Genomic DNA, 56623 nt, shown 5'->3' with positions numbered 1-56623 from the left:
GATCAGGACAGAAGTCGGGTAAACCTGTGTGCCAAAGGCTTTTGCGGCAGTTTTGTCGGCATCGTACATGACGGTGAAAGGAAGGCCGTATTCTTTGACGTACTGATGGACGCTCTCAATAGGGTCGATGGGCTGGGCAATGCCGAGGACTTGGAAATTTTTGCCTTGATAATCTTGGGCGGTTTTGATGATTTTAGGCATCTCGCTCACGCAGCCGGGGCAGGAGGGAAACCAGAAGTTAATGAGGGTAACTTTGTCTTTCAAATCGGCGTTGGTAATGGTTTTGCCTTGCAGGTCGGGCAGGGCGAAATCAGGGGCGGCTTTGTTGCTGGGGATAAGGACAAAGGCAAGAAGCGCGCCAATCGTGGCAACGACAAGGAGTGTGAGTATTTTTTTCATGATTCGAGGTTTTGAATGGCGTGTGCTAAGGTTTGGGGAACGTTGATGCTGCGGCCGCTTTCGCTGCTGACGGGCATAAGGGTAACTTCGGCTTCGATGGCGGCTTTGCCGTTGGGCAGGGTTGCGGTTTGGCTGAGGATGATGTGGCGTGTGCCGATGTCTTTCAGACGGCCTGTAAAGGTTAAAACATCGCCTTCAAGCGACGGGCGGCGATAGCGGATATCAACGCGTGCAACAACGAGCATGATGTCTTTGAGTTCGGACAGAAGGTCATGCTCTTGAAAAAACGTCCAGCGCGCTTCTTCGAGAAATTCGAGATAGCGTGCATTGTTGACGTGGCCGTAGCCGTCAAGGTGGTAGTTGCGGACGGTCAGTTTCATCAGTTGAGATTGATGGGTTGGAACTCTTCGCGTGCGATTGGTTCGTGTTCGAGGTCGGTAATCACGGTGGAGAGTTGGATATCGAACCATTCGTTGAAAATGTCGGCATCCAAATCCGGCCATTCGCTTTCGTCTTCGCACCAGTCGGCCAATTCGGCAGCAAAAATATCTTCAAAACGCGCTTCGATTTCGTCCCATACTTCGTCGGCAGTTTCGCATGGGCGAACGAGGTAGGAATTGGCATCGGCTTGAATGTCTTCCAGTGTCAGGCCGTCTAGGTGATTGCCGGGCAGGGATTTCAGCCAGTTCCAAAATGGATCGAGGGGGATAAGCAGGAAGACGCTGCGGTTGACTTCGTACATGGTGTTTTCCTTGGTTTCTGTATAGTTGAATGATATAGCAAAGGTGGTGGACTGGCTATCTTTTGGGGGATAAAGGCCGTCTGAATTTCAGACGGCCTTTATTTTTGGGAACAATCAGAGGTTTTCTGATGGTGTTTGATACAGGGTTTGGGGATTGGCTGTATCGGGAATTTCTGCCGGAGCGGTTTGAGGGGCTGTTACCGGTTCGGAAGTGGCATTGCTGTCCACTAAGTCATCAATGTCGATGTTGTCGTCTTCGCTTTGAGGGAGCGTGCCGCCGGTTTGTTGGGTGCGGACTTTCATGTAAAGGTCGCGTGTGTAGCTGTATTTGTCGATGGCTGCACCTTCGAGGCTGTCGGTCAGGTCGAGCAGTTCTTCACGGGTGTTGATGGCTTGCAGGCCGATTGTGCCCCAGCGTCCTGCTCTGGTGTGGAAGACGGCATTTTTAACCGGATAGACGGTGGTGACGGCGTTGCCGACGGTATCGCGTACGGTAGACGGGCCGAGTAGGGGGACAACGAAGTAGTTGCTGTTTTTCCAGCCCCATGAGGCGAAGGTATCGCCGAGGGTGTTTTTATTGCTGGGCACACCGCCTGCACCGGCTACGTCGATTAAACCGCCAAGGCCGAAGGTGGTGTTGATGCCGACGCGGACGAGGTCTTCGCTGGCGCGTTTGACGTCAAGGCGCAGTACATTGCTGCCGAAGCTGACGACATCGCGCAGGTTGTTGAAGAAGTTGATCACGCCGGTACGCACCGGTTTGGGCGTTATTTTGCGATAACCGCGTGCGACAGGGGAAAGGACGTATTTGTCTGCTTTGTCGTTGAACTTGGAAACGGTACGGTTGTAGCCTTCGTAAGGGTCGGCTGGATTGCGTTCGGCAAGTGCGGGAGCGGAGGCTATGCTGATGAGGAGGCAGAGTGAAGCGGTGGTTTTTTTCATGATTGCAACCAGTCTTTGATTTCGTAAAGTTCGGCCAGTGCGCGGACGGAATCGGGAATGTTTTGAATGGTCGGTTTTTTGTCTGTCCGGCGCAGAGCGTTGAGCAGCAGGGAAACGCAGGCTGAATCTGCTTTGCCTACTTGGCTGAAGTCTATACTGTCTGTTTCTTTCAGACGGCATTGTTGTTCGTAGCGCGCAAAGGCGGAGGCAGTCAGGGTTTTGACGGTAACGTCGCCGCTGATGTAGAGCGTGCCGTTGCGGATTTCTGTTTGCATGGTGTCTTTATGATGTAAGGCACCATGCCGTCTGAACATCAGGCGGCATGGTGCGGGGGTGGATTATTTACCGCCGTTTTTGGCTTTCAAGTCGGCAATCAGGCCGTCGATGCCTTTGGCTTTGATGGTTTCGCCGAATTGGTTGCGGTATACGGTAACCAAGCTTGCGCCTTCTACTGCGACATTATATGCGCGGTATTTGCTGCCGCTTTGGTAGGTGGTGAAGTCCATGTTGACCGGTTTTTGGCCGGAAACGTTGATTTCGGCGCGGACGACGATTTCTTTACCGCCTTTGTTTACGACCGGGTTGTCTTTGATGTTGACCTTGGCGTTTTTGAATTTCAGCATGGTGCCGGAGTAGGTGCGGATCAGCAGGGTTTGGAACTCTTTAGTCAACGCTTGTTTTTGTGCGTCAGTTGCAGTACGCCATGGGTTGCCGACGGCCAAAGCTGTCATGCGTTGGAAGTCGAAGTAAGGGATGGCGTAGGCTTCAGCTTTTTGGCGTGCAGTGTTGGCATCGCCGCTGTTGAGGATTTTCAGCACTTGAACGGAGTTTTCACGGACTTGGTTGACTGCGTCGGCAGGAGAGGCAAATGCCATGCTGATGCTCAATACGCCGATGCTCAATGCGCTGATGAAGGAAGTTTTTTTCATGGGAGTGTCCTGAATATTGGGTTGATATGTGTTTATTGTTTGTTTTGACCGGCAGATTCACTGTCTGCGTTTTTTTCGGCAAAGCTGGTCATGAATTTGCCGATAAGGTTTTCCAAAACCATGGCGGAGCTGGTGACGGTAATGGTGTCGCCTGCCGCCAAAGAATCAGTATCGCCGCCTTGTTGCAGGCCGATGTATTGTTCGCCCAACAAGCCTGAAGTCAGGATTTGTGCGGAAACGTCGCTGCTGAACTGATATTGACTGTCCAGATTGAGGGCAACTTTTGCCTGATAGGATTTAGGGTCGAGCTGAATGGATGCAACGCGGCCCACCAGTACGCCTGCGGATTTGACCGGGGCGTTGGTTTTCAAGCCGCCGATGTCGCTGAAATCGGCATAGACGGTGTAGGTTTGTGATGATTTGCCGAACGATTGTCCGCCGGCGGCACGGAAGGCGAGAAAGCCGATAGCGGCTGCGCCCAGTAAGACAAACAGTCCTACCCAAAATTCCAAAGCATTTTTTTTCATGTGCTATTGTCCTTGTTTCATTCTTTTTAAGTGTCGTTTCAGACGGCCTTTAGTCGGTAAACATCCATGCGGTCAACATGAAGTCGACGGCGAGGATAGTCAGGGCGGAAGACACTACGGTGCGTGTACTGGCGCGCAAAATACCTTCGGAAGTCGGTACGCAGTGGAAGCCCTGATGTACGGCGATCAGCGTAACGGCTACACCGAAGGCGGCGGATTTGATTAAGCCGTTGAGTACGTCGTAATGGAAGGTAATGTTGTTTTGCATTTGCGACCAGAAAATACCGCCATCCAAACCCAGCCATTCGACGCCGACCAAATACGCGCCGTAAATGCCGGCAACATTGAAAATTGATGCCAACAAAGGCATGGAAAACACACCCGCCCAAAAGCGCGGCGCAACCACGCGTGCCACAGGGTCGACCGCCATCACGTTCATTGCTTCAAGCTGCTCAGTGGTTTTCATTAAGCCGATTTCGCTGGTCATGGCACCGCCCGCGCTGCTGGCAAACAGAATAGCCGCCAATACGGGACCCAATTCACGCAACAGGGAAGCGGCAACCATATAGCCCAGAATATCGGCGGATTTGAATTTTGCCAGCTGCGTATAGCCCTGCAAGCCCAACACCATGCCGACAAACAGCCCGGACACAGCAACAATCAGGACAGACAACACGCCTGCAAAGTAAACCTGGCGGATGCTCAGGCGCGGGCGGGCAAACGCCGTACCTGATTTGGCCAAGATATGCAGGAAAAACAGCGTAATGCTGCCCAGCGATTGGATGAAGCCGAGGGTTTTTGCCCCGACGGAACGGATAAAATTCATAGGTTTCAGTTGATTGGTTAAATGGTTTTCAGACGGCCTTGTTTAAGTTTCAGGCCGTCTGAACATCAGCCCAGCAAGTCTTGTTTTAAAGTCGTTTGCGCCGGATAGCGGTAGGCGACAGGGCCGTCTGCCAAACCGCCGACAAACTGGCGTACCCAAGGCGAGTCGAGTTCGCGCATTTCTTCGGGCGAGCCGGAGAACATGATTTCGCCGTGTGCCAAGAAAATGACTTGATCGACAATTTCCAGTGACCTTTCAATATCATGCGTTACCATGACGCTGGTTGAGCGCAGGGCTTTGTTGGCGCGGCTGATGAGGTGGGCGATGACGCCCAGCGAAATCGGGTCGAGGCCGGTAAAAGGCTCGTCGTACAACATGATTTCAGGGTCGAGCGCAATCGTACGCGCAAGGGCGACGCGGCGTGACATACCGCCGGAAAGCTCGGAAGGCATCAGGTTTTCAATGCCGCGCAAACCGACTGCATTCAGTTTCAGTAATACTAAATCGCGAATGACCGCTTCGGGTAAATCCGTCAGCTCGCGCATGGGGAAGGCGATGTTGTCGAAGACGGATAAGTCGGTGAACAATGCGCCGTGTTGGAACAAAACGCCCATGCGGCGGCGGTGTTCGTACAGCTCCTGCGCTGAAAATGCGGCCAAATCACGCCCTTCAATCAGCACTTTGCCCGATTGTGGGCGGATTTGACCCGTAATCAGGCGCATCAGCGTGGTTTTACCGCTGCCCGAACCACCCATTACGGCGGCGAAATTGCCTTGTGGAATGCTGAAGTTGATGTTGTTCAGAATAGGACGGTCGCCATATGCGAAGGCAACGTCTTTCATTTCGATGAAGGGTGTGGAACTCATGCAGGAGAGGGGTGTCGAAAAATGTATTTTAATTACGAGTATTGTAAAGGGTATTGGATATTCGGGCAATTTTCAGACGGCCTGCGCTTAGGAATAACGGGTAAAAACGTGTGAAAGAATGCAGAAGCGTTGGTGCTACGGTCATTTTGTCGTATGTTGTGTCAAACATACAGACAGATGTGTAGGTAAATAAAGAGGCGGGCAAACATGCCCGCCTTATTTTTAATATTTCTGCAAACCTTCTACCTTGATTTCTTTGGCATTGGCATTGATGAAGGCTTGAGTTGCTTTCATCGTGGCTTGAATGCGCGGATCGTTCCAGCGCACGATTTGGTTGTTTTCATCGCGCTTGTCCGACCAGATAATCACGCCGTCGGTGTATTTTTTGCTGATTTCGAGCATTTTGCGCCAGCGGACGGGGTCGATGAACTGCTTGAAATAAGGGCTGTTGGTGGCCGAATAATATTGCGGCCAGATGTAGCCGATGATTTTTTTGTTGGGAAAGCGTTGATGAATGTCGTCAACGGCGATTTTCACGTCTTTTTCCCATTGCACCAAATCGGGGGAAGTGATGTAGAACACAGGATTGGCATAGTCGCTGATGGCGGCGGTGGGCGCACGGCGTTTGCTGACTTGCCGCCATTTGGCCAAGATGGCTTCGTTATCAACGTTGGGGCGGTAGTGGCGGATGCCGTGCAGGTGTTCGGAGGGCATGCCGTAGTTGCTGATGACGGCGCGCGGATTTTCTTCTCTGAAGATTTGGTACATCCGCGCAAAGTCGGTTCTTAATGCGTCGGGAGTCAGCAGCTGGCCGTCTTTTTCGGCAAACCAGCTTTCGATGTCGGTAGAAATGGTACGGTAGCCTTCGCGACGCGATTGTTTGGCCAATTCGCGGATACGCGCTTCGTTGAGTACGCCGTGTTTGCGTTTGCCCGTCGGATCGGGTTTGACCAGCTCGCTTTCGTAAACCAAGAACACTTTGGAGAGTTTGTCGGCGGTCAGGTCGGGTTTGCCGACGTAGTCCATGCGGTCGTAGATGATGAAATCTTTGGCATGGGCGGAGAGGGCGGTCAATAAGAGGACGAGGGGTAAAAGGCGGTTGGGTTTCATATTTTTAGGCAGATAAGGGAAAAGGGCCATTGTACGGGAAGCGGTGTTAAAGTGAGTCAAAGGCCGTCTGAAAGGATAAAAGTTCTTTCAGACGGCCTTTGTTGGACTGGGAATGTTCAGTTTTGAGGCTGGTATGGCTTACTGCGCCGCAGTTTTTTCCAGTAATAGGAAAGTCTCGGCTTTGTTGCGCGGTCTTGCGCCTTGCCACAAGGTTTGCCAACCCGAAGGTGCACCGACATTGGCGGCTTGGCGGATGAGGCGGTAGCGGCAGGATGGGTTGTCGGTCGTGGTTTTAATATGGCTGTATTGTGTCCATGCGATTCGTGTGCGCTGGTCTTGGCTGTCGATGCTGATACATTCGAGGCCGTCTGAAAGCTGCTGTTTCAATTCGGAAGAAAGTGCGGTTTCCATTTGGTGTACCACCGGCGCATGGCTTTTGGCGGCGTTGAGCCACGGTAAAAACAGGGTCATCAGCAAGGCCCAGGCCAAGGTAACGCCGGCTGCCCAGTTGGTTACGGCTTGGCGGCCACGGATGTTTTTACGCGTAATCGCCCAAAGCCATAACGGGGTAAACAGAAGGGCGACGGCCATCGGAATCGGATCGATGTCGGGGATGTAATACGGGCTGAAATAGGCGGCGCGTTCGGCCAGTTTGGCAGGCCAGCCGTAGTTCATGGCGAAGAAGCCCAGCCACAGGAACACGGCAATCAAACCGAATGCCATGATGCCGAACCAGTTGATAAATGCCGCTGCACCGCGACGCAGGCCGTCCAGTTTTGCCGCGCCGAGCAGGGCAAGCGGCGGCAACAGCCAAACGAGGTTGTCTTGCAGGCGTTGCGGATTGATGGCGAGTAGGGCTGTCATGATAATCAGCCACGACAGGCTCAGAATGCCCCAGTTTTTATCGTGGATACGCGTGCGGCTGAGTGTCCATGCCGCCAGCGGCCAAGCAGGCAAGGCAAACCACAGCAGGTTTTTCAGATAATAGGGTAGGTTGAAGGCCGTCTGAATCTGATGGAAACCGCCGAATACGCCTAAGGAATAATGGTTGAACCAAATATCAAACCATTCGGGATTGGTTTTTGATAAAACCAGCGGATACAGAATCAGCAGGGGCAGGGAAACGACGATGGCGCCAATCAGGGTCAGCAGATAGCGTTTGCTTTGCCAAGTAGAATGGAACGACAGGGCAAGTGCCAAAAACATCATGGCCGCGGTCAGCAGATAGCCTGAGGAAAGGGAGAGTAAAACCCAACCGCCGCACAACAGCAAAATGGCAATAATGACGCGGCGGCGTGCCAGTGAAAAGCCGCACAGAATCAATCCAAATGCGGCAAAAGCGGCCGACATGGGATTGAGGAAGTGGGCGATGGGCAGCAAACCGATGCTGCCGATAAGGATTAAGACAACGCTGCGGCCGTGATGTCTGCCGAGAAAGTTGAAACCAGCAAATCCGCAGGCGGTCAGTCCGATGGCAGTGAATACCACGCCGGCAAAACGCGCGGCATCATAGGTATCGGCCGCCCAAGGCGAAAACAGGGTTTGGAATGCGGTTGCCGCCCATAAAAAAGCAGGGGAGAGGGTGAAATCGGGTTGGCCGAAGATTTGTGCAACCAACAGGCTGCCGCCGTTTTTCATGGATTCGGAGGCGGTAAAGAGGGAGGGTTCGGCAGGATTCCACAAGTCATGCGAGAACACGCCCGGCCACAGCCAGGCAAAGGCCATCAGCAGCAGAAGCCATGGTTTTTCATGGGTTTTTTGGGGGCGGTGCGGATCGGGCGGTGTGTAAGTCAGCATGGAAGGTCAAAAAACGGTTGGTTTGAATAGCAATGGTACAGGGTTTGACGGGTTTGCGCGATATGCCGGACCGGAGAGCTTTGTAAAATAATGCTTATGGCTCGTTTTTATCGGGTGTTTGGAAGGATATGGCATTTGGTTGACGACAAAAAGCTCAGGCCGTCTGAAAGAAATGTTTCAGACGGCCTGAATGCAAAAAAGACTGCACGAAGCAGTCTTTTTGACAAAGTGGCAATTAGCGTTTGAACAGGTTGCCGAATTTGTTGTTGAATTTGTCCACGCGACCGGTAGTGTCGACGATTTTTTGAGTACCGGTGTAGAAAGGGTGGCACAGAGAGCAAACCTCAACGTTGAAGCTGTCTTTCTCCATTGCGGATTTGGTTACGAATTTGTTGCCGCAAGAGCAGGTAACGTTGATTTCGTGGTAGTTCGGGTGAATACCTTGTTTCATTTGATTTCCTTTCGATTAAGCGGGCACAGGGGTTTTGCCTGTACTTCAGTTAAGCGTAGGATTTTCGCTATTTTTGGCTGTTTCGTCAAGAGGATATTTTGTATGCAGGGCAGTTTCGCAACAGACGAGAACAGTTTAGAATAGAGTTTCAAACCAAATGTTGTGTAATCGGGCTGTAATCTAACTGAAAAGAGGATGTAAAACCTCCTCTAGATGTGAAACTTTAAGAAGAATAATAGTCTGAATAATATTTACGCTTGTACGAACAGGAGACGGAATTAATGTGGAAAAGGATATTGACGTGCATTTTGCGTGTTTGGGGAGGAATGTTGCCTCCGTCTTATTGCAAACCATTCGGCAGAATTGCGCAAAAATTCCGTGCTGCTTTGGCTGCGTGCATTTCCCCTAACATCGGCAAAAACGTCAATATTGAAAAAGGCGGATATGTTTTTCCGGATACGGTAATCGGCGACAATTCGGGTATCGGCGTCAATTGCGAAATCTGCCACGGCCTGACCCTCGGCAAGAACGTGATGATGGGGCCGGAATGCCTGTTTTATTCGACCAACCACAAATTCAACCCTGAAACCCGCCGCTTTGAAGGCTATACGGACATCCGCCCGATTGTGATTGAAGATGATGTTTGGATTGGCCGGCGTGCGATTATCATGGGCGGCGTTACCATCGGCAAGGGCGCGGTAATCGGCGCAGGTTCGGTGGTTACCAAAGATGTGCCGCCTTATTGCGTGGCTGCGGGCAATCCTGCGATTGTTCGGAAAAAACTGCTGGATGAGCAAGAGCTTGCAGCCGAATAGCGTAAACAAAACAGCAAAATAAAAGGCCGTCTGAAATTCAGACGGTCTTTTTTAATATTGATTAAGCGGCAATTTTTTCGCATTCTTTAATGCAAGCCAAGCAAGATTCGTAGCAGGCTTTGCATTCAGCGTGGTGGCTGGCGTGTTCTTTGCAGGCGGCAGCACATTGTTTGCAGGCTTCGATGCACACTTTTGCCAAAGACGGAGTCAAGCGTGAATTTTGGGCGGCAAGGTTTTGCAAGGTGCCGCACAGTGCCAACATTTGATTGACGCCGGCTGCGCAGTCTTTCATGGAGGTATCGCCTTCGCTCAACAGGGCAATGCAGTGTGCCAAACAGATTTGACCGGCTTCAACGCAATGTGCGGCCGCTTTGCGCGCAGCTTCGTAGGCGCGTGGTGCAGAATGCGCGTGACCAGCATGACCGGCATGGTGTGCATGGCCGGCATGGTCGTGAGCGCGGGCGAAAGAAGCGGCGGCGGTGAGGGAAACAGCAGCAGCGCTGCCGATAAATTGACGACGGTTCATAAGATAGAGTCCTTTTTGCTTTGTAGAAATATCGGACGAATTATTTCATCCGTTATTAAAAGGTTATCATGTTATTCGTTTTTAAACAATGGGCCGTCTGAAGGTATCGATAACACGTTCAGATGGCCTTGAAATGTCAAAGTTTCCGTGTCAGACGGCAGCCTCTTTCCGTTCATGAATCAGTAAATTCAACAGGGCGGCCGCGCCTGCCAAGACTGCGTCGGCGTACCACATCCAGCCGTAATCGTTGAAGCGCGTGATAACGATGCCGCCGATGTATGAACCCAAAAAGCCGCCGATTTGGTGGCTCAACATGGTCAACCCGAAGAGGGTGGCCAAGTAGCGCGTACCGAAAAGTTTGCCGGTAATGGCGGCGGTGGGGGCGACGGTTGCCAACCAAGTGAAACCGAGTCCGGCGGCGAAAAGATAGAAGTTCAAATCGGTTTTAGGTGCGGCCAGATAAATCAATATCATGGCGACACGCGAAGCATATAAACCGAAGAGGACGTATTTGCCCAAAAATCTGCCGGTACACCAGCCTGAAAAAATACAGCCGGCGATGTTTGCCAAACCAATAATGGCAATGGAGGTCGAAGCGACCGTAGCGGGGAGGCCGCAAAGTGAAATTTCGGTCGGTAGGTGGGTAACCAAAAAGGCGATGTGGAAACCGCAGGTAAAGAAACCCAAATGCAGCAAGATATAGCTGCGGTTGGCGAAAGCCTTGCAGACGGCCTGCTTCAGGGTTTGGCCGCCGTCGTCGGTATGGACGGTATGAGAAGCATGTTTGCCGCCGGCCAGCCACCAAGAAATCGGCAAAATCAAGATGGCAATGACTGCCCAAACGTAAAATGTCCCCGTCCAGCCGACGTGGGGGAGGGCAATCAAACCTTGAACCAGCGGCGCGAACAAAAATTGCCCTGTGGACCCGCCTGCATTGACCAGGCCGGAAGCCAAGCCGCGCCGATGAGGCGGCGTTTTGGCGGCGACCTGTCCCATAATGATGGAAAATCCGCCCGAACCCGTACCGAATGCCAACAATAAACCGATACCCAGCATCAGCCCCCAATAAGTCGGCATTTGCGGAACCATTAGACAGGCGGCAATCAACAGAACCGTACCGCCGGCTAAAACCTTAAACGCGCCGAAACGGTCGGCCAACGCGCCGGACAAGGGTTGCGATATGCCCCACATCAATTGGAAAACGGCAATAATCAGGCTGAACTGGGTCATGCTCAATTCGGTCGAGTTGACGACGGGCAGGACAAAAAGCCCTAAAGTCATCCTCATTCCGATGGTAATCAGCAGGATTGAGGCGGCAGCGGCAATCAGCAGCCACAAATTGGGTAATTTGGCAGAAGAATCGGTCATGATGTTTGTGTGTGTAAGGGGCAGAGAATAAAAGCTACTCCTGCCACTATATTATTTATTTGATTTCTCGGCGAGCCGATATATAAACGCGCGATTCTAGCATTGGGCTAGAAACGGCATAAATAACCGTTGGTTCTTTGGATATGGTAAAAAGTGATATGGTTTGAGGATGAATTGAGGATGAAGCGGTTAAATATTCTTCGTTTGGTACTGACGGAGCAAGCAAATTGCCGTTGAATTTTCGTTTGAGAAGAAAGGCCGTCTGAAAAGTTTCAGACGGCCTTTGTTTGACTGACTTACATCAGATGATTTCCAGAATGAAATACTGACGCAGTTTTTCGTACACATTATTTTGTACGTTGATACAACCATTGGTTATGATGCGGTCGGCCACATGAGGAGAAGCGATGCGTTCCATGCGTCTTTCCTGCGGCTTGAGCGTCCATACCCTGTGTAACGCAAACAGAAAGTCATTTTCTTCTTTGAAACCGATAACTTCGCCACCGTAACCCGGTTTGCTGGTCATCATCGGCGTCATATTGAATTTGCCTTTCGGAGTGGTCTTGCCAATCAGTACCGGATGGCACTGACCGTCATCGGCAAAGCAAAGCTCTGCCTTAGCTGTATTGACCACAACTTTTTTGCGTTGGATATAGTCGCTGACAGCATCGGCAGTGGCCAAAGAGTTCAGGCCTGCTGCCAAGGCTATACCTAATAGGATCCGTTTCAAATTTGTCCTTATTGACGGATGCGTTGAGGAGCTTCTTTAATGATCTCGCGGATGATCACTTGAGGCTCTTGTTTAGGTGTAGGTGCTGGAGGAGGACATACAGCATCTTTAGGGAATACTGGATTCCAGAAGAAGCTGCGTGCAAATTTGTCTTTGTCGAAGATCACTTTGTATTGGCAAGTAGTGATGCCTTCAACGCCGGAAGTGTTTTCAGGGTCAACACCTACGCCTGGGGTGTAGAAGTGGAACAGGTAGTCCCATTCACGCACGCCAACCATGCCTTCGTCGTAGTGAGGACGGCCGAGGATTTTGTAGATGTCGTCTTTGGTCAGGCCAGGACGCATTTGATCCAGCTCGTCAAAAGTCGGGAATGTGCCACGGTCTTTGTTGAAGGTCAGGGAGTAAGGTTTAGGGAAGCGTGGCTCGTCTGTAGTGCCTTCAGGAGTGATTTTGCTCTTAGTAGCACAGGCGGCCAGCAGGCCGGTAGCCAGCAGGACGAAGCCCACTTTTGCGATTTTTTTCATTTGATAATCCTTTTATTGATTTTACCGGCCGAACTTTTCAGACGGCCTGTTAGTGCCGGCAGCGAGTTTGCCGGTTTACCCAAATAATGTTGTGCTTCTTAAAGATGTACCCGACGGTTTGACAAACAGAACATCGGCACATTCCGGCAGGGCATTGCGCCTCATCTCCGTTGTATCCGCCTGAATCGGCAGAACCGTTCAGACGGCCTGACTGACATTTATTGTCACTTTGTAACAATTTCACTGCGAGTAAGGCTTGGGGTTTAGAGATGTCCGGTTTTCGATAAATCAGGTTGTATTGCGTAATACCTTGTTATCTTTGTGCTTTAGTTCTTTTTGGCATTTGCCGGAGATTAGGTACTTAATCTTTCGGGTATTATCCCTGCAAATTGTATGCCAGTTTTCCTTTATACGCATAATTTGCGTATGCCAGAATGTTGGCTTTATACAACATTCATATTAACGAACCAGAAACGGATTGTACCTTTTCTCATGCCCGATGCTGGTCATGCGGCCGTGTCCGGCTATAACTTGCGTGGTTTCGGGCAGGGTTAATAGTTTAGCGCAGATATTGTTTATGAGGTCATCATGATTGCCGCGCGGAAAATCTGTGCGACCAACGGTCTCATAAAATAAGACATCACCTGCGACTAAAAGACCGTTTTCAGCGTTGTAAAAAACGACTTGGCCGGGGGTGTGGCCGGGAATGTGGAGGACTTGGAAACTGTGGTTGCCGACCTTGAGCGTTTCCCCTTCTTCCAGCCAGCGTGTCGGCGTGAATGACGGAGAAACAGGGAAGCCGTATTGCGCCGTTGTTTGCGGAAGGGCTTGGAGCAGGAATTCGTCGTCTTTGTGCGGGCCGAGAACGGGTACGTCGCAGGTTTTCAAAAGTTCAACCACGCCGCCTGCGTGGTCAAGATGGCCGTGAGTCAGCCAAATGGCGGTCAGCTTGAGGCCTTTGTTTTGGACTTGTTGCAATAAATAGGGTACGTCGCCGCCGACATCGGTCAAAACGGCTTCTTTTGTTTCGTCATCCCAAATCAGCGTGCAGTTTTGACGGAAGGGGGTAACGGCGTTGATTTCAAATTGGAGTGCCATGGGTGTTCCTAGGAAATGCTTATTTAATGTTTGTCTACGTTTCAGACGGCCTTTGGTCTATTTAGAATTTAGGTAGTGAGCAACCTTCGTTAACAACAATAGTACATTGAGAGCTTCCAGATGCTTGACATTTTCTCAAGGCAGATGGTTCAGCGTGGCCGGGGATAGGTTCCATTCCATAGAAAGTTTCTACTTTCTTACCCAATTTACCTTGTGCAACGGCGATACAACTATTACGTACCCAAACACCTATCTTACATGGTTTATTTCTACCCCCTTGTTCGCAGGTTTTAATGGCTTCTCTTTCTGCTTCCTCACGAGAATTCATATCAAGTGCGCCACCTGTAATACCAGTTTTAGGATTAAATGCCCAGGCTCCGTATTTTGATGGAACCTTGATATTGATAATTTCCGTAGTCCGTCTTTGTTGACGTTGACCAGGCGAACCACAATTGGAGTTGTAGCCGTATTGGCATAGACCAGGGTCATTTTGCAACGCACCTCTGGTTGCATCATAAGTAGGGTTGGCAACGCAGACATTAAGGCCTGCCAGCCCTAATAACACAAAAAGCAATTTTTTCATTTCAAGTCCAATCGGTTAGTTATCTAAATCTTTGTCGTTTGATGCACGCCATCATTTATAAGGTTTCCAATACATCAGGCAATTCGGCCAAGCTGTTGAGCATGGCGGCATGGGGCAGGGCGGAAAGCTGTTGGGCGGTATGTGCGCCGGTGGTGACTGCGATGGCACGGATTTTGGCGTTGGCGGCCATTTCTAGGTCGTGGGTGGTGTCGCCGACGACGATGGCCTCTTCCGGTTCAACACCCAGTCGGTCGCAGAGGGCGAGTACCATGTCGGGCGCGGGTTTGGACGGATATTCGCTGGCGCAGGCGGTTTCCAGCCAAAAGGCTTGGGTGTCGGTTTGTGCAATGGCTTTGTCCAAGCCGCTCCGGCCTTTGCCGGTCGCTACTGCAAGCCAATAGCCTTGTTGTTTCAAGCGTTGCAGGCAGGGCAGGGCTTCGGTGAACAGGGTCATGTTGCGGTTGTTGGGATTGAGGTAGTGCGCGGCATAGGTCTCAATCAGGGTTTCCTGAACGTGTTCGCTGACGTTGTGGGCAAGGCGGCGGATGATGCCGGACAGGCTGTATCCGATGAGCGGACGGATTTGGTCGGCTTCGGGAACGGGCAGGCCACAATCGGCAAAGCTTTGTTGAAAGGTGTGGATGATGGGGTTGGTGGTGTCGGCAAGCGTGCCGTCCCAGTCGAAAATAATGAGTTTGGGTTTCATGGGTTTCCTTTCAGACGGCCTTTTCCTGATTTTCCAGCATTAAAACAAATTGCGCTAATTCTTGCGGCAGGTGGGCTTTCAGGATTAGTTTTTCGCCGGTCAGCGGATGGGCGAGGTGCAGCTCGGAAGCGTGCAGGAACATTCTTTTCAAACCGAGTTTCTGCAGGCGTTTGTTGGCCTGATAGTCGCCGTAGCGTTCGTCGCCGGCAATGGGGCAGTCTTGCGATTGTAGGTGGACGCGGATTTGGTGGGTGCGGCCGGTTTTCAGGGTGGCTTCGACAAAGGTCAGGTCGGACAGGCCGACTTGGTGCAAAAGGCCGTCTGAAAAACGGTTTAACACGCGGAAGATGGTGTGGGCGGATTGGCCGTCTTCGCTGACGCGCACCATTTTTTCACCTTGTGCGCCGGTGTATTTGAACAGGGGAAGCTTGACGTGGAAGCGGTCGTTCGGCAGCCTGCCGACACCCAGCGCGAGATAGATTTTTTTCGGATGGTCGTTGCGGATGGCTTCGTGCAGTTTCACCAAGGCGCTGCGTTTTTTGGCTATCATCAAAAGGCCGCTGGTGTCTTTGTCGAGGCGGTGGACGAGTTCGAGATAACGCGCTTCGGGACGGGCGCGGCGGATTTGTTCGATGACGCCGAAGCTCACGCCGCTGCCGCCGTGGACGGCAACGCCGGACGGTTTGTTGATGACCAAAAGCGCATCGTCTTCGTAAACGATGTCAAACTCGCGTGCTGGCGCGGCCTGGTTTTCAGCCGGCCTTTGTTTTTCTGCGATGCGTATCGGCGGAATGCGAATAGTATCGCCTGCCTGAATGCGGTTGTCGGGTTTGCAGCGTTTTTTGTTCAGCCGCACTTCGCCGGCGCGGATAATGCGGTGGATATGGCTTTTCGGGACGCCTTTGAGGATTTTTATCAGATAGTTATCAAGGCGTTGGCCTTCCTCGTGTTCGGCAACGGCAATCAGGCTGACTGAATCTTTGCGTATTGCGTGCATTTTCTCTATAATCCCAAACGTCCGTTTCGGGACTCGAACCTGCCGTCGCAGGCCGTCTGAAACGGATTTATTGTTAAAACGAGATTTTATATTAAAAACGCACTCCGCAAAGCATTTCCTTGTGTTTGTTCAAAGCCGGCAAACGCAATCCCGTAATTAAGTTTGAATTGAACCTGCCGTCCGGCCGGGCGTAAGACGCAGTCCGCGCAGCACCGTCCGAAATTACCGGCGCTACGATAATAAGAAGATGTAGGCTGCCTTAATTTTGTCCGAAGCATCAGCATTCGGACGGCAGCGGAACCATCAACCTTTCCGCCGCATTGTTCTTTATTTCCTTCTTTATCCGAATCCGTCCGCACATGGCTTGAGTTCAAGCATGCAACCTTGCGGATTTCAAATCAAATACTGGTTACACGGGGATTTTCCCATCTTGCCTTTGAAGAGTGCCAACCGGACAGACAGGCCGTCTGAAAAAGATATTCACAAATCAAACGGCCGCTGTTCACGAGGTGACTATGAAAAGAATGTTATTCAACGCAACGCAGGCCGAAGAGCTGCGCGTTGCCATTGTCGATGGCCAAAACCTTTTGGACTTGGACATCGAAACGCTGGGCAAAGAACAGCGTAAAGGCAATATCTACAAAGGTATCATTACCCGCATCGAGCCGTCGCTGGAAGCGTGTTTCGTCGATTACGGAACCGACCGCCACGGCTTTTTGCCGTTTAAGGAAGTATCGCGTTCATATTTCCGCGACTACGAAGGCGGCAGGGCGCGTATTCAGGACGTGCTCAAAGAGGGCATGGAAGTTATCGTCCAAGTCGAAAAAGATGAGCGCGGCAACAAAGGCGCGGCACTGACCACCTTCATCAGCCTGGCCGGCCGCTATTTGGTATTGATGCCGAACAACCCGCGCGGCGGCGGCGTATCCCGCCGTATTGAAGGCGAAGAGCGCCAAGAGTTGAAAGCCGCCATGGCCGAACTCGACATTCCGAACGGTATGAGCATCATCGCCCGCACCGCCGGCATCGGCCGCAGCGCGGAAGAGTTGGAATGGGACTTGAACTACCTCAAACAGCTCTGGCAAGCCATTGAAGAAGCAGGCAAAGCACACCATGACCCTTACCTGCTCTTTATGGAAAGCTCGCTGCTGATTCGTGCGATTCGCGACTATTTCCGTCCCGATATCGGCGAGATTTTGGTGGACAATCAAGAAGTTTACGACCAAGTTGCCGAATTCATGAGCTACGTCATGCCGAGCAATGTAGGCCGTCTGAAACTCTATCAAGACCACACGCCGCTGTTTTCCCGTTTCCAAATCGAACACCAAATCGAAAGCGCGTTCTCACGCAGTGTCAGCCTGCCTTCCGGCGGCGCGATTGTGATCGACCACACCGAAGCTTTGGTTTCCATCGACGTCAACTCTGCGCGTGCCACACGTGGCTCGGATATTGAAGACACCGCGTTCAAAACCAATATGGAAGCCGCCGAAGAGGTCGCCCGTCAAATGCGCCTGCGCGACTTGGGCGGTTTGGTCGTCATCGACTTCATCGACATGGAAAATCCGAAACACCAACGCGATGTTGAAAACGTCCTGCGCGACGCGCTCAAAAAAGACCGCGCACGCGTGCAAATGGGCAAACTTTCGCGTTTCGGCCTTTTGGAGTTGAGCCGCCAACGTTTGAAACCGGCTCTGGGAGAAAGCAGCCATGTTGCGTGTCCGCGCTGTGCCGGTACAGGCGTCATCCGCGGCATCGAATCCACCGCCCTGCACGTTTTGCGCATCATTCAAGAAGAAGCAATGAAAGACAACACCGGCGAAGTACACGCACAAGTGCCTGTCGATGTTGCCACCTTCCTGTTGAACGAAAAACGCGCCGAGCTGTTTGCGATGGAAGAGCGCTTGGATGTGAACGTCGTCCTGATTCCAAACATCCACTTGGAAAATCCGCACTACGAAATCAACCGCATCCGCATTGATGACGTAGAAGAAGACGGCGAACCGAGCTACAAACGCGTTGCCGAGCCGGAAGAAGACGAATCTGCCAAACCTTTCGGCAGCGAAAAAGCCAAAGCAGCCCGTCCTGAGCCTGCCGTCAAAGGCGTGCGCCATACCCAGCCTGCGCCAACTGTCGCCCCTGAGAAAAAAGCCTCTTGGTGGGACAGCTTCAAAGCCTGGTTGAAACGTATTTTCGGCGGCGAGCCTGCGCCTGCCGCAGTTGCTCAAGAGCCTGCCGAAAAACGCACTACAACCAACCGCAGCCAAAACAGCAACCGCCGTTCAAACAGCCGCCGTCAAAATCCACGCCGCAACAACAAACACGACGGCAGTAAAGTCGAAGTGCGCGAAGTAGGTGCCGAAGCCGCCGACAGTAAGTTTGAAGAAAGCAAATCAAACGAAAGCCGCAACGACGAGCGTAAAGAAAGCCGCCGCAGCCGCAACCGCAACAACCGCCGCGATGAGCGCAACAACGAGCGTAACCGTGTTGAGGAAACGGTTGAAGACGTAAACGTTCAAGAAGTGGCCGCACTGGCTGAGATGCCGTCTGAAAACCAAGCGGAACAAAACGGCAATAAACGCCGCCGCAACAACGGCCGTAACGAGCGCAACCGCCATCAATCTACGGAAAACCGTGTTGAAGACGTGAACGTTCAAGCCGATGGCGAACAGGCGCGAGTTGAAACGGACGACAATGCTCGCAGCGAAGAGGGTGTGAAAAACAACGGCCGTCAAGGACGCGACCGCAACAATCGTCAGCGCAACAATCGCAACGACCGCCGTTCTAACAGCAAAAAACGCAATATTCCGTCTTCAGCAAAAATCGAGCAATACCTGAACATTACCGATACCGCCGACAAAGTTCTCTTTGCTGTGGCGCATGTTTTGGGTTTGAACGAAACGGTTGAAGCTGCAAATGCGACATTGTCTTCTGAAAGCGATCAAGCCGAGCCGCTGGTGATTGTAGTATCCGAGCCTGAAGTGACCAGCGCAGAGCCATTCGTATTTGCGATTGAAAGCGAAGACGAGCCTGCCGTAGCGCAAACTGAAGGCGCTGATGCCGAACAAGCCCTGCTTGCTTCTGCAGTCAGCAATGTCAAAGAAGCCATTGCTGCGGTATTGTCTCCGAATGCAACGGCTACTGTTGCACCGGTTGAAGCACCAGCCGGAACTGTTGCCACACAAACTGAAGCCGTAGCTGAAGCAGCGCCTGTCGCAATCGTTGTACCTGAGAGCTTGGGCGATTTGATCTTCGTTGAAACCGATCCGCAAGCCGTTGCCGCTTTTGCTGCGCAGCCACAACCTGAACCGGTTGCCAAAACACGCCGTTCGGATGTGCCTAAAGTAGAAGTGGAAGACGTAGCAGTCGAAATGATTTTGGTGGAAACACGCAAAGATTAAGATTGGTTTTCCAGTTAAAAGCCCGATGTTGAACGCATCGGGCTTTTTTATTGGTAAGGAGATGCACTGCTCATTTGCTTTGTGTTTGCCACGAGGGTTGCTTCATGCTTGAAAAAGCAGGATAGCTTGCTGAGAAAGGGAGGGCATGTTTTTTTCAATAGGAAGGGCTTAATGAAAATTGGTATGAGAAAAGCCGTCTGAAATGGTTTCAGACGGCCTTGGTTTGTGTGTGTATGTTTGGGTATTGTGATTATTTTTTGTTCAGAGAGTCACGGATTTCGCGCAACAACAGAACTTCTTCGCTAGGCTCTGCCGGTGCTTCTTCAGCAGGAGCTTCGGTTTTTTTCACAGAGTTGATGGCTTTAACCACACAGAAGATGGCAGCGGCAACGATCAGGAAGCTGATCACAGTATTGATGAACAGACCGATGTTCAGGGTAACGGCACCGGCTGCTTGAGCGGCTGCTAGATTGGCGTAACCTTCTGCAGGAGCGGCTTGTGCGCCGTCTTTCAGGGTGATGAACAGGTTGGAGAAATCAACGCCGCCGATCAGCAGACCGATAGGAGGCATGATTACATCGTCAACCAATGATTTGACGATGCCGCTGAATGCTGTACCGACAACCATACCGACTGCGAGGTCGACAACGTTGCCACGCATAATAAATTCTTTAAATTCTGAAGCGATTGACATAATTAATCTCCTGTATGTGTTTGAGTCAAAATCAGATGTAGTTCAATAAAACGGCAGGCATATTAACGCTTTATCGGTTAAGAAAAATTCATTAATGTTAAATTTTGTATTTCATGCTAAAAATGCCCGGCTTCTATGCCTTCTGTATGAAAAAACAGGCCGTCTGAATTTTTTCTGTTACTTTTTTACACCACTTTTTATCAGCGGCTAAGTATCAGATAACATGAATGTTATCTTTAGAATCAATGCTCTATCGGAATTTCAGATTAAGGTGGAATGATAATATAATAATGTTGAAAACATAATCATTAAAAACCTGTAAAGGTAATGTTTCGTATCCGTATTTGACTTTCAGACGGCCTTTTTGGTTATGCAGTTATTCAAGCCATAATGTAATAGTCATAAAAAACGCACTTTCATCATGAAAGTGCGTTTTGCGTGTAAACCGTTTAGTTCTCTTCGTCGTTCAGTGCGTTGATGCTGTAACCGCCGTCAACGTACGTAATCTCGCCGGTGATGCCGGAAGCGAGGTCGGACAGCAGGAAGGCGGCTGTGTTACCGACTTCTTCAGTGGTAACGTTGCGACCCAATGGGTTGTGGGAAGCGACGTGGCCCAAGAGTTTGCTTAAATCGGCGATGCCGGAAGCGGCCAGGGTTTTGATCGGGCCTGCGGAGATGCCGTTGCAGCGGATGCCTTCTTTGCCCAGGCAGGCGGCAGTGAAGCGGATGCCGGCTTCGAGGCTGGCTTTGGCCATGCCCATAACGTTGTAGTTAGGAATGGCACGAACGGCGCCCAAGTAGCTCAGGGCGACGATTGCGGCATTGCGGCCCTGCATCATCGGACGGGCGGCTTTAGCCAGCGCAGGCAGGCTGTATGCGGAGATTTCATGAGCGGTGTTGAACGCTTCGCGGCTGATGCTGTCGAGGAAGTCGCCGCTCAAGGCTTCTTTGGGGGCGAAGCCGATGGAGTGGACGAGGCCGTCCAAGCCGTCCCAATGTTTGCCCAAGTCAACGAACACTTGGTTGATTTCGTCGTCGCTGGCAACGTCGCAGCGGAACACGAGTTCGGAGCCGAGTTCGGCCGCCATTTTACGGACGCGCTCTTCCAGTTTGTCGACAACATAAGTAAATGCCAATTCCGCGCCTTGTTCGCGGCAGGCTTTGGCGATGCCGTAAGCGATGGAACGCTCGGAGATCATGCCGGTAATCAGAATTTTTTTGCCTTGCAAAAAGCCCATTTTCTTATCCTTTAAGTGGTATTGCGGTTGCATTAAACTGCGCATTATAGCAAAAACCGCTGTTTCGGCATAGAAAACAACGGATAACCCTTTGTCTTGCCTCAAATAGGGATGAGGTTGTCTGCCGAGGCCGTCTGAAACCTGACGGAACGTCGGCAAAACGTTATACTTGATGGTGTTAATGACTGATGTTTCAGGAGTGAACCATGCCCGAGCAAAACCGCATTCTCTGCCGAGAACTTAGCCTGTTGGCGTTTAACCGTCGTGTGCTGGCTCAGGCGCAGGATGCGAATGTTCCTTTGTTGGAGCGTTTGCGTTTTTTGTGCATTGTTTCTTCCAATTTGGACGAATTTTTTGAAGTGCGCATGGCGTGGTTGAAACGCGAAAACAAACTGCGTCCGCATCAACTGCTCGACAACGGAAAAACCGCGGCCGAAACAATCGAAGCGGTGGCGAAAGAGGCGCAGGCCTTGATCCGCGAGCAGTACGATCTGTTTAACAAAGTATTACAGCCTGCACTCGGCCGTGCCGGCATTCATTTCTATCGCCGCCACAAATGGACGGCTGCGCAGAAAAAATGGATCGAAAACTATTTCGACAACGAGCTTTTGCCCATTCTCACCCCCATCGGCCTTGATCCGTCACACCCATTCCCGCGCCCGTTAAACAAATCGCTCAACTTTGCCGTTGAACTAGAAGGCACGGATGCGTTCGGCCGTCCGTCCGGGATGGCGATTGTGCAGGCTCCGCGCATTTTGCCGCGCGTCGTCCCCATGCCGTCTGAAATTTGCGGCGGCGATGCAGGCTTTGTGTTCTTGTCTTCGATTTTGCACGCCCATGTCGGCAAACTCTTTCCCGGCATGAAGGTTAAAGACTGCCATCAGTTCCGCCTCACGCGCGACAGCGATTTGACGGTTGATGAAGAAGATTTGAAAAACCTGCGTGCCGCGATTCAAAACGAATTGCACGACCGCGAATACGGCGACGGCGTGCGCTTGGAAGTAGCGGACACTTGTCCGGCGCATATTCACGACTTCTTGCTTGCCCAGTTCAAGCTGACTTCTGCCGAGCTGTATCAGGTCAAAGGGCCGGTCAATTTGGTGCGCCTCAATGCCGTCCCCGATTTGGTGGACAGGCCGGATTTGAAGTTTCCGCCACGCAATGCAGGCCGTCTGAAAGCCTTGCGCAAAAACGGCTCCGTATTCAAACTGGTCAAACAGTCGCCGATCTTGCTGCACCATCCGTATCAGTCTTTCGATCCGGTTGTTCAAATGATACGCGAGGCTGCGGCCGATCCGGATGTGTTGGCCGTCAAAATGACTATCTACCGTACCGGCAGCAATTCCGAGCTTGTGCGCGCATTGATGAAGGCCGCACTGGCGGGCAAACAAGTAACCGTCGTCGTTGAGCTGATGGCACGTTTTGACGAAGCCAACAACGTCAACTGGGCGAAACAGCTCGAAGAGGCGGGCGCGCACGTCGTGTACGGCGTATTTGGCTACAAAGTTCACGCCAAAATGGCTTTGGTTATCCGCCGCGAAGACGGCGTGCTCAAGCATTATGCCCACCTCGGTACCGGTAACTACCACCAAGGCACATCGCGCATTTACACCGACTTCGGCATCATTACCGCCGACGAACAAATCACTGCCGATGTGAACACTTTGTTTATGGAAATCACAGGCTTGGGCAAGCCGGGCCGTCTGAACAAGCTCTATCAAAGCCCGTTTACCCTGCACAAAATGGTCATCGACCGCATCAAGCAGGAAACCGAACACGCCAAAGCAGGCAAACCGGCGCGGATTACCGCCAAGATGAATTCCCTCATCGAGCCGAGCGTAATTGATGCGCTGTATCAGGCCAGCGCGGCAGGCGTGCAAATCGACCTGATTGTGCGCGGTATGTGTACTTTGCGCCCGGGTGTAAAAGGCTTGTCCGAAAATATCCGCGTCCGCTCCATTATCGGCCGCCAACTCGAACACTCGCGCGTGTATTGCTTCCATAACAACGGCGCAGACGATACCTTTATCTCCAGCGCCGACTGGATGGGTCGCAACTTCTTCCGCCGCATTGAAGTCGCCACGCCGATTACCACGCCCGAACTCAAAGAACGCGTGATCCGCGAAGGTTTGGAAATGGCTTTGGAAGACAATACCCAAGCTTGGCTGATGCAGCCTGACGGCAGCTACGTCCGCACCCAGCCGCAAGACGGCGAGCCTGCGTTTGGTTTGCAGGAAGGTTTGTGGAAAATATACGGACGTTGAGTTGAATAATGTCTCAGGCCGTCTGAAACGCAGGTTTCAGACGGCCTTTTTTGATTTTGCCGTTATAATTCCGTTTCCCAATCTTTCAGACGGCCTTTTCCTATGAAATCTTACCCCGATTCCTATCTCCATTTTGAAAACCTCGAATCTCCCGAAACGCAAGATTTTGCCGCCGCGGCCCATGCCGAAACGCGTGCGCGTTTTTTAGAAAACGACAAAGCGCGCGCATTGTCCGACGGCATTTTGGCGCAGTTGCAGGACACGCGGCAGATTCCGTTTTGTCAGGAACACCGCGCGCGGATGTACCATTTCCATCAGGACGCAGAATATCCGAAGGGCGTGTACCGCGTATGTACCGCGGCGACGTACCGTTCCGGCTATCCCGAGTGGAAAATCCTGTTTTCAGTGGCGGATTTCGATGAATTGCTCGGCGACGATGTGTATTTGGGCGGCGTGTCGCACTTGGTGGAACAGCCCAACCGCGCGTTGTTAACACTGAGCAAATCGGGCGGAGATACGGCGTACACGCTGGAAGTGGATTTGGAAGCAGGGGAGTTGGTAGAAGGCGGTTTTCACTTTCCGGCAGGCAAAAACCATGTGTCGTGGCGCGATGAAAACAGCGTTTGGGTCTGTCCGGCTTGGGACGAACGCCAGTTGACCGAATCGGGCTATCCGCGCGAAGTATGGCTGGTGGATCGCGGCAAAAGTTTCGAGGAAAGCCTGCCGGTGTATCAAATTGCCGAAGACGGCATGATGGTGAACGCGTGGCGTTACCTCGATCCGCAGGGTTCGCCCATTGATTTAATTGAAGCATCGGACGGTTTTTACACCAAAACCTATTTGCAGGTCTCAGCCGAAGGCGAGGCGAAACCGTTAAACCTGCCCAACGATTGCGACGTAGTCGGCTATCTGGCTGGACATCTTTTGCTGACGCTGCGCAAAGACTGGAACCGCGCGAACCAAAGCTATCCGAGCGGCGCATTGGTGGCAGTAAAATTAAACCGCGGCGAATTAGGCGCGGCGCAGCTTTTGTTTGCGCCCGATGAAACGCAGGCATTAGAAAGCGTGGAAACGACCAAGCGTTTTGTGGTGGCGAGCCTACTGGAAAACGTACAAGGCCGTCTGAAAGCATGGCGTTTTACCGACGGCAAATGGCAGGAAGTCGAACTGCCGCGCCTGCCTTCGGGCGCGTTGGAAATGACCGACCAACCGTGGGGCGGCGACGTGGTTTACCTTGCCGCCAGCGATTTCACCACACCGCTGACGCTGTTTGCATTGGATTTGAACGTGATGGAACTGACCGTCATGCGCCGTCAGCCGCAGCAGTTCGATTCAGACGGCATCAACGTGCAGCAGTTTTGGACGACTTCAGCCGACGGCGAGCGCATTCCTTATTTCCACGTCGGCAAAAACGCCACGCCCGACACGCCGACCTTAGTCTATGCCTACGGCGGTTTCGGTATTCCCGAATTGCCGCATTATTTGGGTAGCGTCGGCAAATATTGGCTGGAAGAGGGCAATGCCTTTGTGTTGGCGAACATCCGCGGCGGCGGCGAATTCGGCCCGCGTTGGCATCAGGCGGCGCAGGGAATCAGCAAACATAAAAGCGTTGATGATTTGCTTGCCGTCGTGCGCGATTTGTCCGAACGCGGTATCAGTTCGCCCAAACACATCGGCTTGCAGGGAGGCAGCAACGGCGGCCTGATTACCGCCGCCGCCTTCGTGCGCGAACCTCAAAGCATTGGCGCGCTGGTGTGCGAAGTGCCGCTGACCGACATGATCCGTTATCCGCTGCTCTCCGCCGGTTCAAGCTGGACGGACGAATACGGCAATCCGCAAAAATACGAAGTCTGCAAACGCTGGCTGGGCGAATTGTCGCCGTATCACAATCTTTCAGACGGCATCAATTATCCGCCAGCGCTCATTACCACCAGCCTCAGCGACGACCGCGTCCATCCCGCCCACGCGCTCAAGTTCTACGCCAAACTGCGCGAAACCTCGCCGCAATCTTGGCTCTACTCGCCTGACGGCGGCGGCCATACCGGCAACGGTACGCAACGCGAATCCGCCGACGAACTTACCTGCGTATTGCTGTTTTTGAAAGAGTTTTTGGGGTAGAAGCAAGCAGCAGGACTGACTGTTTCGTAAAGTTGAGAAACAAAATACTCTTGTTTCGGTAAGTGAAAAGAAGGCCGTCTGAAAAACGAATATTAAAGTTTTTCAGACGGCCTTCTTTTCTTTTAACTTTCAACATATCCCGATAAAATGGACACTTTGTAAGTGATCATTGATGGAAGACGCAATTATGGCAGCCGAACCGAAAAATTATACACGATTTAGAAAATAATTTCAAACAAAACAACATATTAAAACTCAAGCAAATCTTTCCCGAAGTCTTTTGCGAAGACCAAATCGACTTTGAGAAACTCAAACTCGTCCTTGGCGCAGAAAACCTTGCCGGTGTGGGCGAACGTTATCAACTCGATGCTGTAGAAACTAGTAGCGTTGTTTACAGTATTTTCAGGAGAATACTGAAACATGAACATGCACAAAAACACCCGTCTCACCCCGTCTCTGGATTTGGATATCCTCAACGGCATCATGCGCCAAGCCGTGTTGCAGCAGCTGCAAACCTACTTGGGCGCGGACACCATCATCGAAACACACATCACCCGCGATATGCTCGAACGCGCAGAAAAAATCCGCCTCTCCAACGCCTTGAGAGGCGTGTTTGAGGCGGATTTGGTGTACTAGGAACAATCAATGATTTCTCGGAAATGGATAAAGCCTGAAGGCGATTATTCGTTAGACGGTTTATCTGTCTGAGACGGTTTATCTGTCTGAGACTTGTGCGTTTGCAATATGCTCACTACCTTACCCTCATAACGCTGGCGTAACCACGCCTGTATCCGCTCGTAATCTTTGGCAGGTAGTGGCTGCTCCAATTCGAGAGAGACAACGACGATATCGTCATATGTATCTGTCTTCGGTTCTGCGTTTTTTTGGCTTTCAGACTGTTCGGAAACAGGCGTTGTTTGCGCTTTATCCCAAGCCAAGCCGCGTCCGACAACGATTTTTTCCGCTTCCGGATATTGGGCTTTTAATTCCTTAAGTACCGCTGCATCGTCGATATCGGAGGCTTTGCCTGCCAGTACGGTATCGATATAGGCCTGTTGCTCTTTCAGCTCATTTTGCTGCTGAACCGGGTTGTTTTGGCTTGCCAGCAATTCTTCGATTTTGGCATTGTCCCCTCCCGCATAGACCACGTTGACCTTCGGCTCTTTCACACCTGACGCTTCAAGGCTTTTCACGAGCAAGGCGGAAATTTTCTCGGCATTGCCCGTTCCATTGACAACCAGACTGACTTTATTTTCTCTATGGTTCAACATCTTACGCAGCACGAAAAAACCTTCCTGTTGCTTCGCAGTGGCAATGGCAGCATTGGCTCTGGTGTTGAAGATCTCCTGACGCACCAGTCCTGATGCCATATAGCCGCTCGGAATCATCACAGCCAACACGACAGCAGTAATAATGATGCTTTGCAACCGGCGTTTGGATTCCGTTACCAGCCCCCTGCGCGGCAGCTTGAGCAGCTTGGAAAACAACAAGGTCGAAAAAGCGATGAACACGCAGTTGATGGCAAAAAGATATGAAGCACCGAGAAAGTAGTGCCAGTTGCCATGTGCCAGTCCGTAGCCCGCAGTACACAGGGGCGGCATCAATGCGGTAGCAATCGCCACACCCGGTATGGCATTGCCTCCTTCTTTTCGAGTCAGCGCCACAATACCCGCACTACCGCCGAAGAAGGCAATCAACACATCCCAAAGGGTCGGCTGAGTACGCGCCAAAAGCTCGCTTTGCGCCTCTTTAAGCGGGGTTAACAGGAAATACAACGTAGCGGTAATCAAGCTGATGACGACGAATATAATAATATTGCGCACGGCTTGACGGATCAGCGCAGTATCCCCTACCGCCAAACCGTAACCCATACCTACAATCGGCCCCATCAACGGCGAAATCAACATCGCGCCGATCACTACCGCCGTGCTGTTTACATTTAGACCGATACTCGCCACGGCAATGGCAAACATCAATACCCACATATTGGTTCCGGACACCCGAGTATTGGCGCGGATGACGGCATCAATTTTATCGGGATGGGCCTGGTCATGCGCAAGATTGAACACATCTTGCAACTTGGTCATGGCACCATTGTCTTCTTTTGGCTGATTTTCTTGTTCTTCTTGGTTTTTAATGTTTTCTTGGTCTTGCATTTTCATCCTTAAATCAATCTTAACGATTGTCTCTGAATATTTAATTAACTGGAATTTCGGATACTGATAATTATGCTTTAATACTGATTTCAAATATGATTAAGCAGATACCTTGCAGAAGGTTAGCATACACATGAAAACGCTGACAACGCTGATCCTGCGTAGGCCTTCACGAAACCAGCATATGCAAAAACCTTCTCTCAAATCCAATTTCTACTTTTTCAGCAGCAACCGCCATCAAAATTTTTTAAGGGGCTGTACTAGTAGATTAGCCCTAAATTTCACACCATTTTTGCAGGATTTTTAGCTGCCGGGACGGTGTGCCGAAGTTAAATCGAAATTCGCATTCTTTCAAGAACAACGGGAAAGATTTGCGATCGATTCCGTTGTATTTTCGCAAGACACGTTTTGCCTGATTCCAAAAATTCTCAATGCCGTTAATGTGGTTCTGACGGTCGGCAAATTCCTTGGAATGGTTGATGCGGTAATGGATGAAACCGCTCACGTCCAACTTGTCGTAGCTACTCAGACTATCGGTATAAACAATACTGTCCGGCATGATTTTCTTTTTGATGACAGGGAGTAACGTTTCAGACTTGGCATTATCCACCACAACGGTATAGACCCGTCCGTTGCGTTTCAGAATGCCGAAGACAACCACTTTTCCTGCCGCACCGCGACCACGTCTGCCTTTACGCCGTCCGCCGAAATAGCTTTCGTCCAGTTCGACAGAGCCCTCAAAAACCTCATCGGCAGCCAAGGCCAAATGATAGTTGATAACCATGCGGATTTTACGGTAGAACAGTGCTGCCGAATTGGGATGGATACCCAAAATATCGGCGGCAGAACGGGCGGTAACTTCGAGTACAAAAAAACGAAGCAGTTCTTTCTGTACTTTTTTTCTTTAATTTGCAGTGAGTTATCTTCATATTTCGAGGGTAACATATCTGCTAATCTAGTACAGCCCCTTGTTTTCAATAATGTTAATGTTAATACGTAACAAAAACAAATTCCTGCTTGTAGGTTAAAATCAGCATATGCTAATATGCGCAACAACAGGTTTTTCCAGAATAATCTGTGCTAAAATGCAGGATTAGATGGAAAACTCTATCCGAATTCGGTACAATACCGACGAATTATTTCCCTTAAACAACCTGCCGCAAGGCGAAAAGGAACGACTGACATGTCAAACATCGAACAACAAGTTAAAAAAATTGTTGCTGAACAACTGGGCGTAAACGAAGCCGAAGTGAAAAACGAATCTTCTTTCCAAGACGATTTGGGTGCTGACTCTCTGGACACCGTAGAACTGGTGATGGCTTTGGAAGAAGCTTTCGGCTGCGAAATCCCTGACGAAGACGCTGAAAAAATCACTACCGTACAATTGGCTATCGACTACATCAACGCCCACCAAGGCTAATCGGTCGCACCAAACATCCAGCCTCTGCTGCGCCATCGCAATAGAGGCTTTTACCTTATTATTAAACCCCTGAAATTTCAGACGGCATGAGTTTTGCCCGTTTTCACGAAGAAAAAGAGCAAGGCTGCCGCGAAAATCCCGACAACCAACAGCGAGATTATCATGAGTCAGAGAAGAGTAGTCATCACAGGTCTTGGCCAAGTATCACCGGTCGGCAACGACGTCGCCACCGCATGGAGCAATCTGCTCGCAGGCAAAAGCGGCATCGGACGGATTACCCGCTTTGACGCATCCGACATCAACAGCCAAATCGCCGGCGAAGTTCGCGATTTCGACATCGGCCAATACATCAGCGCGAAAGAAGCGCGCCGTATGGACGTGTTCATCCACTACGGTATTGCCGCCGCCCTGCAAGCCATCAATGATTCAGGCTTGGACGATTTGGAAACCCTCGACAAAGACCGCGTCGGTGTCAACATCGGCTCCGGTATCGGCGGCCTGCCCAGCATCGAAGCGACCGGCAAAGCCGTTATCGAAGGCGGCGCGCGCAAAATCAATCCTTTCTTTATTCCGGGTTCGCTGATTAACCTGATTTCCGGTCACGTGACCATCCTCAAAGGCTACCGCGGCCCGAGTTACGGCATGGTTTCTGCCTGTACAACCGGCGCACACTCCATCGGCGACTCTGCACGATTGATTAAATACGGCGACGCAGACGTGATGATTGCCGGTGGCGCAGAAGGCGCGATCAGCACTTTGGGCGTCGGCGGTTTTGCCGCCATGAAGGCACTTTCCACCCGCAACGATGACCCTGCTACCGCTTCCCGTCCGTGGGACAAAGGCCGTGACGGTTTCGTTATCGGCGAAGGCGCTGGCGTGCTGGTGTTGGAAGAATTGGAACACGCGAAAAAACGCGGTGCGAAAATTTACGCCGAAATCGTCGGCTTCGGTATGAGCTCCGATGCTTACCACATTACTGCGCCTAACGAAGAAGGCCCTGCATTGGCCGTTACCCGCGCCCTGAAAGATGCCGGCCTGAATCCTGAAGACGTTGATTACGTTAACGCACACGGTACATCGACTCCTTTGGGAGATGCCAACGAAACCAAAGCCATCAAACGCGCTTTGGGCGATCATGCGCGCAAAGTCATCGTTAACTCCACCAAATCCATGACCGGCCACTTGCTCGGCGCGGCCGGCGGTGTGGAAGCGTTGTACAGCGTGTTAGCGGTACACGAGCAAAAATCTCCACCGACCATCAACATCTTTGAACAAGACGTTGAAGCCGGTTGCGATTTGGACTACTGCGCCAACGAAGCACGCGATGCGAAAATCGACGTTGCCATCTCCAATTCCTTTGGCTTTGGCGGTACCAACGGCACATTGGTATTCAAACGCTTCAAAGACTGATAGAAGGTTTTAAGTAGATTAAAAGGCCGTCTGAAACTAGGTTTCAGACGGCCTTTTTTATTTTAAAATACAAATATTCTTGATAATCTGTATCATTTATATAAAAATATCGACTCCAATCAATATTGCCCGGATTTTGACGGGCAATCAACCCAATTACATTTTTAAGGAGTCTGCAATGAAAACCATCCGTATTCTAGCATTGGCCGCTGCACTGGCCGCCGTGCCTGCATTTGCGTCTGATTTCGGCCATGAACAGGCATTGACCATAGACGGCAAGCCTGCCCATCTGGCAGAAACTTCAGCCCGTATTTTGGCAAACGAAACCCTGACTGCGCCGCAACTGGTCGAAGATATCACTGATGGATTCGGTTCGAAAAAAATTCCAGGTTATAAATTGATGATTATGGGCCGCACTTATTCGGTGGCGGCAGAAACCAAACCGCCGAAAGAGGGCCAAACTCAGTGGCGGGACAATACGTTCATTCATCGCGGCGTAAAACTGTTTGTCGGTATTCCGGTCAAAAACGCCAAGATGGATTTGGCGTCTGCCAGATTGATTAATATCGGCGTGGTTGACGATAACGGTGGTGCTGCGCCTCATGATGAGGGTGAAAAAATCCGTCCGGTCGGCAAACAGCTGATGTCTCCGGATACCAAAGTGGAAAATGCGAAACTCAATATTGCCAAACTGACGTTGCCAAATATGAAATTGGGCGAAACCAGTGGCGGTGGTGTGAAATTGGAAGCATCAGCAACATTGGACGGTAAGCCGATACAGACTAAAATCGACAGCACTTTCTCCCGCTTCTATTCCGCTAAACCAGCCGCTACACGGCCGTTTATGGCAGATGCACGGTTTGTGAAATAATCGTAAAGGCCGTCTGAAATCCAGTTTCAGACGGCCTTTTATATAACGAAACTGCATAAGTTTAGTTCTGTATAAATTAAAGGTAAGGAGTTAAAAAAGCGTAGAATGGCGATTTTAAAAATTCATCATTGGAGGTCGATCATGACGGTAACGATTTTAGACGGTGGAATGGGGCGTGAACTGCATCGGCGCGGCGCACCGTTTCGTCAGCCGGAATGGTCTGCTTTGGCTTTGATGGAAGCGCCGGATATTGTACGCGAAACGCATTTGGACTTTCTTCGCGCAGGCGCACAGGTGATTACGACCAACAGCTATGCGCTTGTTCCATTTCATATCGGGCAGGAGCGCTTTGATGCTCAAGCTGCCGAATGGGCAAGGCAGGCCGGCCGTTTGGCGCGTGAAGCGGTGGAACAAAGCGGGACTACTGCAAAAGTAGCCGCAAGCCTGCCGCCATTATTCGGTTCTTACCGTCCTGACTTGTTTGACAAACAAGTCGCACCTGCTTTGGCTCGCCCTTTAATATCGGGTTTGATGCCGTTTGCTGATATTTGGTTGGCAGAAACCGTATCCAGCTTGGAAGAAGCGCGTTTCTGGCGCAGCAGTCTGCCTGATGACGGTAAGCCGTTTTGGGTATCGTTTACTTTGGAAGATACGATGCCGCATGATGTACCGGTGTTGCGTTCGGGGGAAAACGTGCACGAGGCGGCGGATTTCGCGGTAGAAATAGGTGCGGCGGCAATGTTGTTCAATTGCAGTCAGCCTGAAGTGATGGCGGAAGCTTTGAAAGTGGCACATGAAGCCCAAGGCCGTCTGAAACTGGGTGTTTACGCCAATGCATTTGAACCGGTAAAAGGACAGATGAACGAGGCCAACGACGGTTTGGACCCGATTCGCGCCGATGCCACTCCGGAAAATTATTTGGCGTGGGCGAGACAATGGGCGGATTTGGGCGCGGAAATCATCGGCGGGTGCTGCGGTATCGCACCTGAACATATCCGTGCGTTGGCGCAAGGATTTAAGGCCGTCTGAAAGCGGCTGCATAATATTTTGATACGGTTAGAACAGGCTAAAAAAGCCGGTAATGCCGTCGCTTCACAAACACATAATTATAAAAATCAGGAATAAACATGTCGCAAAAATCTCAAATCGGCTTGGTTGCACTGACGGCCTTGGTTATCAGTTCCATGATTGGTTCGGGTATTTTCAGCCTGCCGCAGAATATGGCTGCCGTTGCAGGTTCGCAGGCTTTGCTGTTGGGTTGGCTGATTACCGGTGTGGGCATTATCTTTCTCGGCCTATCATTTTCGGCCTTGTCCAAACTTAAGCCCGAATTGGACGGTGGTATTTATACGTACGCCCGCGACGGCTTCGGCGATTTGATGGTTTTTTTCTCGGCGTGGGGCTATTGGCTTTGCACCACGGTCGGTATTGTCGGCTATTTGGTGGTTGCGTTTGAAGCAGTAGGCGGATTTGTCGATACGCCGGACAACGTGATTTTCGGCAAAGGCAACACATTTGCTGCTTTTGTTGGAGAATCAGTAATTGTGTGGCTGATTTACTGGTTGGTAGTGCGCGGTATTAAAGAAGCGGCAGGAGTGAACCTGATTGCGACGGCAGTCAAAGTATTTCCGCTGATTTTATTTATTGGTATGGCAGCCTATTTCTTTCAAACCGAAGTGTTTATGTCCGATTGGACAGGGGCGAGCCTTGCTACGCCTGAAAATCCTGATGTCAGCCTGATGACGCAGGTGAAAAACACAATGCTGATTACGCTGTGGGTGTTTACCGGTATTGAGGGTGCGGCGGTTTTGTCCAAGCATGCGCGAAGTCGTGCTGATGTTGGTCGAGCGACCATTATCGGAGTCAGCTTGACGCTGGCAATGTATGTGGCAATTACCGTCTTGGCTCAAGGCATTTTACCTCGTGCGGATATTGCTGCAATGGCTAATCCGTCTATGGCGGGCGTGTTGGCGCACATGGTGGGCTCTTGGGGTAAAGTGTTGATTTCTTCCTGCCTGATTGTGTCTGTGCTGTCGTCTTATTTAAGCTGGACGCTGTATGCGACCGAGATTCCGCACATGGGTGCGAGAAACGGCGCATTTCCAAAATCGTTTATCCCGTTGAATAAAAACGAAGTGCCGCAGGGTTCGTTGATGTTTACCACCTTGACCGTGCAGTTTTGCCTATTGCTGGTGTGGTTAAAAGGCGAGGATTATTCTGCTTTGCTGATGGTATCGACTTCCATGATTTTGATACCGTATCTGTTAATTGGTGCATATCTGCTCAAATTATCGCTGACACAAAAGGCTGCAGCAAAATACCGTCTTATCGGCGCGGCAGCAACGCTTTATGCGGCTTGGATTGTCTATGCGGCAGGCACGGAATATTTGCTGCTGTCAGTCTTGCTCTATTTGCCCGGCGTATTGCTGTTTCTCTATTCGCAAAAGAAACACTACGGAAGTTGTCAGTTCAACCGTATGGAAAAAGCCGTATTGGTATTGCTGTTGATTTTGGCTGTGCCGGCCGTACAGCAGTTTGTCGCTAGCTTACAAGCGTAAACAGAAAGGTTTGAAAAAGGCCGTCTGAAATCCAGTTTCAGACGGCCTTTTATTGATAAAACCGATTCAATACCGCATCATTTTGTTGTCCACCTGCATTGCCCAAGCATCAATCCCGCCTTGCAGGTTGTAAAGGTTTTCAAATCCGGCGTCTTCCAAATACATTGCCGTGTGCAGGCTGCGGATGCCGTGGTGGCAGTAAACGACGATGGGTAAATCATCGTCGGGCAGCTCATTTTGACGCAGGGGGATGAGGTTCATCGGGATATGAATGGCGGCGGGTAGGGTGCAGATGGCACGTTCTTCATCGGTGCGGACGTCGAGCAGATGAAATGCGCGGCCTTCGTCCTGCCATTGTTTCAATTCGGTGGGCGAGAGTTGGATGATGTCGGTCATAGGGTTGGGTAAAAGTATGAGGCCGTCTGAACTTTCAGACGGCCTGTTGTTTAAAAATCGAAATCGCCGAACGGATTGGCCGATTTGTCTTCCAAGTGTGCCACGACGGTGTCGAACAATACCTTTTCGGAAAACTCATTGCCGTTGCGCGTCAGCAAAAGCGCGCGTTGTACCGGTTTGCGGCCGACGATGACCACCATACGGCCGCCGTCTTTCAGTTGCTCTTTTAAGATTTCAGGCACGCTGTCTACTGCGCCGCCTACATAAATCGCATCAAAAGGAGCGCCTTGCGATGCTTCGGTCAGGCCGTTGTTTTGCACATAATCGACGTTGGTAAAGCCCAATTCGTCCAAAACTTTTTTGGCGCGTTGCTGCTGTTCGGCATCGATGTCATCGGTTACGACTTTGCTGGCCAGTTTGGACAGCAGGGCAGTTGCATAGCCTGAGCCTGTACCGATTTCTAAGACGGTTTCGTCTTTTTTCAGTTTCAAACCTTGAGCCAGGCGGGCAACGACTTTGGGTTCCAACATCTTATGACCATTGGCCAGCGGCAGCTCCATATCCGCATAGGCCAAACCTTGAAAAGCCTCGCCGACAAAATGTTCGCGCTCGATCTCCTCCAAAGCATCCAAAATGTCGAAGTCCAAGACATCCCACGGACGAATCTGCTGTTCAACCATATTGAAACGCGCTTTTTCAAAGTCCATATTTGTGCTCCGTTCAATTCTTAATTTTATCGAAGCATACATTATAAATCCTTGTCGGAGAGTGTGCCATCTTTCAGACGGCCCCGGAGGCCCGTTAATAATTGCCAAGCGCACATATATCCACTAAACTTTCACATTACACGACGCTACAACAAGCAACAACCAACACACGGAGCAATAAAGATGTATCACCAAATCGGAATGTGGGACCAAAAATGGGTTATCGGCAACTGGAAAATGAACGGCCGACTCCAAAACAACAATGCGCTTATGCACCGCTTCCGTGTCATGCCAACCGCAGAACGCGTGTTAATCGGCCTGGCCGCTCCGACCGTTTATCTGTTGCAACTGCACAACGCCATGCAGATTGTTTTGAACAATCGCATCTTGACCTGTGCGCAAGACGTGAGCCGTTTTCCCAATAATGGCGCGTACACCGGCGAAGTGTCCGCCGAAATGCTTGCCGACATCGGTACAGACATCGTCCTCATCGGCCACTCCGAGCGCAGCCTTTATTTCGGCGAGAAAAACGAAATCCAACGCCGCAAAATGGAAAACGTCCTCAACGTCGGCCTGATCCCATTGTTGTGCGTCGGCGAAAGCTTGGAAGAACGCGAAGCCGGTAAAGAACACGAAGTCATTGCTCACCAGCTTTCCATCCTGCAAGGTTTGAACACCAAAAACATCGCCGTTGCCTACGAGCCGGTTTGGGCGATCGGTACAGGCAAAGTCGCCACTGTCGAACAAATCGCCGACATGCACGCATTTATCTACAAAGAAATCTTGTCTTTGTGCGGAAGCGATGTTAAAATCCGCGTTCTTTACGGCGGAAGTGTGAAAGCGGATAACGCAGCCGACATCTTCGCAGTACCTCATGTAGACGGCGCATTGGTTGGTGGCGCGTCATTATCATATGACTCCTTTACCGCCATCATCAACGCAGCACAAGCCTCGTAGAAAACATATGGAAGCCTTTAAAACCCTTATCTGGATTATTAATATTATTTCCGCTCTATTTGTAATCGTGTTAGTATTGCTGCAACACGGTAAAGGCGCGGATGCCGGCGCAACATTCGGTTCCGGCAGTGGTAGCGCGCAAGGCGTATTCGGTTCTGCTGGTAATGCCAACTTCCTCAGCCGCTCGACTGCTATTGCTGCAACATTTTTCTTTGCGACCTGCATGGCAATGGTGTATATTCACACCCATTCCAGTAAGCACGGTTTAGACTTCAGCGATGTGAAGCAGACCCAGCAAGCTCCTAAGCCTGCAACGCCTGCACAAAACAATACAACTCCTGTTGCTCCGAATCCTCAGCAGCAGTAAGACAATTTAATTTATGCCGACATGGTGGAATTGGTAGACACGCTATCTTGAGGGGGTAGTGGCCGTAGGCTGTGCGAGTTCAAATCTCGCTGTCGGCACCACATTAGAAAATCTAACCGCTTTTTAGCGGTTATTTTTTCGTCTTGAGAATCTGCCTTTCATTTATTTTTAGGCCGAGACAGGGAAATACAATGAAGCGTTTGGTTGTCGGCATCAGCGGTGCCAGCGGTTTTCAGTATGGCGTGAAGGCTTTGCAGCTTTTGCGTGAGCATCAGGTAGAAACACATTTGGTGGTTTCGCAAGGGGCGGAGATGACCCGCGCTTTGGAAACGGATTACACCAAAGAAGACGTTTATGCTTTGGCGGATGTCGTACATTCTGTCCGTAATGTCGGGGCAAGTATTGCCAGCGGATCGTTTTTGACGGATGGAATGTTAATTGCGCCGTGTTCAATGAAAACCTTGGCTTCGGTTGCCCATGGATTTGCCGATAATTTGCTCAGCCGTGCGGCGGATGTAACGTTGAAAGAGCGGCGCAAGTTGGTATTGATGGTGCGTGAAGCACCGTTAAACTTGGCGCACATTGAAAATATGCGCCGCGTGACAGAGATGGGCGGTATCGTGTTTCCTCCCGTTCCGGCTTTATATCAGAAGCCCGAATCCATCGAAGATATGATTACACACAGCGTCTCTCATGCTTTGGACTTGTTCGGCATCATTCAAAACGATGTGCCGCGCTGGCAAGGTTGATGTTTCAGACGGCCTGAGCATAAGTTACGACTGAGAAGGAAGATAAAAGCCATGCAAACGATTCCTGCCAATATAGTGAAGTTTTTGAGCAATCATCATGTCGTCAGTATTGCTGCTGCGGAAGAGGGCGAAGTTTGGGCAGCTTGCTGTTTTTATGTGTTTGATGAGGCGAATGCCCGATTGATTGTGCTGACTTCTTTGAAAACGAAGCATGGCGGAATGATGAGTCGTTCTGCCAAAGTAGCCGGCACCATCGCCGGTCAGCCTGACAGTATCACGAAAATCAACGGTGTTCAGTTTGCGGCGACTGCCGCTTTGATTGAAGATGAAGCGGATTTGAAGGCGGCGCAGTCTTTATTTTACAAAGCGCATCCTGCTGCTCGAGTGATGAAAAGTGATGTCTGGGCGTTGAATTTAGATAATGTAAAATTCACTGACAATAAATTGGTATTCGCACAAAAAACGTACTGGAATCGCGAGGATTAAGAAAAGGCCGTCTGAAAGATGAAATTTCAGACGGCCTTTGGTAATGTTACAAATTAATCGTGTCCGAGCTCGACAGTTTTGTCTTTGTAACGTGTATCAGGAACCAAAACGATTTTCTCGTCCACTTTGCCGATGGCTTTCACGTCTTTGCCCGGATAGTCCAGCTGGTGCAGGAAGTAGCGGATACAGTTCAAACGTGCACGTTTTTTGTCGTCGGAGCGGATGATGACCCAAGGCGCGTCGCCGGTATGGGTGTGGAAGAACATGGCGTTTTTGGCTTCGGTGTAGTCGTCCCAGCGGTCGAGCGACTGGATGTCCACAGGGGACAGTTTCCAGTGTTTCAGTGGATCGTCACGGCGAGAGATGAAGCGACGGAGTTGTTCTTCACGGGATACGGAGAACCAGAATTTGAACAGATGGATGCCGCTGGCAACAAGCATACGTTCCAATTCAGGGGTTTGACGCATGAAGAGCAGGTATTCGTTAGGTTCGCAGAAGCCCATTACGCGTTCTACGCCGGCACGGTTGTACCATGAGCGGTCGAAGAATACCATTTCGCCTGCGGTCGGCAGGTTTTGGATGTAGCGTTGGAAATACCATTGGCCGCGTTCGGTAGTGGTTGGTTTCTCCAAAGCAACCACGCGTGCGCCACGCGGATTCAGGTGTTCCATGAAGCGTTTGATGGTACCGCCTTTACCGGCTGCGTCGCGGCCTTCAAACAGGCTGACAATACGCTGACCGGAATCTTTAACCCAGCTTTGTACTTTCAACAATTCGATTTGCAGCTTCTGTTTTTCTTTTTCGTAAACAGAGCGGCGCATACGTTGTTTGTACGGGTAATTGGCAGGAAGCGGTGCGCTGCTGGAATCCTCGTCTGAACCGCGTCCTTCGTGTTCCAAAACAGCCTTTTCGAATACTTGCAGCTGGTCTTGTTTCTCGCCCAGTTCAACATTCTCGAACGGTTCTAATTGGTGGTCTGCCATAAAGTCTCCTTATCGATTAAGTTTTAAATGATATGGTGTGGTATGACTTGATTTTACCTCTTTATGCTGTATTAGCCTACATAAAATTACACATAAGCAATTTTTTCCGGTGTGTTTGATAATTTTTGTAAAAACAGCGTATAATCAGCCTATTTGTATCATACATCATGCCTTATTTCGCCCTGTTCGACGATGCGGTAAGCGGTCGTGCAAAACTCTATCAAAATCATGTGGAAAGCTGCCTTTTTCATCATAACGAACTGGCGTCGTTGGATGATGTTTTGCAGGTAGGTTGGAAAAAAGGCCTGCATGCAGTGTTGTTTGCAGACTACGAATTCGGATTGCCACTGATGGATATTTCATCCGCGCGCAGTGGCAATTTGCGTTTGCACTGGTTTGCCGATTGTTCCGAAATCAATGCCGAAAACTGGCTGGCCAATCATTCAGACGGCCTTGAGGCAGGCATCTCCACTCCCCGATTCTCCGTATCCGAAGCCGATTATCTCGAGCATATCCACCAAATCCACGAAGCCATCCGCCGCGGCGATACCTATCAAATCAATTACACCGCACGCCTGTACCTGCAAACTTACGGTAATCCGATTCAACTTTACCGCCGTTTGCGCCAGCCTGTGCCGTATGCTGCTTTGTCTTGTCTGCCTGACGGGGCAGGGCAGGAAGTGTGGACTTTGTGTTTTTCTCCCGAACTTTTCCTCAAAATCGATTCAGACGGCCTGATCACAACCGAGCCGATGAAAGGTACTGCGCCGATTCTTCACGATGGGAAAGATGAACGCCGCGCCGTTGAATTGCAAAACGACCCGAAAAACCGTGCCGAAAATGTGATGATTGTCGATTTGTTGCGCAATGACCTCGGCAAAATCGCGCAAACTGGCAAAGTCCGCGTGCCTGAACCGTTTAAAGTTTCCCGTTTCGGCAGTGTTTGGCAGATGACCAGTGCCATCAAGGCGCAGGCGCTGCCTGATGTTTCGGTTGCCGATATTCTCCGCGCAGCCTTCCCGTGCGGCAGTATTACCGGTGCGCCCAAACGCATGAGTATGCAGATTATTGAGTCCCTTGAATCCGAACCGCGTGGTTTGTACACAGGCAGCATCGGCTTTTTGCATCCGTGTGATACGGGTTTGGGGTTTGAAGGTGTGTTTAATGTTGTGATTCGCACCTTGTCCCTGAAACCGGTTTCAGACGGCCTTTATCAAGGTGTTTATGGTGTCGGTTCGGGGATTGTGATTGATAGCGATCCTGAAGCCGAATATCGCGAGTGCGGTTGGAAGGCGCGTTTTCTGAATGAATTGCGGCCTGATTTCGGTATTTTTGAGACCATACGTGTGGAAGATAGACAATGCCGTTTGCTTGATTTGCATTTAGGCCGTCTGAACAGCTCGGCGCAAGCGCTCAACCTGACTTGGCCTCAAAATGCGGCAGAGCAAATCCAACACTATATAGATGCGTTGCCAAGCGGGTTATTTAGAGTCAAAGCCGCTTTGTTTTCAGACGGCCTTGCATTGAGTCATGCGGCTGTTTCTGAATTGGATGGGCAACAATACGTCATCTTGAGTGAGCACACATTAAATCAACGCGATTATCTGCGCCGTTTCAAAACCACACGCCGTGAAATTTTTGACCAAGCATGGAAAACGGCAGAAGGGCAGGGCGCATTTGACAGCCTGTTTTTCAATTCAGACGGCCTGTTGTTAGAGGGCGGAAGAAGCAATGTGTTCATCAAATATCAAGGACAATGGCTCACGCCGTCTTTGGATTTGGATATTTTGAACGGGGTAATGCGCCAAGCAGTATTGAAGCAGCCACAGCTATATTTAGGCGCGGATACGATAGGGGAAACCCACATCACGCGCACCATGTTGGAAAATGCGGAAGAAATCCGCTTAAGCAACGCTTTAAGGGGCGTGTTTGCGGTTTCGCTCCGTAAATAAATGGCAATAGTCAAATCATCGTGATTCAAATTGTCGTAAAGCGGCAATATCCGATAGAATACGTCATTTCAACAATGAGGCCGTCTGAAAGGGAAAACAATATGGCAAAAGCAAAAGGTGGATTGGGACGCGGTTTGGATTCGCTGATTTCCAATGCAGTGGACAGCAGTAGTAGCGACCGCCTGACAACGGTTGCCATCGCCGATATTCAGCCCGGCCGTTATCAGGCGCGTGTGCAAATTGATGACGAAGCTTTGCAGGAATTGGCCGATTCCATTAAGGCGCAAGGCATTATCCAGCCGGTTATCGTGCGCGAACGTGGTCTGTCTCAATATGAATTGATTGCCGGCGAACGCCGTTGGCGCGCTTCCCAGTTGGCCGGTTTGACTGAAATTCCCGTCGTCATTAAAACTATCAGCGACGAAACCGCGTTGGCTATGGGTTTGATTGAAAACCTGCAACGTGAAAACCTCAATCCGATTGAAGAAGCTCAAGGTTTGAAACGTCTTGCCGACGAATTTGGCCTGACTCATGAAACCATCGCAAAAGCCGTCGGTAAAAGCCGTAGTGCCATCTCCAACAGCCTGCGCTTGTTGAGCCTGCCTGAGCCGGTTCAGGAAATGCTTTATCAACGCCGTCTGGAAATGGGTCATGCCCGTGCGTTGCTGACCTTGCATGTGGTTGACCAATTGGAGTTGGCGCAGAAAGCTGTCAAAAACGGTTGGTCGGTGCGCGAAGTAGAACGTCGCAGTCAGTTGGCGCATCAAAAAGCCAAGCCGGAAGCAGCCAAAACTATTAGCCCGGATATCCGCCGTATTAATGATGCCCTGACCGAGCGTTTGGGTGTCAATGCCGAAGTCAAAACCAGCAATCAGAAAAAAGGCAAAATCGTACTGCATTTTGATACGCCGGAAACATTTGAATACCTGCTGAAACAGTTAGGCATTAATCAAGAGTTTTAACGGTTTTATAAACAGAGGCCGTCTGAAAAAAGTTTTTCAGACGGCCTGAATTTTTGAGAAAAGGACTGGTCGTACAGATGTTTACAATACAAATCAAAATCTTCTGTAAAATCTGTGTAGCAACATGTAATTTGTGTTAAACTCCGTTTCTGCAAAGATTTGTTTTATATGTGTTAATCATTTATCTGTGAAAGGTTCACAAAGATTAACATATTGCTTGACGTTAACAAACTTCTTGATTATATTAATTTACCTTGCGTTTTTGGGGTGTGAAGTACAATGAATCGGATAGTCCCATTGCAAGTGATTGTATTGTTAATAATTTCAGTTGTTTGTGCGTTATTTTCCGGATTGCCCGGCTTCCTCTCTGCTTTGGCGGGAGGATTTTCGTACATTTTACCTACCCTGGTTGCAGTTTTACTTTTAAAGTTTTCCCGACGAAATCCCGATCTGCAAAGCTCGATGTTTGTCGGTGGAGAGGTTTTAAAAGTAGTGCTGTCGCTGGTATCTATGTCGGTCGTTTTTGCGATATGGCATCAATCGCTGGTATTTTTCCCATTCTTATTGGGGTTACTCAGTGTCAGTCATTTGGTTTTTTTAGTATTGTTGAGAGTGAAACACTATGGCAGGTGAAACTATGACCGCTGCCGACTACATCAAGCACCACTTGCAAAGCTTGACCAGTATGTCGGATGTTACTCAGGGTCAAGGACTGAAAAACATCGCTGATTTTTCGTTCATTAACCTTGATGCAATCTTTTTTGCTGTTCTGTTAGGCGTAATCGGCAGCTTCCTTTTGTGGCGCGGTGCCAAAAAAGCAACGGCTGGCGTGCCTGGTCGTTTTCAAGCAGCTGTTGAAATTTTGTTCGAATTCGTGGATAACATGTGTAAGAGTATTATTCATAACGAACAATCGCGTAAAGCCGTTGCGCCTTTGGGTTTGACCCTGTTTGTCTGGATTTTCCTGATGAACGCCATGGATATGTTGCCGGTTGATTTGCTGCCGATGGTATGGCAAGGCGTTACCGGTAATCATCATGCACTGTTGCGCGTTGTACCGACTGCTGACTTGAATACGACTTTGGCTTTGGCAATCGGCGTATTGTTGGTATGTATTTATTACAATATCAAAATCAAAGGCTTTGGCGGTTGGATTCACGAATTGTTCAGCGCACCTTTTGGCCCGATGCTCGCTCCGGCCAACTTTCTGTTGAACTTGGTAGAGTTTTTGTCCAAAACCGTATCCCACGGTATGCGGTTGTTTGGTAATATGTATGCCGGTGAGCTGGTGTTCCTGCTGATTGCTTTGTTGGGTGGTGCATGGGCGTCAACCGGCAGTATCGAGACTTTGGATCCAATTTTATTTGTGTTCCACCTGATTGCCGGTTTGGCTTGGGCGATTTTCCACATTTTGGTTATCACCTTGCAGGCATTTATTTTCATGGCGTTGGCGTTCGTATACATCGGACAAGCGCATGATGCACACTAATCAAGTAGTTTTTTCGTAGTTTGTTTTTGTAGTTTAACCTTTACTATCTTAAGGAGTTTAAAAATGGGTTTGATTGCTATCGCATGTGGTTTGATCGTTGCCTTGGGTGCATTGGGTGCCTCTATCGGTATCGCAATGGTTGGTTCTAAATACTTGGAATCTTCTGCTCGCCAACCTGAGCTGATCGGTCCTCTGCAAACCAAACTGTTCTTGATTGCTGGTCTGATCGACGCGGCCTTCTTGATCGGTGTGGCTATTGCCCTGTTGTTCGCCTTCGTTAACCCGTTTGGTGCTGCGTAATCAAGACGGAGCGATCCGTTCAGATACAGGCTTATGGTCTGTTTGATTAACCCAGATACGAAGGTTAAGTAACGTGAATATTAATGCAACCTTATTTGCGCAAATCCTGGTTTTCTTTGGCTTGGTTTGGTTTACGATGAAATTCGTATGGCCTCCGATTGCCAAAGCGTTGGATGAGCGTGCCGCAAAAATCGCCGAGGGCTTGGCTGCTGCCGAGCGCGGTAAGAGCGATTTTGAGCAGGCAGAGAAAAAAGTTGCAGAACTTATGGCCGAAGGGCGTAATCAGGTAACCGAAATGGTTGCCAACGCCGAAAAACGTGCTGCAAAAATTGTAGAAGAAGCCAAAGAGCAAGCTTCTCATGAAGCAGCACGCATTGCAGCCCAAGCAAAAGCTGATGTAGAGCAAGAAGTTAACCGTGCACGCGAAGTGTTGCGCGAACAGGTCGCTTCATTGGCTGTTAAAGGTGCGGAATCTATCCTGCGTAAAGAAGTCGATGCTTCCAAACATGCAGATCTGCTCAGTGCCTTAAAACAGGAGCTGTAATCTTATGGCAGAGTTCGCAACGATTGCCAGACCTTATGCGAAAGCATTGTTTAGTCTGGCTCAGGAAAAAAACCAAATCGAGTCTTGGTTGGGCGAACTGAAAGAACTCGCAGCGGTTGTTCAGGATGAGAAAGTCATTGCTTTCATCGAGCAGCCGGAAACGGGAGCTTCCGAAAAGGCAGAAACGCTCAAAGGTCTTGTCGGTATCAAAAATGTCGAATTGGCAAATTTTATTACCGTTTTGGCCGAGCAAAAGCGTTTGCTGGTATTGCCGGAAATTTATGCCCAATATCAAGATTTGACCTTGATACACAACAATACGAAATCGGCAGTAATTTACAGCGCGTATGAGCTCAGTTCTCAGCAGCTGGCCGATGTTACCGATATCCTGACAAAACGCTTCAACAGCAAATTGGATGTGGTAGCTAAAGTTGCCCCTGAATTAATCGGCGGCATCAAAGTAGAAGTGGGTGATCAGGTCTTGGATTTGTCCGTACAAGGCAAACTGAATGCTTTGTATGCGACTATGACAAATTAGGAGAGTTTTCATGCAGCTTAATCCTGCTGAAATTAGCGATTTGATTAAAGCCAAAATCGAAAATCTGTCCGTCAATGCAGAAGTGCGTACCCGTGGTACCGTTGTTTCTGTTACAGACGGCATTGTGCGCATTCATGGCTTGTCAGACGCGATGCAAGGTGAGATGCTCGAATTCCCCGGTAACACTTTCGGTCTGGCCATGAACTTGGAGCGTGACTCCGTCGGTGCCGTAGTGTTGGGTGAGTACGAACACATTAAAGAAGGCGATACAGTTACCTGTACCGGCCGTATTTTGGAAGTGCCGATCGGTCGCGAACTGGTTGGTCGTGTGGTTGATGCATTGGGTCGTCCTATCGATGGTAAAGGTCCAATTAACACAACATTGACTGCTCCAATCGAGAAAATTGCACCAGGTGTGATTGCGCGTAAATCGGTTGACCAACCAATGCAAACCGGCCTGAAAGCCATTGACTCTATGGTTCCGGTTGGTCGTGGTCAACGTGAGTTGATCATTGGTGACCGTCAAACCGGTAAAACTGCCGTGGCACTGGATGCCATCGTTAACCAAAAAGGTACAGGCGTAATCTGTATTTATGTGGCTATCGGTCAAAAAGCATCTTCTATTGCCAACGTAGTACGCAAATTGGAAGAGCATGGCGCGATGGAGCATACCATCGTGGTTGCTGCAACTGCTTCTGAAGCCGCTGCACTGCAATACATCGCTCCTTACTCCGGTTGTACCATGGGTGAATTCTTCCGTGACCGTGGTGAAGATGCGTTGATCGTATACGATGACTTGTCTAAACAAGCCGTTGCATACCGTCAAATTTCCCTGCTGTTGCGCCGTCCTCCTGGTCGTGAAGCATATCCTGGCGACGTATTCTATCTGCACTCCCGTCTGTTGGAACGTGCGGCCCGCGTCAGCGAAAATGAAGTTGAAAAACTGACCAATGGTGAAGTAAAAGGCAAAACCGGTTCTCTGACTGCGTTGCCGATTATTGAAACCCAAGCCGGTGACGTATCAGCATTCGTACCAACCAACGTAATCTCGATTACAGACGGCCAAATCTTCTTGGAGACCGACTTGTTCAACGCCGGTATCCGTCCTGCAATCAATGCTGGTATTTCCGTATCGCGCGTAGGTGGTGCAGCACAAACCAAAGTCATCAAAAAACTGGGTGGCGGTATCCGTTTGGCGTTGGCACAGTACCGTGAATTGGCGGCGTTCTCGCAATTTGCTTCCGATTTGGACGAAGCAACACGTAAACAGCTGCAACACGGTGAAGTGGTTACTGAATTGATGAAACAAAAACAATTCAGCACATTGAACACTGCCGAAATGGCATTGACTTTGTGGGCGATCAACAACGGTTCTTACGCAGATGTTCCGGTATCCAAAGCCTTGGCTTTCGAAGCAGAATTCTTGAGTTTCGTACGTACGCAACATCCTGAGGTTCTGGAAGCGATTAATGCATCAGGCGCAATGTCTGACGAAAGCGAAAAAGCATTGACCGAAGCCATGAAATCTTTCAAATCTTCTTACGCTTACCAAGCATAAGTATTGAGATGAAAGGAGTCTGAAATGGCAGTCGGAAAAGAGATTCTCACCAAAATCCGTAGTGTTCAAAATACCCAAAAGATCACTAAAGCGATGCAAATGGTGTCGACCTCTAAAATGCGGAAGACTCAAGACCGGATGCGCTTAGCGCGTCCGTACGCCGAAAAAGTGCGTACAGTGATGAGCCATCTTGCACAGACTAATGCCGATCATGGTATCAAATTATTGGAGCCGCACCGTGAAGTGCGTCGTGCCGGTTTCATTTTGATTACCTCGGATAAAGGTTTGTGCGGTGGCTTGAACGCAAACGTACTGAAAAAGTTTTTGGCGCAAGTTCAAGAGTATCAGGAACAAGGCATCGAAGTCGAAGTCGTGTGCCTGGGTAGTAAAGGTTTGGCTGCATGCCAAAGCATCGGTTTGAACGTTATTGCCAGCGCAACCAATTTGGGCGATACCCCAAAAATGGAATTGCTGCTCGGCCCTCTGACCGAAATCTTCCAACGTTATGAGAAGCATGAATTAGACCGTATCCATATGGTTTACTCACGTTTCGTCAATACAATGCGCCAAGAGCCGCGTATGGAAGTTTTGCTGCCTATCGGTGAAAACGTTATTGACGACGGAACAGGTCATTCTTCATTTACTTGGGAATACCTCTACGAGCCGAGTCCTATTGCCGTATTGGAATATTTGGTTCGCCGCTATTTAGAGTCTGTGGTTTATCAGGCATTGAGCGACAACATGGCATCTGAACAAGCCGCGCGTATGGTAGCGATGAAAGCCGCAACCGACAACGCAGGCAATGCCATTAAAGAATTGCGCTTGGTGTATAACAAATCGCGTCAAGCCGCGATTACCACAGAATTGTCAGAAATTGTAGCAGGTGCAGCGGCAGTTTAATGCCGTCTGAAGCCTGAACAGGAAATTAGGATACGATAATGAGCCAAGGCAAAATCGTACAAGTTATTGGTGCGGTGGTTGACGTGGAATTTCCACGCGACGCTATCCCGCATGTTTACGATGCCCTGAAATTGGACGAGAACGGTCTGACTCTGGAAGTTCAACAGCTTCTGGGTGACGGCATTGTCCGTACTATTGCAATGGGTAGTTCAGACGGCCTGAAACGCGGCATGTCTGTAAGTAATACTGGTGCGCCAATCACTGTGCCGGTAGGTAAAGGTACATTGGGTCGTATTGTCGACGTATTGGGTACACCTGTTGATGAAGCAGGTCCGATCGATACCGACAAGAGCCGTGCCATTCACCAAACTGCTCCAAAATTCGACGAGTTGTCTTCAACTACTGAATTGTTGGAAACCGGTATTAAAGTGATTGACTTGCTGTGTCCGTTTGCTAAAGGCGGTAAAGTAGGTCTGTTCGGTGGTGCCGGTGTGGGCAAAACCGTGAACATGATGGAATTGATCAACAACATCGCCAAAGCGCACAGCGGTCTGTCCGTGTTCGCAGGTGTGGGTGAACGTACCCGTGAAGGTAACGACTTCTACCACGAGATGAAAGATTCCAACGTATTGGATAAAGTAGCCATGGTGTATGGCCAAATGAACGAACCTCCAGGCAACCGTCTGCGCGTTGCTTTGACCGGTTTGACCATGGCCGAATACTTCCGTGACGAAAAAGACGAAAACGGTAAAGGTCGCGACGTATTGTTCTTCGTTGACAACATCTACCGTTACACTCTGGCCGGTACCGAAGTATCTGCACTGTTGGGCCGTATGCCTTCTGCAGTGGGTTACCAACCGACATTGGCTGAAGAAATGGGTCGTTTGCAAGAGCGTATTACCTCTACCCAAACTGGTTCCATTACTTCCATCCAAGCCGTATATGTACCTGCGGATGACTTGACTGACCCGTCTCCAGCGACAACTTTCGCCCACTTGGACGCCACCGTCGTATTGAGCCGTGACATTGCATCTTTGGGTATTTACCCGGCAGTTGACCCGCTTGATTCTACTTCACGTCAATTGGATCCGATGGTATTGGGTCAAGAGCACTACGACGTAGCGCGAGGTGTACAGTCTACTCTGCAAAAATACAAAGAATTGCGCGACATTATCGCTATTCTGGGTATGGACGAATTGTCTGACGAAGACAAACTGACTGTGATGCGTGCCCGTAAAATTCAACGCTTCCTGTCTCAACCGTTCCACGTTGCCGAAGTATTTACCGGTTCTCCAGGCAAATACGTTTCATTGCGTGACACCATCGCCGGCTTTAAAGCCATCTTGAACGGCGAATACGACCATCTGCCTGAACAAGCGTTCTATATGGTAGGCGGCATCGAAGAAGCGGCTGAGAAAGCGAAAACCTTAAACTAAGGAGGCCGGCATGAGCACCATGCAAGTTGAAGTGGTTAGTAGCGAGCAAAACATCTATTCGGGCGAGGCCAGCTTTGTGGTGGTTCCGACCGTTCAAGGTGAGCTTGGTATTTATCCACGACACGAGCCGATTATGAGTTTGGTACGCCCCGGCGCATTGCGTTTGACTGTTCCGGGTGAAGCTAAAGAAGTGCTGGTTGCCGTTTCCGGTGGCGTTTTAGAAGTACAGCCTGATAAGATCACAGTATTGGCAGACGTTGCCGTTCGCAGTACAGAAATGGATCAGGCGCGTGCTGAAGCAGCTAAAAAAGCAGCCGAGGCAGGTGTTTCTGCAGCCAAAGATGATAAATCTCTGGCCGAAGCGCACAAAGCATTGGCAGCAGCCATTGCCCAGCTGAAAACTTTGGACTACCTTCGTTCGCAAAAAAACAAGTAATGTGGGTTCATCAAGAAAAAGCACAACGAAATGTTGTGCTTTTTTATTTGTCTGAAGATAAGTAGCTTGGTATTGAAATGTCGATAGACGAGTAGATGGCAAGCTTGAAATCGAAACGGTAGAATCAGTTTTTATGACTCAATTGTTGGCGGATCATTTTCAAAGTAGTTAGCCTTGTTATTTGGCTAAGAATAGCCAACTCAATCTTTTTTAACCACAAAAAGCAGGTTGGATAATTCCTAATTTATTGCAACTGCAACAGATCTGAATTGGTGAGTATTGAAGATATTAGAATTTGTGGAAGTTTTTGTATAAACAAAAGGCCGTCTGAAAAGTTTCAGACGGCCTTTAAATCATTATGACGGCATTCGTTTATGATTGGTCGATGGTTTTATCTAGTCCTTGGGTTAGGCCGTTGATGTCGCCACCATTTAGTCCCAACTCTTTCAAGAGACCGTCAACCAACGGAGCTTGGCTGCGGTAGCGCAGGGCGCTGTTGACCATTTGGTCTGCAAGGCTGGCTTGTGTGGCTTGGCCGTCTGAAACACCTTCCGCACCGTTTGCACCACCGGCAAAGCCACCCAGGCCATTGACTTGCAAGATTTTGATGTCTTCGATTTTTTCCATCGGGCGGACGGATTCGCGGATGATGTCAGGCAGATGTTTCAAGAGGGCAAGGCGGACTTGCATTTCGACTTGCTCGACGCTCAGGACGTTGGCGGCTTCGTTCACAGCGCGTGTACCTTCTGCATCAACCTTGTATTGTTGTTCTTGCGCTTGCGCCAACAGAATCTTGGCATCGGCTTCACCTTTGGCTTGCAGGCGTTGTTTCTCGGCTTCTGCTTCGGCGGCGATACGCACGGCTTCAGCTCGGTCTTGTGCGGCTTGTTTTTCAGCTTCAGCGGCGACGGTGAGCGAAATCGCATCTTTTTGCGCGGCTTCTTCTGCGGCAATCAATTCAACTGCTTTGGCACGTTCGGCGCGTTCGGTTTCGCGTACGGTAATCACGCTTTCTTCTTCACGAACGGCGGCGGCGCGGGCTTTGTCGGCTTCGGCTTTGGCTTCGGATTCGGCACGCGATTTTTCAGCAACGGCGATGGCGCGGTCTTGCTCGGCCAATTCGATGGCTTTGCGGCGTTCAACCTCTGCCTGCTCAACGGCTTGGGCTTTTCTAATGTCTTCGTTTTTAATGTCGCGTTCGGCGGCAATGCGTTTCAAATCCACTTCGCGTTCGGCGGCAATTTTCGCTTCTTCCGCTTCACGTTTTTTCTGAGATTCTTGCTCGGCAATGCTGGCCTCTTGTTCGGCGCGGCGGACGGCAATCTCACGCTCTTGTTCGAGTTTGGCGTATTCTTCTTCGCGCGAGATTTTCAGGCGTTGCTGCTCGGCTTCGAGGTTTTTGGTTTTGATTGCCAAGTCGGTGTCTTGTTCGATTTCGTTACGTTTTTTGCGGCGGCCTTCGATGGTTTCGGTCAGTTTGGTCAAACCTTCCGCGTCAAAGGCGTTTTGCGGGTTAAAGAACTCAAAGCTGGTTTGGTCGAGGCCGGTCAGGGAAACGGTTTCGAGTTCGAGACCGTTTTTGAACAAGTCTTCACTCACGACTTGTTGCACTTTCTGAACGAAATCAACACGTTTTTCATGCAGTTCTTCCATCGCCATTTCGGCGGCAACGGCGCGCAGAGCGTCAACGAATTTACCTTCGACGAGGTCTTTCAACTCATCGGGAGACATGGTTTTCATACCCAGCGTTTGTGCGGCGGTCGCAATGCTCTCGGCGCTGGGTTTAACGCGGACGTAAAATTCCGCCATTACGTCAACGCGCATACGGTCGCGGGTAATCAGCGCTTGTTGGGCAGCGCGGCGCACTTCAAGGCGCAGTGTATTCATGTTGACGGGGATGATTTCGTGCAATACGGGCAGCACCATCGCACCGCCGTTCATAATGACTTTTTCGCCACCAAAACCGGTGCGGACAAATGAAACTTCTTTGCTGGCACGGCGATACAGACGGGTCAGGATGAGGCCGAGTACAAACAGCGCGACGAGTATGACGCCGGCGATAGTGCCGATGGAGACCAAGTTCATGGTTTTTCCTTTCTTCTTGTTAATATGCCTTTGGGGGCGGTGGATTCAGAAGGCTTTGAGGGAGAGAGGCCGTCTGAAAGGGTTAAAAATATGGGTTGAAATAATAGGGTGGTTGTTTTTCTGATTGTTATTTCAAATTTCTAAATGGTGAGGATAGGGCGGTGAAGCATCTATTTTTACCGTATCGATAAATCAGAAGTTTCAGACGGCCTTAATCTACCAAGCTGCCGCTCGGATTCAAAATCGCTTTAAATGTATTTCCGTCCAACGACACCAGCAATACCGCATCACCTTGTTTTAATACATCTTCAGAGTCAGGCTCTACCATCACATAATGCTGTTGGCCGTAAGCATCTTTCACGCGCACCTGCGCCGCATTGCCTACCCGAGCTTCGCCCAATACCACCGTGCCGACGCGGCCGATTAAACTTTCCTGCGAAACGGCAGTGGTTTCATCTTTCGGCATAATTTTGTATAAACCGCTAGCTGTCACGCGTACCAAGGGTAGGGAAATAAACCAAACAATGACTGCTGCCAGCGTGCCATTCAGATAACTGCCGAATACAGTGGCAAAGGCCGTCTGAAACAGATAACCCGTCAATCCGTATACGGCAAGAAACACCACCATCAGCATCAACACCGGGATACGTCCGACATACAGCCAGCTCAGGAAACGTACGAATATGCCTGCGTCCGCCACATCCAATCCGACCTCGGCGTGCGCGGTTTCGGTCAGACTGTCGGGCAACAGGTTGTCCAACCAATCGCTGATACCGCCTGCCAGCATGGAAATGACTTCCAACACACCGAGCAAAACCATCAGCGCAATGGCAATGCCGAAGATTTCAGTTTCGGGGGCGTTGATTAAATTCCACATATTGCATTTCCTTATTCTTTTTAATTTTCAGACGGCATATATTTTATTTTAAAGTTAAGCCGATTGGATATGGGTATTTTTATTAATTTGTCGTAACTGACAGGATTTTTCCCAATCCGTCATCTTTTTGTTATTGAGGTGTGTATGGTTTTCTTTTTTTAGACGGCCTCGTGAAGATAGAGGCCGTCTGAAACCGCGATTTTCTCAATATGGCTTATGATTTCGCTTTCAATGCCGCCAATCTTTCGGCAATACGGTTGTTGCGGCTTAAGTCTTCCAGTTCTTTCAGCTTGGCTAACTGCGCCGCATCAGTGCTGCTGTGTACCGAGTTTTGGCGATCCATCACACGGTCGAAGGCATTGCCGCTTTTTTCGGCATCACGGGCAATGCGGTTGAGGTCGCTGCCGTTGCCACCGACTGTTTTGACTGTACCCATGCTTTGCTGTGCGGCACGCCAGTCTTGCAACTGCTGCTGCATCTCGCGTTTTTTCGCCTGCAGGGCGGCGATAAAGCCTTCGAGCTCTTTTTCTTGTGCGGCACAATCGGCAATGGTGTTTTCCAAGATGGGCAGACGCGCTTCGATGTCCATCTGCTCGGCGATACCCGCTTCGGCAAGATCATCGCGACCGGCATTTACGGCGGCTTGCAGATTGGCATCGATGGCCTCGTGGCGGTTGCTTTCATCGGCCATTTTCTTGGCGGCAAGGTGTTTCTGCGCCAACACTTTGCCCAATTCTGCACGCACTTCATCTACTGCGCGCTCAATTTCGCGGATGCTTTCGTTCATGACCGCTTCAGGCGCGAGGTTTTCCGCTGCATCAATCAGGGCATGAAAACCGCCACTTACCAGACGGCCTACTCGGCGGGATAGGGTTTCGCTCATTTGGATTTTCCTTTCACTAAAATGTGTTTGTTTCATTTGGTATGGTGGCAGTCTTAAACTTCATTTGCCTGCTGCACAATCTTTGCCAGTTTCAAAGTATTTTCAAGCTGTTGCAACACGGTATCGTCATATGCCGCGCCTTTGCCGGTTACGGCGAGTTGCAGGATACTGTCGGTCAGGCGGACGATGCGCCACATCAGTTCGCGCTCGTATTTTTTCAAATCGTCGAGGTCGGCTTCTTCGGGTAGGTCGGCGGCGAGTGTTGCGCCTAAGTCGGGCAGTTGTTCAAACAACCTCGCCACGATATGCGAATGCACTCCGGCCTGTTTTTCAGCGTGCAAGATTTCGTGTTTCGCCGCTTGGAAAAATTGCTCCTGCGCTGTCAGTGCGGAGCCGTAATCACGTGTCTGCGTATGCGCCAAGCGCGCCAGCTTGAGCAATTCGCGGATTTTTTCAGACGGCGTATTCGCTCCTTCGATTTTAAGTTCGGCAATAAAATCAGCATCTTCCTGAGTGATGCGCACGCTGATTGGGATACGGTTCGTTGCATTCATATTCGTTTGCTTTGGTTTGTATTCATTTGAATACAAATATACAAGATGGGATTCTGAGGCGCAATACCTGAAACCGTATATTTATGTAAACATCAGGCCGCCTGAAACTTGATTTTCGGTTTTCAGACGGCCTTTTCCTTTATAATCCGTACATTATTTTCATACATACAGCAGGTTCCCCATGTCCAACAAACCCACACTCCTTCTCGTTGACGGCTCTTCTTATCTTTACCGCGCCTATCATGCCATGGGGCAGAATTTGTCTGCGCCCGACGGTGCGCCGACTGGGGCGATGTATGGCGTGTTGAACATGCTGCGCCGGCTGCGGGCGGATTATGTGCACGACTATTGCGCGGTGGTGTTTGATGCGAAGGGCAAAAATTTTCGCCACGAGATGTTCCCCGACTATAAGGCGACGCGTCCGCCGATGCCGGACGATTTGCGCCCGCAGGCGGAAGCTTTGCCGGATTTGGTGCGCTTGATGGGCTGGCCGGTATTGGTGATTCCGCAGGTGGAAGCGGATGACGTTATCGGCACTTTGGCTAAGATGGCTAGCGAAGCAGGGTGGAACGTGGTGGTATCTACCGGCGATAAGGACATGGCGCAGTTGGTAAACGAGCGCGTGACGCTGGTGAATACGATGAGCGGCGAAACGCTGGACATTGAAGGCGTAAAGGAAAAATTCGGCGTGCGCCCCGACCAAATCCGCGGTTATCTCGCGCTGATGGGCGACAAGGTGGACAACGTGCCGGGCGTGGAAAAGTGCGGCCCGAAAACCGCGGTGAAGTGGCTGGAAGCCTATGGCTCGCTGGCTGGTGTGATGGAACACGCTGCCGAAGTCAAAGGCAAGGTCGGCGAAAACCTGCAAGCCGCTTTGGAACAACTGCCGCTGTCGTATGACTTGGTAACGATTAAAACCGATGTGGACTTGCACACCGAGCTTTCAGACGGCCTCGAAAGCCTGCGCCGCACTACGCCTAAATGGGCGCAGCTGGTTGTCGATTTCAAACGCTGGGGCTTCCGCACTTGGTTGAAAGAAGCGGAAAGCCGTATGCACGAAGCGCAAAACACTGATTTGTTCGGCAGTGAGCATATCGGCGAACAAGCCGCATTGGCGATAGAAACACAGCCTGAAAAACAGCCCGAACTTGCCCCAGCCCCTGAAAAGCTGGATTATCAAGCCATTACCACCGAAGCGCAGTTTGCCGCTTTGTTGGACAAACTGGCTCAGGCGGAAAAAATCGGCATCGATACGGAAACCACGTCCCTAGACGCGATGAACGCCTCACTGGTCGGCATCAGCATCGCGTTCCAAGCAGGCGAAGCGGTTTACATCCCCGTAGGACACAGCCTGACTGCTGCACCCGAACGGCTTGATTTGCAAGACGTATTAGGCCGTCTGAAACCGCATTTGGAAAATTCCGCCCTGAAAAAAATCGGGCAAAACCTCAAATACGACCAACACGTTTTCGCCAACTACGACATCGCCCTGAAAGGCATTGCCGGCGATTCCATGCTTGCTTCCTACATCATCGAGAGCCATCTCGGACACGGCTTGGACGAGTTATCCGAACGCTGGCTGGGCTTGGAAACTATTACCTACGAATCGTTGTGCGGCAAAGGCGCGAAGCAAATCAGTTTTGCCGATGTCGCCATCGGGCAGGCGACCGAATACGCCGCCCAAGACGCCGATTTCGCCCTGCGTCTCGAAGCGCACTTGCGTGCTCAAATGGACGCCAAACAGCTTGAAATGTATGAAAAAATGGAGCTGCCCGTCGCGCAGGTATTATTTGAAATGGAACGCAACGGCGTGCAAATCGACCGCGCCGAACTCGCCCGCCAAAGCGCAGAACTCGGCGCAGAGCTGATGAAGCTCGAACAAGAAGCCTACGCCGCCGCAGGTCAGCCGTTCAACCTCAACTCGCCCAAACAGCTGCAAGAAATCCTGTTCGACAAAATGGGCATCCCTACCAAAGGCCTGAAAAAAACCGCCAAAGGCGGCATTTCCACCAACGAAGCCGTGCTCGAACAGCTCGCGCCCGACTACCCCCTGCCCAAAATCATCCTGCAAAACCGCAGCCTGGCGAAACTCAAATCCACTTACACCGACAAACTGCCCGAAATGATTTCGCCCAAAGACGGCCGCGTGCATACCACCTACGCCCAAGCCGTCGCCATTACCGGCCGCCTTGCCAGCAACAACCCCAACCTGCAAAACATCCCCATCCGCACCGCCGAAGGCCGCCGCGTACGCCGCGCCTTCACCGCACCGCAAGGCAGCGTCATCGTTTCCGCCGACTATTCCCAAATCGAGCTGCGCATCATGGCGCACCTCTCCGGCGACAAAACCCTGATTACCGCGTTCCAAAACGGCGAAGACGTACACCGCCGTACCGCCGCCGAAGTGTTCGGCATCTCCCCCGAAAACGTCTCGTCCGAACAACGCCGCTACGCCAAAACCATCAACTTCGGCCTGATCTACGGCATGGGCCAATATGGCCTCGCCAAATCATTGGGCATCGACAACATCTCTGCCAAAAACTTCATCGACCGCTACTTCGCCCGCTACCCCGGCGTCGCCGAATACATGCAGCGCACCAAAGAACAAGCCACCGCCCAAGGCTTTGTCGAAACCCTGTTCGGCCGCCGCCTCTACCTGCCCGACATCCACAACAAAAACGCCAACGCCCGCGCCGGAGCCGAACGCGCCGCCATCAACGCCCCCATGCAAGGCACCGCGTCCGACCTCATCAAACGCGCCATGATAGACGTATCCCGTTGGTTGGTTTCAGGTAGCCTGAAAAGCAAACTGATCATGCAGGTGCATGATGAATTGGTGTTGGAAGTACCCGAAGCCGAACTGGATTTAGTCAAAGAAAAACTGCCGCAGATAATGGCGAAAGTGGACGAAGGGATGTTGAACGTGCCGCTGGTGGCGGAGGTTGGTGTGGGGATGAATTGGGAAGAGGCACATTGAGATTGTGTAGGGTTTAAGAGATTGTTTTGATAAAGGGATAAGACAATGAACATTCAAGATTTAATTAATGAAGGTGTAGCGTTATTTAAGAACAAAAAATTTGACGAAGCGATTGAAAAACTGAATCAGGCTTTAGATGGGATTGAAGATAAAGATAGCCAGATTCAGGTACAAAATAGTATTCACTTTTGGCTAGGCCGTTGTTATTTTGAACAGGCGATGCAAGCCGAAGGCGAGGATGCCAAACATTTGTTTGGGTTGGCAGAAGAGCATTTCCAGGAGCGCTTGCGTCTTGCCAAACAGTTGGAGGGCGAAAACAGTATCCAGAAACAGATCAATGCCCAATCTTGGCTAGGCCGTTGTTATTTTGAACAGGCGATGCAAGCCGAAGGCGAGGATGCCAAACATTTGTTTGGGTTGGCAG

56 protein-coding genes, 1 tRNA gene and 3 pseudogenes (1 of these 60 running past the window's edge) are annotated in these 56623 nt (G+C 50.4%); 28 read left to right on the top strand and 32 right to left on the bottom strand.

The window, feature by feature from the left end; genetic code table 11:
- The 12 genes from ACTHTK_RS05185 to rpmE form a co-directional block, all read right to left on the bottom strand.
- A protein-coding gene (locus ACTHTK_RS05185) for a peroxiredoxin family protein (protein ID WP_004519060.1) crosses the window boundary here: on the bottom strand, window positions 1-399 show its 5' portion. The gene continues 90 nt to the left of window position 1, outside the view; 399 of the gene's 489 nt are visible here — the first part of the coding sequence; it begins with the start codon at window positions 397-399; its stop codon lies off the left edge, out of view.
- Window positions 396-779, bottom strand: a complete 384-nt coding sequence (locus tag ACTHTK_RS05180; protein ID WP_440378453.1) for an acyl-CoA thioesterase — start codon at window positions 777-779, stop codon at window positions 396-398. Before ACTHTK_RS05180 ends, ACTHTK_RS05185 begins: the two co-directional genes overlap by 4 nt.
- Entirely contained in the window at window positions 779-1141 is a 363-nt protein-coding gene (locus ACTHTK_RS05175) for a hypothetical protein (RefSeq protein ID WP_003681812.1), read from the bottom strand. Before ACTHTK_RS05175 ends, ACTHTK_RS05180 begins: the two co-directional genes overlap by 1 nt.
- A gap of 114 nt (window positions 1142-1255) precedes the next feature.
- Window positions 1256-2083, bottom strand: coding sequence for an MlaA family lipoprotein (locus tag ACTHTK_RS05170; protein WP_049335811.1), 828 nt, complete (start codon window positions 2081-2083; stop codon window positions 1256-1258).
- Window positions 2080-2358, bottom strand: coding sequence for an STAS domain-containing protein (locus ACTHTK_RS05165; protein WP_036493932.1), 279 nt, complete (start codon window positions 2356-2358; stop codon window positions 2080-2082). Before ACTHTK_RS05165 ends, ACTHTK_RS05170 begins: the two co-directional genes overlap by 4 nt.
- A 63-nt stretch (window positions 2359-2421) precedes the next feature.
- Window positions 2422-3012: an MlaC/ttg2D family ABC transporter substrate-binding protein gene (locus ACTHTK_RS05160; protein WP_003681817.1), complete on the bottom strand. Its 591-nt coding sequence runs from the start codon at window positions 3010-3012 to the stop codon at window positions 2422-2424.
- A 32-nt stretch (window positions 3013-3044) separates the two neighbouring features.
- A complete protein-coding gene (gene mlaD / locus ACTHTK_RS05155) occupies window positions 3045-3539 on the bottom strand; it encodes an outer membrane lipid asymmetry maintenance protein MlaD (RefSeq protein ID WP_049329454.1) in 495 nt (164 codons plus the stop codon).
- A 49-nt stretch (window positions 3540-3588) separates the two neighbouring features.
- Window positions 3589-4365 carry a lipid asymmetry maintenance ABC transporter permease subunit MlaE gene (mlaE, locus tag ACTHTK_RS05150; protein WP_070606268.1) on the bottom strand — a complete coding sequence of 259 codons (777 nt, stop codon included), beginning with the start codon at window positions 4363-4365 and terminating at the stop codon, window positions 3589-3591.
- A gap of 65 nt (window positions 4366-4430) precedes the next feature.
- On the bottom strand, window positions 4431-5231 hold the full coding sequence (locus ACTHTK_RS05145; protein ID WP_049329453.1) for an ABC transporter ATP-binding protein: 801 nt from the start codon (window positions 5229-5231) through the stop codon (window positions 4431-4433).
- A gap of 222 nt (window positions 5232-5453) precedes the next feature.
- Window positions 5454-6341: a hypothetical protein gene (locus ACTHTK_RS05140; protein ID WP_234394601.1), complete on the bottom strand. Its 888-nt coding sequence runs from the start codon at window positions 6339-6341 to the stop codon at window positions 5454-5456.
- A gap of 138 nt (window positions 6342-6479) precedes the next feature.
- On the bottom strand, window positions 6480-8138 hold the full coding sequence (locus tag ACTHTK_RS05135) for an ArnT family glycosyltransferase (protein WP_107723834.1): 1659 nt from the start codon (window positions 8136-8138) through the stop codon (window positions 6480-6482).
- A 235-nt stretch (window positions 8139-8373) separates the two neighbouring features.
- Window positions 8374-8589 (bottom strand): 50S ribosomal protein L31, encoded by a 216-nt coding sequence (gene rpmE, locus ACTHTK_RS05130; RefSeq protein ID WP_003681847.1) that lies wholly within the window; start codon window positions 8587-8589, stop codon window positions 8374-8376.
- A gap of 281 nt (window positions 8590-8870) precedes the next feature.
- Between rpmE and ACTHTK_RS05125 the strand changes: the two genes are divergently transcribed.
- Window positions 8871-9404, top strand: coding sequence for an acyltransferase (locus ACTHTK_RS05125; protein WP_107723833.1), 534 nt, complete (start codon window positions 8871-8873; stop codon window positions 9402-9404).
- A gap of 61 nt (window positions 9405-9465) precedes the next feature.
- Here ACTHTK_RS05125 and ACTHTK_RS05120 read toward each other — a convergent pair whose 3' ends face one another.
- The 8 genes from ACTHTK_RS05120 to ACTHTK_RS05085 all read right to left on the bottom strand — a co-directional run bounded on the left by ACTHTK_RS05120 (window position 9466) and on the right by ACTHTK_RS05085 (window position 15936).
- The gene (locus tag ACTHTK_RS05120; RefSeq protein WP_107723832.1) at window positions 9466-9930 is read right to left on the bottom strand and encodes a four-helix bundle copper-binding protein; all 465 of its coding nucleotides are present in this window, start codon (window positions 9928-9930) and stop codon (window positions 9466-9468) included.
- Between the two features lie 150 nt (window positions 9931-10080).
- Complete coding sequence (locus tag ACTHTK_RS05115; protein ID WP_107723831.1) at window positions 10081-11298, bottom strand: MFS transporter; 1218 nt, start codon at window positions 11296-11298, stop codon at window positions 10081-10083.
- Window positions 11299-11599: 301 nt separating this feature from the next.
- Complete coding sequence (locus ACTHTK_RS05110) at window positions 11600-12028, bottom strand: L,D-transpeptidase (protein ID WP_107723830.1); 429 nt, start codon at window positions 12026-12028, stop codon at window positions 11600-11602.
- Window positions 12029-12036: 8 nt separating this feature from the next.
- Window positions 12037-12552, bottom strand: a complete 516-nt coding sequence (locus tag ACTHTK_RS05105; RefSeq protein ID WP_070587953.1) for an outer membrane protein assembly factor BamE — start codon at window positions 12550-12552, stop codon at window positions 12037-12039.
- Between the two features lie 459 nt (window positions 12553-13011).
- Complete coding sequence (locus ACTHTK_RS05100; protein WP_004519037.1) at window positions 13012-13650, bottom strand: MBL fold metallo-hydrolase; 639 nt, start codon at window positions 13648-13650, stop codon at window positions 13012-13014.
- A 61-nt stretch (window positions 13651-13711) separates the two neighbouring features.
- Window positions 13712-14233 carry a DUF4189 domain-containing protein gene (locus ACTHTK_RS05095; protein ID WP_004519036.1) on the bottom strand — a complete coding sequence of 174 codons (522 nt, stop codon included), beginning with the start codon at window positions 14231-14233 and terminating at the stop codon, window positions 13712-13714.
- Between the two features lie 55 nt (window positions 14234-14288).
- Window positions 14289-14939: an HAD-IA family hydrolase gene (locus tag ACTHTK_RS05090; protein WP_004519035.1), complete on the bottom strand. Its 651-nt coding sequence runs from the start codon at window positions 14937-14939 to the stop codon at window positions 14289-14291.
- A gap of 10 nt (window positions 14940-14949) precedes the next feature.
- A complete protein-coding gene (locus tag ACTHTK_RS05085; protein WP_039861877.1) occupies window positions 14950-15936 on the bottom strand; it encodes an RluA family pseudouridine synthase in 987 nt (328 codons plus the stop codon).
- Window positions 15937-16451: 515 nt separating this feature from the next.
- Here ACTHTK_RS05085 and ACTHTK_RS05080 point away from each other — a divergent pair.
- Window positions 16452-19334: an Rne/Rng family ribonuclease gene (locus ACTHTK_RS05080; RefSeq protein WP_063069102.1), complete on the top strand. Its 2883-nt coding sequence runs from the start codon at window positions 16452-16454 to the stop codon at window positions 19332-19334.
- Window positions 19335-19584: 250 nt separating this feature from the next.
- On the opposite strand, the gene mscL is transcribed toward ACTHTK_RS05080, so the two are convergent.
- Window positions 19585-20028, bottom strand: coding sequence for a large conductance mechanosensitive channel protein MscL (gene mscL / locus ACTHTK_RS05075; RefSeq protein WP_036492108.1), 444 nt, complete (start codon window positions 20026-20028; stop codon window positions 19585-19587).
- A 449-nt stretch (window positions 20029-20477) separates the two neighbouring features.
- Entirely contained in the window at window positions 20478-21266 is a 789-nt protein-coding gene (gene fabI, locus ACTHTK_RS05070) for an enoyl-ACP reductase FabI (protein WP_003748060.1), read from the bottom strand.
- 206 nt (window positions 21267-21472) lie between these two features.
- Between fabI and ppk1 the strand changes: the two genes are divergently transcribed.
- Window positions 21473-23530 carry a polyphosphate kinase 1 gene (gene ppk1, locus ACTHTK_RS05065; RefSeq protein ID WP_440360553.1) on the top strand — a complete coding sequence of 686 codons (2058 nt, stop codon included), beginning with the start codon at window positions 21473-21475 and terminating at the stop codon, window positions 23528-23530.
- A gap of 102 nt (window positions 23531-23632) precedes the next feature.
- Window positions 23633-25648: a prolyl oligopeptidase family serine peptidase gene (locus tag ACTHTK_RS05060; protein WP_440378452.1), complete on the top strand. Its 2016-nt coding sequence runs from the start codon at window positions 23633-23635 to the stop codon at window positions 25646-25648.
- 248 nt (window positions 25649-25896) lie between these two features.
- On the opposite strand, the gene ACTHTK_RS05055 is transcribed toward ACTHTK_RS05060, so the two are convergent.
- Complete coding sequence (locus ACTHTK_RS05055; protein ID WP_198400575.1) at window positions 25897-26070, bottom strand: DNA topoisomerase; 174 nt, start codon at window positions 26068-26070, stop codon at window positions 25897-25899.
- A 22-nt stretch (window positions 26071-26092) separates the two neighbouring features.
- Between ACTHTK_RS05055 and ACTHTK_RS05050 the strand changes: the two are divergent.
- A pseudogene (locus ACTHTK_RS05050) lies at window positions 26093-26284 on the top strand (aminotransferase class IV); the annotation flags it as partial.
- 44 nt (window positions 26285-26328) lie between these two features.
- On the opposite strand, the gene ACTHTK_RS05045 reads toward ACTHTK_RS05050, so the two are convergent.
- The gene (locus tag ACTHTK_RS05045; RefSeq protein ID WP_049344980.1) at window positions 26329-27804 is read right to left on the bottom strand and encodes a DUF389 domain-containing protein; all 1476 of its coding nucleotides are present in this window, start codon (window positions 27802-27804) and stop codon (window positions 26329-26331) included.
- 274 nt (window positions 27805-28078) lie between these two features.
- Window positions 28079-28733, bottom strand: a pseudogene (locus tag ACTHTK_RS05040) (IS1595 family transposase).
- Between the two features lie 254 nt (window positions 28734-28987).
- Here ACTHTK_RS05040 and acpP point away from each other — a divergent pair.
- The 5 genes from acpP to ACTHTK_RS05015 all read left to right on the top strand — a co-directional run bounded on the left by acpP (window position 28988) and on the right by ACTHTK_RS05015 (window position 34063).
- Window positions 28988-29224, top strand: a complete 237-nt coding sequence (gene acpP, locus ACTHTK_RS05035; protein ID WP_003679644.1) for an acyl carrier protein — start codon at window positions 28988-28990, stop codon at window positions 29222-29224.
- 162 nt (window positions 29225-29386) lie between these two features.
- Window positions 29387-30634 carry a beta-ketoacyl-ACP synthase II gene (fabF, locus tag ACTHTK_RS05030; protein ID WP_039861923.1) on the top strand — a complete coding sequence of 416 codons (1248 nt, stop codon included), beginning with the start codon at window positions 29387-29389 and terminating at the stop codon, window positions 30632-30634.
- A 178-nt stretch (window positions 30635-30812) separates the two neighbouring features.
- A complete protein-coding gene (locus tag ACTHTK_RS05025; RefSeq protein ID WP_107723818.1) occupies window positions 30813-31505 on the top strand; it encodes a hypothetical protein in 693 nt (230 codons plus the stop codon).
- 141 nt (window positions 31506-31646) lie between these two features.
- On the top strand, window positions 31647-32534 hold the full coding sequence (locus tag ACTHTK_RS05020; protein WP_107723958.1) for a homocysteine S-methyltransferase family protein: 888 nt from the start codon (window positions 31647-31649) through the stop codon (window positions 32532-32534).
- A gap of 98 nt (window positions 32535-32632) precedes the next feature.
- Complete coding sequence (locus tag ACTHTK_RS05015; protein WP_440378451.1) at window positions 32633-34063, top strand: basic amino acid/polyamine antiporter; 1431 nt, start codon at window positions 32633-32635, stop codon at window positions 34061-34063.
- Window positions 34064-34129: 66 nt separating this feature from the next.
- Here ACTHTK_RS05015 and ACTHTK_RS05010 read toward each other — a convergent pair whose 3' ends face one another.
- Both ACTHTK_RS05010 and ACTHTK_RS05005 read right to left on the bottom strand, forming a co-directional pair.
- Window positions 34130-34459 (bottom strand): rhodanese-like domain-containing protein, encoded by a 330-nt coding sequence (locus ACTHTK_RS05010; RefSeq protein ID WP_101755785.1) that lies wholly within the window; start codon window positions 34457-34459, stop codon window positions 34130-34132.
- Between the two features lie 50 nt (window positions 34460-34509).
- Window positions 34510-35166, bottom strand: coding sequence for a protein-L-isoaspartate O-methyltransferase family protein (locus ACTHTK_RS05005; RefSeq protein WP_440378450.1), 657 nt, complete (start codon window positions 35164-35166; stop codon window positions 34510-34512).
- 183 nt (window positions 35167-35349) lie between these two features.
- On the opposite strand from ACTHTK_RS05005, the gene tpiA reads away from it, so the two are divergent.
- The 5 genes from tpiA to ACTHTK_RS04980 all read left to right on the top strand — a co-directional run bounded on the left by tpiA (window position 35350) and on the right by ACTHTK_RS04980 (window position 37725).
- A complete protein-coding gene (gene tpiA / locus ACTHTK_RS05000; RefSeq protein WP_004519014.1) occupies window positions 35350-36123 on the top strand; it encodes a triose-phosphate isomerase in 774 nt (257 codons plus the stop codon).
- A gap of 7 nt (window positions 36124-36130) precedes the next feature.
- Window positions 36131-36490, top strand: coding sequence for a preprotein translocase subunit SecG (gene secG, locus ACTHTK_RS04995; RefSeq protein ID WP_293203767.1), 360 nt, complete (start codon window positions 36131-36133; stop codon window positions 36488-36490).
- Between the two features lie 15 nt (window positions 36491-36505).
- Window positions 36506-36591, top strand: a tRNA-Leu gene (locus tag ACTHTK_RS04990).
- A 90-nt stretch (window positions 36592-36681) separates the two neighbouring features.
- The gene (locus tag ACTHTK_RS04985) at window positions 36682-37239 is read left to right on the top strand and encodes a UbiX family flavin prenyltransferase (RefSeq protein WP_004464450.1); all 558 of its coding nucleotides are present in this window, start codon (window positions 36682-36684) and stop codon (window positions 37237-37239) included.
- Window positions 37240-37290: 51 nt separating this feature from the next.
- Window positions 37291-37725, top strand: a complete 435-nt coding sequence (locus tag ACTHTK_RS04980) for a hypothetical protein (protein WP_440378449.1) — start codon at window positions 37291-37293, stop codon at window positions 37723-37725.
- A gap of 53 nt (window positions 37726-37778) precedes the next feature.
- Here ACTHTK_RS04980 and ppk2 read toward each other — a convergent pair whose 3' ends face one another.
- Window positions 37779-38708 (bottom strand): polyphosphate kinase 2, encoded by a 930-nt coding sequence (ppk2, locus tag ACTHTK_RS04975; protein ID WP_063068373.1) that lies wholly within the window; start codon window positions 38706-38708, stop codon window positions 37779-37781.
- Window positions 38709-38875: 167 nt separating this feature from the next.
- On the opposite strand from ppk2, the gene ACTHTK_RS04970 reads away from it, so the two are divergent.
- The 11 genes from ACTHTK_RS04970 to ACTHTK_RS04920 all read left to right on the top strand — a co-directional run bounded on the left by ACTHTK_RS04970 (window position 38876) and on the right by ACTHTK_RS04920 (window position 48823).
- Window positions 38876-40660: a chorismate-binding protein gene (locus ACTHTK_RS04970; RefSeq protein WP_440378448.1), complete on the top strand. Its 1785-nt coding sequence runs from the start codon at window positions 38876-38878 to the stop codon at window positions 40658-40660.
- 101 nt (window positions 40661-40761) lie between these two features.
- Window positions 40762-41622 (top strand): ParB/RepB/Spo0J family partition protein, encoded by an 861-nt coding sequence (locus ACTHTK_RS04965; RefSeq protein WP_039863743.1) that lies wholly within the window; start codon window positions 40762-40764, stop codon window positions 41620-41622.
- A 279-nt stretch (window positions 41623-41901) separates the two neighbouring features.
- Window positions 41902-42255, top strand: coding sequence for an ATP synthase subunit I (locus ACTHTK_RS04960; protein ID WP_049328784.1), 354 nt, complete (start codon window positions 41902-41904; stop codon window positions 42253-42255).
- On the top strand, window positions 42245-43111 hold the full coding sequence (atpB, locus tag ACTHTK_RS04955; protein WP_049351291.1) for a F0F1 ATP synthase subunit A: 867 nt from the start codon (window positions 42245-42247) through the stop codon (window positions 43109-43111). The genes ACTHTK_RS04960 and atpB overlap by 11 nt, the downstream gene beginning before the upstream one ends.
- A gap of 63 nt (window positions 43112-43174) precedes the next feature.
- Entirely contained in the window at window positions 43175-43411 is a 237-nt protein-coding gene (gene atpE, locus ACTHTK_RS04950; RefSeq protein ID WP_003676106.1) for a F0F1 ATP synthase subunit C, read from the top strand.
- A gap of 73 nt (window positions 43412-43484) precedes the next feature.
- A complete protein-coding gene (locus ACTHTK_RS04945; protein WP_003708446.1) occupies window positions 43485-43955 on the top strand; it encodes a F0F1 ATP synthase subunit B in 471 nt (156 codons plus the stop codon).
- A gap of 4 nt (window positions 43956-43959) precedes the next feature.
- On the top strand, window positions 43960-44493 hold the full coding sequence (locus tag ACTHTK_RS04940; protein ID WP_004519004.1) for a F0F1 ATP synthase subunit delta: 534 nt from the start codon (window positions 43960-43962) through the stop codon (window positions 44491-44493).
- Between the two features lie 10 nt (window positions 44494-44503).
- Window positions 44504-46051 (top strand): F0F1 ATP synthase subunit alpha, encoded by a 1548-nt coding sequence (gene atpA, locus ACTHTK_RS04935; protein WP_003676111.1) that lies wholly within the window; start codon window positions 44504-44506, stop codon window positions 46049-46051.
- Between the two features lie 24 nt (window positions 46052-46075).
- Entirely contained in the window at window positions 46076-46951 is an 876-nt protein-coding gene (atpG, locus tag ACTHTK_RS04930; protein WP_004519003.1) for a F0F1 ATP synthase subunit gamma, read from the top strand.
- A gap of 38 nt (window positions 46952-46989) precedes the next feature.
- Window positions 46990-48387 carry a F0F1 ATP synthase subunit beta gene (gene atpD, locus ACTHTK_RS04925; protein ID WP_107868206.1) on the top strand — a complete coding sequence of 466 codons (1398 nt, stop codon included), beginning with the start codon at window positions 46990-46992 and terminating at the stop codon, window positions 48385-48387.
- Window positions 48388-48397: 10 nt separating this feature from the next.
- Window positions 48398-48823: a F0F1 ATP synthase subunit epsilon gene (locus tag ACTHTK_RS04920; protein WP_440369534.1), complete on the top strand. Its 426-nt coding sequence runs from the start codon at window positions 48398-48400 to the stop codon at window positions 48821-48823.
- A gap of 372 nt (window positions 48824-49195) precedes the next feature.
- Here ACTHTK_RS04920 and ACTHTK_RS04915 read toward each other — a convergent pair whose 3' ends face one another.
- The 4 genes from ACTHTK_RS04915 to ACTHTK_RS04900 all read right to left on the bottom strand — a co-directional run bounded on the left by ACTHTK_RS04915 (window position 49196) and on the right by ACTHTK_RS04900 (window position 53222).
- Entirely contained in the window at window positions 49196-50908 is a 1713-nt protein-coding gene (locus ACTHTK_RS04915) for a flotillin family protein (protein WP_440378447.1), read from the bottom strand.
- Between the two features lie 211 nt (window positions 50909-51119).
- The gene (locus ACTHTK_RS04910) at window positions 51120-51785 is read right to left on the bottom strand and encodes a YqiJ family protein (RefSeq protein WP_293202398.1); all 666 of its coding nucleotides are present in this window, start codon (window positions 51783-51785) and stop codon (window positions 51120-51122) included.
- Between the two features lie 214 nt (window positions 51786-51999).
- On the bottom strand, window positions 52000-52668 hold the full coding sequence (locus tag ACTHTK_RS04905; RefSeq protein WP_440378446.1) for a PspA/IM30 family protein: 669 nt from the start codon (window positions 52666-52668) through the stop codon (window positions 52000-52002).
- 53 nt (window positions 52669-52721) lie between these two features.
- On the bottom strand, window positions 52722-53222 hold the full coding sequence (locus ACTHTK_RS04900) for a hypothetical protein (protein WP_063076785.1): 501 nt from the start codon (window positions 53220-53222) through the stop codon (window positions 52722-52724).
- 181 nt (window positions 53223-53403) lie between these two features.
- On the opposite strand from ACTHTK_RS04900, the gene polA reads away from it, so the two are divergent.
- Both polA and ACTHTK_RS04890 read left to right on the top strand, forming a co-directional pair.
- Entirely contained in the window at window positions 53404-56199 is a 2796-nt protein-coding gene (gene polA / locus ACTHTK_RS04895) for a DNA polymerase I (RefSeq protein ID WP_440378445.1), read from the top strand.
- A gap of 45 nt (window positions 56200-56244) precedes the next feature.
- Window positions 56245-56623: pseudogene (locus ACTHTK_RS04890) on the top strand (sel1 repeat family protein); the annotation flags it as partial.

Source organism: Neisseria sp. P0006.S009, assembly GCF_051962915.1.
Classification (GTDB): domain Bacteria; phylum Pseudomonadota; class Gammaproteobacteria; order Burkholderiales; family Neisseriaceae; genus Neisseria; species Neisseria subflava_E.
This window is presented reverse-complemented; position numbering and strand designations above follow the sequence as displayed.

Coding starts and splice junctions, on each gene's coding strand:
- ACTHTK_RS05180 (WP_440378453.1), bottom strand. CDS start 779: ATGAAACTGACCGTCCGCAACTACCACCTTGACGGCTACGGCCACGTC.
- ACTHTK_RS05175 (WP_003681812.1), bottom strand. CDS start 1,141: ATGTACGAAGTCAACCGCAGCGTCTTCCTGCTTATCCCCCTCGATCCA.
- ACTHTK_RS05170 (WP_049335811.1), bottom strand. CDS start 2,083: ATGAAAAAAACCACCGCTTCACTCTGCCTCCTCATCAGCATAGCCTCC.
- ACTHTK_RS05165 (WP_036493932.1), bottom strand. CDS start 2,358: ATGCAAACAGAAATCCGCAACGGCACGCTCTACATCAGCGGCGACGTT.
- ACTHTK_RS05160 (WP_003681817.1), bottom strand. CDS start 3,012: ATGAAAAAAACTTCCTTCATCAGCGCATTGAGCATCGGCGTATTGAGC.
- mlaD (WP_049329454.1), bottom strand. CDS start 3,539: ATGAAAAAAAATGCTTTGGAATTTTGGGTAGGACTGTTTGTCTTACTG.
- mlaE (WP_070606268.1), bottom strand. CDS start 4,365: ATGAATTTTATCCGTTCCGTCGGGGCAAAAACCCTCGGCTTCATCCAA.
- ACTHTK_RS05145 (WP_049329453.1), bottom strand. CDS start 5,231: ATGAGTTCCACACCCTTCATCGAAATGAAAGACGTTGCCTTCGCATAT.
- ACTHTK_RS05140 (WP_234394601.1), bottom strand. CDS start 6,341: ATGAAACCCAACCGCCTTTTACCCCTCGTCCTCTTATTGACCGCCCTC.
- ACTHTK_RS05135 (WP_107723834.1), bottom strand. CDS start 8,138: ATGCTGACTTACACACCGCCCGATCCGCACCGCCCCCAAAAAACCCAT.
- rpmE (WP_003681847.1), bottom strand. CDS start 8,589: ATGAAACAAGGTATTCACCCGAACTACCACGAAATCAACGTTACCTGC.
- ACTHTK_RS05125 (WP_107723833.1), top strand. CDS start 8,871: ATGTGGAAAAGGATATTGACGTGCATTTTGCGTGTTTGGGGAGGAATG.
- ACTHTK_RS05120 (WP_107723832.1), bottom strand. CDS start 9,930: ATGAACCGTCGTCAATTTATCGGCAGCGCTGCTGCTGTTTCCCTCACC.
- ACTHTK_RS05115 (WP_107723831.1), bottom strand. CDS start 11,298: ATGACCGATTCTTCTGCCAAATTACCCAATTTGTGGCTGCTGATTGCC.
- ACTHTK_RS05105 (WP_070587953.1), bottom strand. CDS start 12,552: ATGAAAAAAATCGCAAAAGTGGGCTTCGTCCTGCTGGCTACCGGCCTG.
- ACTHTK_RS05100 (WP_004519037.1), bottom strand. CDS start 13,650: ATGGCACTCCAATTTGAAATCAACGCCGTTACCCCCTTCCGTCAAAAC.
- ACTHTK_RS05095 (WP_004519036.1), bottom strand. CDS start 14,233: ATGAAAAAATTGCTTTTTGTGTTATTAGGGCTGGCAGGCCTTAATGTC.
- ACTHTK_RS05090 (WP_004519035.1), bottom strand. CDS start 14,939: ATGAAACCCAAACTCATTATTTTCGACTGGGACGGCACGCTTGCCGAC.
- ACTHTK_RS05085 (WP_039861877.1), bottom strand. CDS start 15,936: ATGCACGCAATACGCAAAGATTCAGTCAGCCTGATTGCCGTTGCCGAA.
- ACTHTK_RS05080 (WP_063069102.1), top strand. CDS start 16,452: ATGAAAAGAATGTTATTCAACGCAACGCAGGCCGAAGAGCTGCGCGTT.
- mscL (WP_036492108.1), bottom strand. CDS start 20,028: ATGTCAATCGCTTCAGAATTTAAAGAATTTATTATGCGTGGCAACGTT.
- fabI (WP_003748060.1), bottom strand. CDS start 21,266: ATGGGCTTTTTGCAAGGCAAAAAAATTCTGATTACCGGCATGATCTCC.
- ppk1 (WP_440360553.1), top strand. CDS start 21,473: ATGCCCGAGCAAAACCGCATTCTCTGCCGAGAACTTAGCCTGTTGGCG.
- ACTHTK_RS05060 (WP_440378452.1), top strand. CDS start 23,633: ATGAAATCTTACCCCGATTCCTATCTCCATTTTGAAAACCTCGAATCT.
- ACTHTK_RS05055 (WP_198400575.1), bottom strand. CDS start 26,070: ATGTTTCAGTATTCTCCTGAAAATACTGTAAACAACGCTACTAGTTTC.
- ACTHTK_RS05045 (WP_049344980.1), bottom strand. CDS start 27,804: ATGCAAGACCAAGAAAACATTAAAAACCAAGAAGAACAAGAAAATCAG.
- acpP (WP_003679644.1), top strand. CDS start 28,988: ATGTCAAACATCGAACAACAAGTTAAAAAAATTGTTGCTGAACAACTG.
- fabF (WP_039861923.1), top strand. CDS start 29,387: ATGAGTCAGAGAAGAGTAGTCATCACAGGTCTTGGCCAAGTATCACCG.
- ACTHTK_RS05025 (WP_107723818.1), top strand. CDS start 30,813: ATGAAAACCATCCGTATTCTAGCATTGGCCGCTGCACTGGCCGCCGTG.
- ACTHTK_RS05020 (WP_107723958.1), top strand. CDS start 31,647: ATGACGGTAACGATTTTAGACGGTGGAATGGGGCGTGAACTGCATCGG.
- ACTHTK_RS05015 (WP_440378451.1), top strand. CDS start 32,633: ATGTCGCAAAAATCTCAAATCGGCTTGGTTGCACTGACGGCCTTGGTT.
- ACTHTK_RS05010 (WP_101755785.1), bottom strand. CDS start 34,459: ATGACCGACATCATCCAACTCTCGCCCACCGAATTGAAACAATGGCAG.
- ACTHTK_RS05005 (WP_440378450.1), bottom strand. CDS start 35,166: ATGGACTTTGAAAAAGCGCGTTTCAATATGGTTGAACAGCAGATTCGT.
- tpiA (WP_004519014.1), top strand. CDS start 35,350: ATGTATCACCAAATCGGAATGTGGGACCAAAAATGGGTTATCGGCAAC.
- secG (WP_293203767.1), top strand. CDS start 36,131: ATGGAAGCCTTTAAAACCCTTATCTGGATTATTAATATTATTTCCGCT.
- ACTHTK_RS04985 (WP_004464450.1), top strand. CDS start 36,682: ATGAAGCGTTTGGTTGTCGGCATCAGCGGTGCCAGCGGTTTTCAGTAT.
- ACTHTK_RS04980 (WP_440378449.1), top strand. CDS start 37,291: ATGCAAACGATTCCTGCCAATATAGTGAAGTTTTTGAGCAATCATCAT.
- ppk2 (WP_063068373.1), bottom strand. CDS start 38,708: ATGGCAGACCACCAATTAGAACCGTTCGAGAATGTTGAACTGGGCGAG.
- ACTHTK_RS04970 (WP_440378448.1), top strand. CDS start 38,876: ATGCCTTATTTCGCCCTGTTCGACGATGCGGTAAGCGGTCGTGCAAAA.
- ACTHTK_RS04965 (WP_039863743.1), top strand. CDS start 40,762: ATGGCAAAAGCAAAAGGTGGATTGGGACGCGGTTTGGATTCGCTGATT.
- ACTHTK_RS04960 (WP_049328784.1), top strand. CDS start 41,902: ATGAATCGGATAGTCCCATTGCAAGTGATTGTATTGTTAATAATTTCA.
- atpB (WP_049351291.1), top strand. CDS start 42,245: ATGGCAGGTGAAACTATGACCGCTGCCGACTACATCAAGCACCACTTG.
- atpE (WP_003676106.1), top strand. CDS start 43,175: ATGGGTTTGATTGCTATCGCATGTGGTTTGATCGTTGCCTTGGGTGCA.
- ACTHTK_RS04940 (WP_004519004.1), top strand. CDS start 43,960: ATGGCAGAGTTCGCAACGATTGCCAGACCTTATGCGAAAGCATTGTTT.
- atpA (WP_003676111.1), top strand. CDS start 44,504: ATGCAGCTTAATCCTGCTGAAATTAGCGATTTGATTAAAGCCAAAATC.
- atpG (WP_004519003.1), top strand. CDS start 46,076: ATGGCAGTCGGAAAAGAGATTCTCACCAAAATCCGTAGTGTTCAAAAT.
- atpD (WP_107868206.1), top strand. CDS start 46,990: ATGAGCCAAGGCAAAATCGTACAAGTTATTGGTGCGGTGGTTGACGTG.
- ACTHTK_RS04920 (WP_440369534.1), top strand. CDS start 48,398: ATGAGCACCATGCAAGTTGAAGTGGTTAGTAGCGAGCAAAACATCTAT.
- ACTHTK_RS04915 (WP_440378447.1), bottom strand. CDS start 50,908: ATGAACTTGGTCTCCATCGGCACTATCGCCGGCGTCATACTCGTCGCG.
- ACTHTK_RS04910 (WP_293202398.1), bottom strand. CDS start 51,785: ATGTGGAATTTAATCAACGCCCCCGAAACTGAAATCTTCGGCATTGCC.
- ACTHTK_RS04905 (WP_440378446.1), bottom strand. CDS start 52,668: ATGAGCGAAACCCTATCCCGCCGAGTAGGCCGTCTGGTAAGTGGCGGT.
- ACTHTK_RS04900 (WP_063076785.1), bottom strand. CDS start 53,222: ATGAATGCAACGAACCGTATCCCAATCAGCGTGCGCATCACTCAGGAA.
- polA (WP_440378445.1), top strand. CDS start 53,404: ATGTCCAACAAACCCACACTCCTTCTCGTTGACGGCTCTTCTTATCTT.